This is a genomic window from Micrococcus sp. H39-S4 (genome assembly GCF_027158145.1).
Taxonomy (GTDB): domain Bacteria; phylum Actinomycetota; class Actinomycetes; order Actinomycetales; family Micrococcaceae; genus Micrococcus; species Micrococcus luteus.
Genome location: NZ_JAPVLT010000015.1, coordinates 1 through 41,531 on the forward strand (window position 1 = coordinate 1; position 41,531 = coordinate 41,531).

The 41,531-nt window shown below is 72.9% G+C and carries 37 protein-coding genes and 1 riboswitch; of the genes, 18 read left to right on the forward strand and 19 right to left on the reverse strand.

The genetic code is table 11. The features are described 5' to 3' along the window. The first annotated feature begins 226 nt into the window (after positions 1 to 226). Both O3T09_RS11225 and O3T09_RS11230 read left to right on the forward strand, forming a co-directional pair. Entirely contained in the window at positions 227 to 1,159 is a 933-nt protein-coding gene (locus tag O3T09_RS11225; protein ID WP_060974368.1) for a TspO/MBR family protein, read from the forward strand. A 150-nt stretch (positions 1,160 to 1,309) separates the two neighbouring features. Next, the gene (locus O3T09_RS11230) at positions 1,310 to 2,320 is read left to right on the forward strand and encodes a thermonuclease family protein (RefSeq protein WP_122054945.1); all 1,011 of its coding nucleotides are present in this window, start codon (positions 1,310 to 1,312) and stop codon (positions 2,318 to 2,320) included. Positions 2,321 to 2,340: 20 nt separating this feature from the next. On the opposite strand, the gene O3T09_RS11235 is transcribed toward O3T09_RS11230, so the two are convergent. The 3 genes from O3T09_RS11235 to O3T09_RS11245 form a co-directional block, all read right to left on the reverse strand. Beyond that, positions 2,341 to 3,438: a YihY/virulence factor BrkB family protein gene (locus O3T09_RS11235; protein WP_225348892.1), complete on the reverse strand. Its 1,098-nt coding sequence runs from the start codon at positions 3,436 to 3,438 to the stop codon at positions 2,341 to 2,343. A gap of 107 nt (positions 3,439 to 3,545) precedes the next feature. Continuing rightward, positions 3,546 to 4,964 (reverse strand): L-serine ammonia-lyase, encoded by a 1,419-nt coding sequence (locus O3T09_RS11240; RefSeq protein WP_159228292.1) that lies wholly within the window; start codon positions 4,962 to 4,964, stop codon positions 3,546 to 3,548. A 184-nt stretch (positions 4,965 to 5,148) separates the two neighbouring features. Continuing rightward, on the reverse strand, positions 5,149 to 6,063 hold the full coding sequence (locus O3T09_RS11245; RefSeq protein ID WP_063189073.1) for an NUDIX hydrolase: 915 nt from the start codon (positions 6,061 to 6,063) through the stop codon (positions 5,149 to 5,151). Positions 6,064 to 6,242: 179 nt separating this feature from the next. Between O3T09_RS11245 and O3T09_RS11250 the strand changes: the two genes are divergently transcribed. The 3 genes from O3T09_RS11250 to O3T09_RS11260 are packed head-to-tail and all read left to right on the forward strand — an operon-like array spanning position 6,243 to position 9,803. Further along, positions 6,243 to 7,025 (forward strand): electron transfer flavoprotein subunit beta/FixA family protein, encoded by a 783-nt coding sequence (locus O3T09_RS11250; RefSeq protein WP_063189076.1) that lies wholly within the window; start codon positions 6,243 to 6,245, stop codon positions 7,023 to 7,025. Beyond that, a complete protein-coding gene (locus O3T09_RS11255; protein ID WP_063189078.1) occupies positions 7,022 to 8,059 on the forward strand; it encodes an electron transfer flavoprotein subunit alpha/FixB family protein in 1,038 nt (345 codons plus the stop codon). Before O3T09_RS11250 ends, O3T09_RS11255 begins: the two co-directional genes overlap by 4 nt. A gap of 52 nt (positions 8,060 to 8,111) precedes the next feature. Then, positions 8,112 to 9,803, forward strand: coding sequence for a cytochrome b/b6 domain-containing protein (locus O3T09_RS11260; RefSeq protein ID WP_233437063.1), 1,692 nt, complete (start codon positions 8,112 to 8,114; stop codon positions 9,801 to 9,803). A 136-nt stretch (positions 9,804 to 9,939) separates the two neighbouring features. Here O3T09_RS11260 and O3T09_RS11265 read toward each other — a convergent pair whose 3' ends face one another. Further along, positions 9,940 to 10,884, reverse strand: coding sequence for a PaaI family thioesterase (locus O3T09_RS11265; RefSeq protein ID WP_170079762.1), 945 nt, complete (start codon positions 10,882 to 10,884; stop codon positions 9,940 to 9,942). A gap of 165 nt (positions 10,885 to 11,049) precedes the next feature. Here O3T09_RS11265 and O3T09_RS11270 point away from each other — a divergent pair, with 165 nt between their 5' ends. Next, positions 11,050 to 12,183: an acyl-CoA dehydrogenase family protein gene (locus O3T09_RS11270; protein ID WP_145950551.1), complete on the forward strand. Its 1,134-nt coding sequence runs from the start codon at positions 11,050 to 11,052 to the stop codon at positions 12,181 to 12,183. A gap of 88 nt (positions 12,184 to 12,271) precedes the next feature. Here the strand turns inward: O3T09_RS11270 and O3T09_RS11275 are convergent, their stop codons facing one another. The 4 genes from O3T09_RS11275 to O3T09_RS11290 are packed head-to-tail and all read right to left on the reverse strand — an operon-like array spanning position 12,272 to position 16,728. Further along, positions 12,272 to 13,459, reverse strand: a complete 1,188-nt coding sequence (locus O3T09_RS11275; protein WP_115165448.1) for an enoyl-CoA hydratase/isomerase family protein — start codon at positions 13,457 to 13,459, stop codon at positions 12,272 to 12,274. Then, positions 13,456 to 14,253: an enoyl-CoA hydratase gene (locus tag O3T09_RS11280; RefSeq protein ID WP_078025387.1), complete on the reverse strand. Its 798-nt coding sequence runs from the start codon at positions 14,251 to 14,253 to the stop codon at positions 13,456 to 13,458. The genes O3T09_RS11275 and O3T09_RS11280 overlap by 4 nt, the downstream gene beginning before the upstream one ends. Then, entirely contained in the window at positions 14,250 to 15,167 is a 918-nt protein-coding gene (gene mmsB, locus O3T09_RS11285) for a 3-hydroxyisobutyrate dehydrogenase (RefSeq protein WP_145950550.1), read from the reverse strand. The genes O3T09_RS11280 and mmsB overlap by 4 nt, the downstream gene beginning before the upstream one ends. 34 nt (positions 15,168 to 15,201) lie before the next feature. Continuing rightward, positions 15,202 to 16,728: a CoA-acylating methylmalonate-semialdehyde dehydrogenase gene (locus O3T09_RS11290; RefSeq protein WP_144918928.1), complete on the reverse strand. Its 1,527-nt coding sequence runs from the start codon at positions 16,726 to 16,728 to the stop codon at positions 15,202 to 15,204. A gap of 179 nt (positions 16,729 to 16,907) precedes the next feature. Between O3T09_RS11290 and O3T09_RS11295 the strand changes: the two genes are divergently transcribed. Further along, the gene (locus O3T09_RS11295) at positions 16,908 to 17,681 is read left to right on the forward strand and encodes an SDR family NAD(P)-dependent oxidoreductase (protein ID WP_144819937.1); all 774 of its coding nucleotides are present in this window, start codon (positions 16,908 to 16,910) and stop codon (positions 17,679 to 17,681) included. Between the two features lie 53 nt (positions 17,682 to 17,734). Here O3T09_RS11295 and O3T09_RS11300 read toward each other — a convergent pair whose 3' ends face one another. Both O3T09_RS11300 and O3T09_RS11305 read right to left on the reverse strand, forming a co-directional pair. Continuing rightward, the gene (locus O3T09_RS11300) at positions 17,735 to 18,259 is read right to left on the reverse strand and encodes a MarR family winged helix-turn-helix transcriptional regulator (RefSeq protein ID WP_144819938.1); all 525 of its coding nucleotides are present in this window, start codon (positions 18,257 to 18,259) and stop codon (positions 17,735 to 17,737) included. Between the two features lie 78 nt (positions 18,260 to 18,337). Next, positions 18,338 to 20,119 (reverse strand): AMP-binding protein, encoded by a 1,782-nt coding sequence (locus O3T09_RS11305; RefSeq protein ID WP_144819939.1) that lies wholly within the window; start codon positions 20,117 to 20,119, stop codon positions 18,338 to 18,340. A gap of 150 nt (positions 20,120 to 20,269) precedes the next feature. Between O3T09_RS11305 and O3T09_RS11310 the strand changes: the two genes are divergently transcribed. Next, entirely contained in the window at positions 20,270 to 21,478 is a 1,209-nt protein-coding gene (locus tag O3T09_RS11310) for an acyl-CoA dehydrogenase family protein (protein ID WP_144918927.1), read from the forward strand. On the opposite strand, the gene O3T09_RS11315 is transcribed toward O3T09_RS11310, so the two are convergent. Together O3T09_RS11315 and O3T09_RS11320 are read right to left on the reverse strand one after the other, a co-directional pair. Further along, positions 21,453 to 22,193, reverse strand: coding sequence for a YoaK family protein (locus O3T09_RS11315; RefSeq protein WP_122054965.1), 741 nt, complete (start codon positions 22,191 to 22,193; stop codon positions 21,453 to 21,455). The two genes, O3T09_RS11310 and O3T09_RS11315, sit on opposite strands and share 26 nt — an antisense overlap. Positions 22,194 to 22,276: 83 nt before the next feature. Further along, entirely contained in the window at positions 22,277 to 22,648 is a 372-nt protein-coding gene (locus tag O3T09_RS11320) for an ectoine synthase (RefSeq protein ID WP_020624813.1), read from the reverse strand. Positions 22,649 to 22,846: 198 nt separating this feature from the next. Between O3T09_RS11320 and O3T09_RS11325 the strand changes: the two genes are divergently transcribed. The 4 genes from O3T09_RS11325 (at position 22,847) to O3T09_RS11340 (ending at position 29,683) form a co-directional block, all read left to right on the forward strand. Next, entirely contained in the window at positions 22,847 to 24,118 is a 1,272-nt protein-coding gene (locus O3T09_RS11325; RefSeq protein WP_095695290.1) for an Nramp family divalent metal transporter, read from the forward strand. Between the two features lie 218 nt (positions 24,119 to 24,336). Further along, positions 24,337 to 24,453: riboswitch (glycine riboswitch) on the forward strand. Positions 24,454 to 24,615: 162 nt separating this feature from the next. Next, entirely contained in the window at positions 24,616 to 27,552 is a 2,937-nt protein-coding gene (gene gcvP / locus O3T09_RS11330; protein WP_002856690.1) for an aminomethyl-transferring glycine dehydrogenase, read from the forward strand. A 13-nt stretch (positions 27,553 to 27,565) separates the two neighbouring features. Beyond that, positions 27,566 to 28,732, forward strand: coding sequence for a glycine cleavage system aminomethyltransferase GcvT (gcvT, locus tag O3T09_RS11335; RefSeq protein ID WP_044659070.1), 1,167 nt, complete (start codon positions 27,566 to 27,568; stop codon positions 28,730 to 28,732). A gap of 117 nt (positions 28,733 to 28,849) precedes the next feature. After that, on the forward strand, positions 28,850 to 29,683 hold the full coding sequence (locus tag O3T09_RS11340; protein WP_002856692.1) for a thermonuclease family protein: 834 nt from the start codon (positions 28,850 to 28,852) through the stop codon (positions 29,681 to 29,683). A gap of 11 nt (positions 29,684 to 29,694) precedes the next feature. Here the strand turns inward: O3T09_RS11340 and O3T09_RS11345 are convergent, their stop codons facing one another. Further along, on the reverse strand, positions 29,695 to 30,378 hold the full coding sequence (locus tag O3T09_RS11345; protein WP_036316114.1) for a response regulator: 684 nt from the start codon (positions 30,376 to 30,378) through the stop codon (positions 29,695 to 29,697). Positions 30,379 to 30,529: 151 nt separating this feature from the next. Between O3T09_RS11345 and O3T09_RS11350 the strand changes: the two genes are divergently transcribed. After that, on the forward strand, positions 30,530 to 30,703 hold the full coding sequence (locus O3T09_RS11350; RefSeq protein WP_162833776.1) for a hypothetical protein: 174 nt from the start codon (positions 30,530 to 30,532) through the stop codon (positions 30,701 to 30,703). A gap of 21 nt (positions 30,704 to 30,724) precedes the next feature. Next, the gene (locus O3T09_RS11355) at positions 30,725 to 31,984 is read left to right on the forward strand and encodes a sensor histidine kinase (protein ID WP_269295554.1); all 1,260 of its coding nucleotides are present in this window, start codon (positions 30,725 to 30,727) and stop codon (positions 31,982 to 31,984) included. Between the two features lie 250 nt (positions 31,985 to 32,234). On the opposite strand, the gene O3T09_RS11360 is transcribed toward O3T09_RS11355, so the two are convergent. From O3T09_RS11360 to O3T09_RS11370, 3 genes are all read right to left on the reverse strand, one after another. Further along, positions 32,235 to 32,720 carry a hypothetical protein gene (locus tag O3T09_RS11360; protein WP_020624818.1) on the reverse strand — a complete coding sequence of 162 codons (486 nt, stop codon included), beginning with the start codon at positions 32,718 to 32,720 and terminating at the stop codon, positions 32,235 to 32,237. Between the two features lie 90 nt (positions 32,721 to 32,810). Next, complete coding sequence (locus O3T09_RS11365; protein WP_020624819.1) at positions 32,811 to 33,866, reverse strand: hypothetical protein; 1,056 nt, start codon at positions 33,864 to 33,866, stop codon at positions 32,811 to 32,813. Between the two features lie 56 nt (positions 33,867 to 33,922). Beyond that, positions 33,923 to 34,768: a hydroxymethylpyrimidine/phosphomethylpyrimidine kinase gene (locus O3T09_RS11370; RefSeq protein WP_020624820.1), complete on the reverse strand. Its 846-nt coding sequence runs from the start codon at positions 34,766 to 34,768 to the stop codon at positions 33,923 to 33,925. Between the two features lie 131 nt (positions 34,769 to 34,899). On the opposite strand from O3T09_RS11370, the gene O3T09_RS11375 reads away from it, so the two are divergent. The 3 genes from O3T09_RS11375 (at position 34,900) to O3T09_RS11385 (ending at position 36,419) form a co-directional block, all read left to right on the forward strand. Next, a complete protein-coding gene (locus O3T09_RS11375; protein WP_044659066.1) occupies positions 34,900 to 35,364 on the forward strand; it encodes a DUF4126 domain-containing protein in 465 nt (154 codons plus the stop codon). Beyond that, positions 35,361 to 35,684, forward strand: a complete 324-nt coding sequence (locus O3T09_RS11380) for a putative quinol monooxygenase (RefSeq protein ID WP_010079505.1) — start codon at positions 35,361 to 35,363, stop codon at positions 35,682 to 35,684. Before O3T09_RS11375 ends, O3T09_RS11380 begins: the two co-directional genes overlap by 4 nt. A gap of 99 nt (positions 35,685 to 35,783) precedes the next feature. Continuing rightward, complete coding sequence (locus tag O3T09_RS11385; protein ID WP_044659065.1) at positions 35,784 to 36,419, forward strand: GNAT family N-acetyltransferase; 636 nt, start codon at positions 35,784 to 35,786, stop codon at positions 36,417 to 36,419. A 10-nt stretch (positions 36,420 to 36,429) separates the two neighbouring features. Here O3T09_RS11385 and O3T09_RS11390 read toward each other — a convergent pair whose 3' ends face one another. Further along, the gene (locus O3T09_RS11390; RefSeq protein WP_036384906.1) at positions 36,430 to 37,035 is read right to left on the reverse strand and encodes a TetR/AcrR family transcriptional regulator; all 606 of its coding nucleotides are present in this window, start codon (positions 37,033 to 37,035) and stop codon (positions 36,430 to 36,432) included. Positions 37,036 to 37,161: 126 nt separating this feature from the next. Here O3T09_RS11390 and O3T09_RS11395 point away from each other — a divergent pair, with 126 nt between their 5' ends. Further along, positions 37,162 to 38,376, forward strand: coding sequence for an acyl-CoA dehydrogenase family protein (locus O3T09_RS11395; RefSeq protein WP_020624825.1), 1,215 nt, complete (start codon positions 37,162 to 37,164; stop codon positions 38,374 to 38,376). 100 nt (positions 38,377 to 38,476) lie between these two features. Here the strand turns inward: O3T09_RS11395 and O3T09_RS11400 are convergent, their stop codons facing one another. Together O3T09_RS11400 and tgt are read right to left on the reverse strand one after the other, a co-directional pair. Then, a complete protein-coding gene (locus tag O3T09_RS11400) occupies positions 38,477 to 39,415 on the reverse strand; it encodes an endonuclease domain-containing protein (RefSeq protein ID WP_269295555.1) in 939 nt (312 codons plus the stop codon). 259 nt (positions 39,416 to 39,674) lie between these two features. Further along, positions 39,675 to 41,012 carry a tRNA guanosine(34) transglycosylase Tgt gene (gene tgt, locus O3T09_RS11405; RefSeq protein ID WP_020624827.1) on the reverse strand — a complete coding sequence of 446 codons (1,338 nt, stop codon included), beginning with the start codon at positions 41,010 to 41,012 and terminating at the stop codon, positions 39,675 to 39,677. Positions 41,013 to 41,531: the final 519 nt, after the last annotated feature.

A 41,531-nucleotide genomic window follows, 5' to 3' on the forward strand; every position in this document is an offset into this window, starting at 1 on the left:
TGAGTCATGAGTGGGTCTTTTCGGGCAGGTGGGTGGTGTAGGAACTTCCATCCTGCGGGAGAGGCCCACTCGTCTCATCTCAGCCCGGTACCCATGTCAAGAACCTCATGACCCACAACACCTAGGCCGCGGTGGCCCGTGCCCGCGATGGGCCCGGCGGCTACGCTGACCCTGAGACCCGCCCCGCCCGGGGCACACCCCCGACGATCACCCCACGGGAGCACCCATGAGCACCGCCACCGACCTCGGCCCGTCCCGCAGCCCCTTCGGCCCCGACGCCGCGGCGCGCGTCCCCAGCTCGGGGACGGGGCTGTCCTCGACGGGCGGCCGGGTGGCCATGCTCGTGGTCGTGATCCTCGCGGTCGTGGCCGCGTTCCTGGGCTCCGGCGTCGTCGGCGGCCTGACCCCCGTGGCCGAGGCCGCGGGCGGCTGGCTCGGCCCGGACGCCACCTGGGTGTCCCCGGCGACCCCCGCGTTCGGCATCTGGTCCGTGATCTACGCGGGGCTGCTGGCGTACGCCGTGTGGCAGTTCCTCGCCTCGGCCCAGTCCGCCCGTCACGACCGCCTGCGACCGTGGATCCTGGTCTCGGTGCTGCTCAACGCCGCGTGGATCTGGACGGTGCAGGCCGGGCTGCTGGGGCTGAGCGTCGTGGTGATCGCGCTGCTGCTGGCGTGCCTGGCGTGGATCCTGGTGCTCCTCGAATCCGTCCGCGCGCACAGCTGGGGTGAGCGGATCCTCCTGGACGGGGTGCAGGGCCTGCATCTGGGCTGGGTCTCGATCGCCGCCGTGGCGAACCTGGCCGCGTGGCTGGCCTCGACCGGCGTCGTCGGCGATCCGGGGCAGTCGTCCCTCTGGGCGAAGGTGATGCTCGTGGTGGCCGTGCTGATCGGTGCGTTCACGGCCGTGTACAACGGCGGCCGCCCGGCTCCGGCGTTCGCGCTCGCGTGGGGTCTGGTGTGGATCGGCGTCGGCCGCGCGGACGGCACGGGGCTGCTCTCGGGCAGCCTCGCCCTCCTGGCGTGGGGCGGCGCGGCGATCGTCCTGCTGTGCTGGCTGGCCGCGCTGCTGCTCTCCCGCCGGTCCGCGACGGGCGAGGCCCGCGACCTCGTCCTCGACGCACTCGACGGCGGCGGCGACCCCATCGACGGCCGTCGCTGACCCCCGTCGTCATTGACGGAACGGGGACCGATGCTGTCGTGACGTGCGGCTACACCTGTGCCTCCCACATGCGATGATGTGGTGATCCGAAGGCCCCGCCTCACGGCGGGGCCTTCGTCATGTCCCCGTCCCTTCCCCTCCAGGATCCTCGTGCCCCTTGCCCGTCTGCGCGCGGCGCTCCCCGCGGCCGCACTGTCTCTGCTCCTGCTCACCGGCTGCACCGCCACCGACGACGGCGTCACCCCGGAGAGCGCCGCCGACACCTCCGCGTCGGTCAGCACGATGCCGACGACGCCCACCCCGTCCGTCGACGCGGCCGCGACGAGTCGCGCCGCTGCGTCGTCGCTGGCCGCCTCATCCTCCGCCGCGCAGAGCTCGCGCGCCGCAGCGTCGTCCTCGAGCGGGGCCGCCGAGTCGCGTGCCGCACGTGCCGCGGAGGAGTCGCGTACTGCTGAAGGCTCCCGCAGTGCCGAGCCGGCGGCGCCCGCCGCCCCGGCCGACGTCGAGGGCGACGTGGTCACGGTCGAGTCGATCTCGGACGGCGACACGCTCCGCGTGACACTCGGCGAGGTGTCCACGCGGGTGCGCCTGCTCAACATCGACACCCCCGAGACCCGTCACCCCTCGAAGCCGGTCGAGTGCATGGGCCCGGAGGCGACGGCGGCGCTGAAGTCGATGATCAGCCCCGGCGACACGGTGGTGCTGCGGTACGACCGCCGGCTCTACGACCGCTATGACCGCCTCCTCGCCGGCGTGTACGCCGACGGCGTCCTGGTCAACGCCGAGATGGCCCGCCTGGGGTACGGCGAGCCGGCGGTCTTCGACGGCAACGACCGTTTCCTGCCCGAGGTCGAGGCGGCGTGGGAGCAGGCCCGGGCGAACGGCGTCGGCAGGTTCTCCGGGGAGTGCGGCGCCGCGGCAGAGCCCATCCCGGAGGCGGCCCCGGCCCCCGCCCCGGAGGCGGCCCCCGCGTCCGGCGACGCGGGGCCGGTGCGCGGAGCCGACTCCGTGTGCCCGGACTCCCACCCGGTCAAGGCCAACGACAACTCGGGCATCTACCACATGCCCGGTCAGCAGCACTACGGCAAGACCAACGCGCGCAACTGCTACGCCTCCGCCGCCGCGGCCCAGGCGGACGGCTACCGGGCGGCCCGGCGCTGAGGGCCCCGCGTCGGGTGCGGTCAGCGGCCCTCGTGGACCGCCCGCAGCTCGTAGCCGCGCTCCTCCACGGCCGTCTGCTTCTCGGCGCGCTTCTCCACCCCGGCCACGTCCTTCGGGGGCAGCTGCACCCGAGCCTCGGCGGGCAGGCCGGCCTCGAGCTGGCGGGCACGCTCCACCTCGGCGTCGACCTCCAGGCCGAGCAGCAGCACGATGTTGAAGATCCACAGGGCGAACAGCAGCGCCATGATCGTGCCGATCGCGCCGTACGCCGAGTAGCCGGCGAACTGCGTGAAGTACACGGACAGGGCCACCGCGGCCAGCACCATGCCCACCAGCGCCACGATGTTGCCGGGGCCGAAGAGGTGGAAGCGCGGCTTCTGGACGTTCGGGGTGGTGTAGTACAGGGTCGCGATCAGCACCAGCAGGATCAGGACGACGACGGGCCACTTCACCCACGCCCACACCGGCAGGAACGTGTCCGAGAGGAAGTTCACCACGCCGGTCATGCCGAGCGGGCCGGCGATCGGCTGGAGGAAGCCGTCCACGAGTGAGCGGTTCAGCGCCAGCGAGATCAGCACGACCACGATGCCCACGATCAGGATGAGCGTGGTGAGCAGGTTGGTCAGCGTCAGCTTCACCAGGCCGCGGCCCTCCTCGTAGCCGTACACCGTGTTGGCCGAGCGATTGAACGCCTTCACGTACGCGGAGGCGGACCACAGGGCGGTCGCGATGCCGATGACGAGGGCGATGATCCCGCCGCCTGAGGCGGCCGAGTCGCTCATGGTGGTCACCAGGTTCGTGACGAGCGCCTGGTAGTCGCTCGGGACCAGACCGGTCAGCTGCCCCAGCAGATCGTCGATGGCTCCGCGGTTGGAGGCGAGCACGAGGGACAGGATGGAGAACACGGCCAGCAGCGAGGGGGCCAGCGAGAGCACCAGGTAGTAGGTGAGCTTCGCGGCCAGGTCGGTGCCGCCGTCGTTGCCGAACTCCTTGAGCGCGCGCGTGAGCGCGTACTTCCAGCCGGCGCCGTCGAGCTTCACCCCCTTGAGCCGCTCGGCACGCTGGTCGGGATCGATCTTCGCGGCCTCCAGGGTCGCGTCCACAGGATGAATGGCCACGTCGGTCCTCTCGCGCTCGGGGGCAGGGGGCGGATCGGGCCCCACGGTAGCGGACGGGTGCCCCGTCCGTCCCGACCGGAGCGGCGCTGGGCCGCGGACCCAGGCGATCAGCACTCGATGACGTTCACGGCCAGGCCGCCGCGCGAGGTCTCCTTGTACTTGGACTTCATGTCCGCGCCGGTGTCGCGCATGGTCTTGATGGCCTGGTCCAGGGTCACCCGGTGCGAGCCGTCCCCGAGCAGCGCCAGCCGGGCCGCGTTGATGGCCTTCACCGACGCGATCGCGTTGCGTTCGATGCACGGCACCTGGACCAGGCCGCCCACGGGGTCGCACGTCAGCCCGAGGTTGTGCTCGATCCCGATCTCGGCCGCGTTCTCCACCTGGTCCACGGTGCCACCGAGCACGGCGCACAGCGCGCCCGCCGCCATGGAGCAGGCCGAGCCGACCTCGCCCTGGCAGCCGACCTCGGCGCCGGAGATGGAGGCGTTGCGCTTGTACAGGATGCCGATCGCCGCCGCGGTGAGCAGGAACTCGACCACCTTGTCGTCCCGCTCCTGCTGAGTGGCGCCCTCGGGGAGCACGAAGCGCATGTAGTAGAGCATGACGGCCGGGATGATGCCCGCGGCGCCGTTCGTGGGCGCGGTGACGATGCGCCCGCCCGAGGCGTTCTCCTCGTTCACCGCGAGCGCGAAGAGGTTGACCCACTCCATGGCCCACATGGGGTCGGTGCGGTCGGTGGTCTGCAGCAGGTGCTCCCGCAGCGCGGGGGCCCGACGGCGGACCTGCAGTCCGCCGGGCAGGATCGGCTCGGTGCGGGTCACGCCGTTGTGGACGCATTCCTCCATGACGGCCCAGATGGCCAGCAGCCGGGTGCGCAGCTCGTCGAGGTCGTGCCGGGTGGCCTCGTTGGCGAGCATGAGCTCCGCGATGCTCAGGCCCGCCTCGTGGCAGCGGGCGGCGAGCTCGGCGCCCGTGGAGAAGGGGTACGGTTCGCCGGTGTCGCCGTCGTCGGTGCGGTTGACGTCCTTGGTGGCGTCCAGCTCGGCCTCGAGCTCGTCCGAGGTGACCACGAAGCCGCCGCCCACCGAGTAGTAGTCGCGGGTGTGAAGCTGTTCGCCGGCGTCGTCGTAGGCGGTCAGACGCATGCCGTTCGGATGCCCGGGCAGGGACTCGCGCATGTGCAGCGTCAGGTCGCCCTGCCGGTCGAAGGCGATCTCGTGGCGCCCGTCCAGGGGCAGCCGGCCGCCCGTGACGATCTCCTCCACGAGCCCGGTGCAGGCGTCCGGGTCGATGGTCTCAGGGTCCTGGCCGGCCAGGCCGAGCAGCACCGCGGTGTCCGAGCCGTGGCCCACGCCGGTGGCCGCCAGCGAGCCGAACAGCTCGGCGTGCACGCGGGCCGTGCGCTCGAGGACGCCGTGCTGGCCCATGCTGTCCGTGAAGCGGCGGGCGGCGCGCATGGGTCCCACGGTGTGGGACGAGGACGGGCCGATGCCGATCGAGAACAGGTCGAGGACGCTGAGCGCCATGCAGTGCTCCTAGGGTGCGAGCGGGACGCGCGGTGGCCGGGGGTGGGGGCCGGACGCGCGGAGCCGGGAGATCCAGTGCAGACCAGACTAGGGGCACGGGGCCCTGCAGGCCATGGGGTCGCGGCTCGCGGTCCGCGCTGCTCTCCGGCCCGTCACCCACCGCACGGCCCGGAGCCGGGAGCGCTCAGAGGATGTTGTCCTTGGACTCCTCCACCTGCGCGGCCGCGCGGAACGCCGTCAGGTCACGCAGATACTCGTCCGCGTGGGGGAACACGGGCCCCTGCCCGGCCACGAGCATGACCCCCTCGAGGGGCTCGAACCGGGAGCGGCCCGCGTGGATGTCCTCGCCGGCGTCGACCAGGGTGCGCAGCTGCCACCATGTGGGGGCCATCAGGTTGACCTTGCCGGCCCGGAAGCGGCGCAGCAGCTCGGCGGGGGACGCCCAGCCGTGGCTGGCCGCCTCGGAGGACATCCGCTCGGGGGACTGACCCTGCGGCAGGTGGACGGCGAAGAAGAACGTGTCGTAGCGGCGCGGGCCCCCGTGCGGGGTGATCCACCGGGACCACGGCACGAGCGCGCCGGCGTCGGGGCGCAGCCCCTCGCGGTCGAGCAGCTCCCCGAAGTCCACCTCGTGGCGCTCGACGGCGTCGCGCAGCTCGTCGGGGAACGCGGCCACCCGGGCCGGGTCCACGGGAGTGCCGGTGACGGCGTCCCGGGCCAGGAGCACTCCGGTCTCCTCGAACGTCTCGCGGACGGCGGCGGCCAGCACGCGACCGGCGCCCTCGGCGGGGTCGAGCTCCGTGAGGGTGCCGTGGGCGTCCACGGGCTCGTGCGGCAGCCCCAGGCGCCGGCCCCACTCGGCCAGATCCGTGCCCTCCCACAGCCGGTCCGGCAGGTCGTCCGCGGGGTCCACGCGGCCGCCGGGGAAGGCCGTGGCGTGGGCGCTGAAGGCCATGGTCCCGGCGCGGCGGACGGTGAACACCGAGATCTCGCCGCCGGCCCCGGGTCTGACCAGCACGAGGGAGGAGGCGGGCACCGCCGGGACCCGGGGCCGGTCCTCGGCGGCCGACGGCTCGGCGGGCGGGGCGGCGGGGCTCACGGTGCCTCCTCGGTTCGGGCGATCATGGTCCGGACGCGCGGGCCGACGACGGCGGCCCCGGCCGCTCCCGCGCGGGGGTCATGCGGCCCGGATGTGCGCGGACCCGTAGTCTGTAGCGTAAGTCGCCGCGCTCGGGGCGGAGGCCCCGGGGCGAGACCGCGACCCAAGGAGGAGAGGCCGTGAAGATCCTGGTGCTGGCCAAGCAGGTGCCGGACACGTGGCAGGAGCGTGAGCTGAGCCTGGAGACCGGCTGGGTGGTGCGCGACGGCGCGGCCGAGCCCGTGCCGGACGAGATCAGCGAGCGCGTCATGGAGGTCGCCCTGGGCTGGCGGGACGCCGGCGCGGACATCGAGGTCGTGGCCCTGACGGTGGGCCCCGAGGACTCCTCGAAGACCCTGCGCAAGATGCTGGCCATGGGCGCGGACTCCGCCGTGCAGATCACCGACGACGCACTCGTCGGCTCGGACGCCGTGCAGACGGCTCGCGTGATCGCCGCGGCCGTCGAGAAGGAGGGCGCCGACCTCGTGCTCGCCGGCACGCTGTCCACGGACGGAGGCACCGGCGTGGTGCCCGCCATGGTCGCCGAGCTCCTGGAGCGGCCCTACCTGCCGCACGCCGAGGCCCCCGAGCTGGCCGACGGCGAGCTGACCGGCACCGTGGCGACCTCGGACGCGGACGTGCGCGCCGCCGTCGCCCTGCCCGCCGTGGCGGGCCTGACGGAGAAGACCGCGGAGCCGCGGTTCCCGAACTTCAAGAACATCATGGCGGCCAAGAAGAAGCCGCTCACCGTGCTGTCCCTGGCCGACCTCGGCATCGCCGCGGGCCCGGCCGAGGCCGCCTACCGCTCCGTGATGGTCTCGGCGGACACGCGTCCCGAGCGTGCCGCGGGCGAGAAGGTCACCGACGACGGCACCGCCGCCGAGCGGCTGGTGGAGTTCCTCGCGGGTCGGGGGCTCGTGTGAGCGCGAACGTGGAGGAGACCGAGATGACGACGCAGACCGACGCCGCGAACAGCGGCCAGACCGTGCTGGTGCACGCCGAGATCGGCGCGGACGGAGCGCTCCGCCCGATCGTGGCCGAGCTCCTCGGCGCCGCCGCCACCGTGGGCGTGCCCGAGGCCGTCCTCGTGACCGGCGCGGAGGGCAGGGACGCCGCCGTCGCCCGTCTGGGGGAGTACGGCGCCACGCGCGTCCACGTCCTCGTGGCCGACGACGCCGCCACCACCCTGGGCGACGCCGCCGTGCAGGCCCTCGCCGCCGCGACCGCCCGCACCGCGCCCGTGGCCGTGCTGCTCTCCGGCAGCCCCGAGTCCCGCGCGGTGGCCGGCCGCCTGTCCGTCCGCGCCCGCGGCCCCGTCTGCGCGGATGCCGTGGGGCTGCGCTGGGCCGACGACGAGGTCATCGCCCGCCACTCCGTGTTCGGCGGCGACTACCTCAGCGAGTCCACCGGCGAGGGCGGCCCCCGGATCATCACCGTGCGCCCCGGCGCCGTCGCGGACCGGGCCCCGGCCGTCGAGGCGCCCGAGGTCGTGGAGCTGGCCGCCGCCGAGCTCGGCCCGGTGACCGCCGGCGCCCGGGTGCTCGAGGTGAACGCCCGCACGCAGAACTCCGCCCGTCCGCCCCTGCGCGGCGCGAAGACCGTCGTCGCCGGCGGTCGCGGCGTGGGCTCCGAGGAGGGCTTCGCGATCGTCGAGCAGCTCGCCGACGAGCTCGGCGCCGCCGTGGGCGCCTCGCGTGCCGCCGTCGACTCCGGCTACACCGCGGCCGAGCGCCAGGTGGGCCAGACCGGCGTGATCGTGTCCCCGAACCTGTACATCGCCCTCGGCATCTCCGGCGCCATCCAGCACCTGGCCGGCATGAAGACCGCCAAGACCATCGTGGCGATCGACAAGAACGAGGACGCCGAGATCTTCGAGCACGCCGACTTCGGCGTGGTCGGGGACATCTTCCAGGTGGTCCCGCAGGTCATCGAGCAGCTGCGCACCCGCCGCGGCTGAACCGGTGCGGGCGCGGTCCGCTGCGGACCGCGCCCCTCGGACGAGGAGAAGCATGCCCAAGCAGCGAATGGCCGGCTACGTCCCCCTGAAGGGCGCCCCGGCCGAGACCGAGCCCGCCCCCGCCCCGGCGCAGGACACCACGACGGCGGCCCCCGCCTCGGCCGCGGCCGCCGTCCCGGTGGCGCCGACCGCGCCGACGTCGGGCCTCACGCCCCTGTCCGCGCGACGCCGCATGGCCGGGTACGTCCCGTTCGCCCGCGAGGCCGAGTGGCTCGGCGGCGCCCCCGCCCCGGCCGCGGGATCGATCCCGGCCGCCGCCCCGGCGCGGTCCGTCGCGCCCGAGCCGATCGCCGCCTCGGCGTCCCCGACGCGGGCCCCCGCACCCGCGGAGACCGAGCCCGTCGTGCCGGACGTGGCGGCCGTCGTCGCCTCCGCGACCGGTGCGCCGGCCGCGGCCGGGGTGGGCGCTCCCGTGGAGTCCGACCTCGTGCCGCTCGCGAAGCGGCGACGCATGGCCGGGTACGTGCCGTTCGCCCGGGAGGGGGAGTGGTTCACCGAGCTCGCCGCCGTGGGCGGCCCCACCGCGCCGGAGATGGTGGCGCAGGAGGTCGTCGCCGAGCCGGCCACCGCCGAGCCCGCCGCCGCGGAGCCGGCCGATGCGGAACCGGCCGTCGCCGCCCCCGTGGCCGCGGCGCCGGCTGCGGAGCCGGCTCCCACCGCGCCGGACACCCGTTCGGCCCCGCCGGCCTCCACCGCGCAGCCGCCCCGGGCCGCCCCCGGGGCCGCCACCGGCACGCCCGCTCGGGCCGCGGAGACGGACGCCGCCGAATCCGCCGCCCCGTCCCGCCTGCGCAAGGCGCTGCCGGCGGTGGCCGGCGTCGTCGTGCTGGCGCTGCTCGCAGTGCTGGCCGGACGCTGGCTGCGGAGCCTCGACCCGGTGGCGGACTTCATCGCGACCTACGACGGGCACCCGGTCCTGCCCGAGGGCACCCCCGAGGGGATGCCCTGGTGGATGGGCTGGCAGCACTTCCTGAACATGTTCCTGATGGTGCTGATCATCCGGACGGGCCTGCAGATCCGTCACGAGACGCGGCCGCCGGCCAACTTCACTCCGACGAAGGACGGCCTGTTCTCCGCGCGGGGCAACACCCCGAAGAAGTTCTCGCTCACCATCTGGACGCACCAGGCCCTCGACGCGCTGTGGCTGCTCAACGGCGTGATCTTCGTGGTGCTGCTGATCGTCACCGGCCACTGGGCGCGGATCGTGCCCACGGACCCGCACGTGTTCCAGCACGCCCTGTCCGCCGGCATCCAGTACCTGTCCCTGGACTGGCCCACGGAGAACGGCTGGGTGCATTACAACGCGCTGCAGATGCTCTCCTACGCGCTGGTGGTGTTCGTGGCCGCCCCGCTCGCCGCCCTCACGGGCTGGCGCATGTCCTCGTGGTTCCCCACGGAGGCCAAGGGACTGAACAAGGCGTTCCCCATGGAGGTGGCCCGCAAGGTGCACTTCCCGGTGATGGTCTTCTTCGTGGCGTTCATCGTGGTGCATGTGTTCCTCGTGGCCTTCACGGGCCTGCTGACGAACCTGAACCACATGTACACCTCGCGCGGCGGGGCCACCGACGCGTGGGGCCTCGTGGTGTTCCTCGTGAGCGTGGCGGTCACCGCCGCCGCGTGGTTCTTCCTGAAGCCCGCCTTCACGGCCCCCGTGGCCTCCCGGTTCGGCACCGTGGGCCGCTGAGCCGGCCGCACGACGACGGCCCCTCCTCCTCCCACCGGGACTTTCGAACGTGATCTCGGGGGAATGAGCGCTTTCGAACGTGGGATAGGCCCTTTCTCACGTTCGAAAGCGCTCGGGTGCTCGGGCGTGCGGGGCGTCAGCTCCGGGCGGCGCGGAAGGTGACCTGCACCTGGACCATCGGCTTGTCGGCCACGGGGACGCCGTCGGCGCCGGCCGGCACGAGGTCCACCTCCACGAGGCGCAGGGACCGGCCGGCGTGTCGCACCCGTGTGAGGGCGACCATCTCGCCATGCCCCGGGCGCACGAACACCACGCGCACAGCCTGGACGTCGTAGCGCTCGCGGTCCGGCATGGCCGCCTGCGCGGCGGTGACCGCCCGCAGCGTCATGGCCCCGCCGTGGACCGCGCCCGACGGGTTGGCCAGCTCCGGCTTCGGGGCGAAGCGGGCGCCCGCGGTCGCCGCGGCGTCGACGGCGGGGCGCACGTCCGGATCAGCCGTCGGCAACGACTCGGGGCGGGCGGCCAGCAGCCCCGGCATGGGCACGCGGGTCTCGGCCCCGCGGGGCAGCCGTCCGGCCCAGACGAACTCGGCCATCCGCTCCGGCGCTCCGGCCGGCACCGACTGGAACCAGCCGGTCGCCTCGACCACGCGACGCCCGTCCGCGTCCTCGAGCCACGCGCGGGCCACGCCGCCGGCAGCATCCCAGGCCAGCGGGCGGGTCCAGCACTCCAGCAGCGGGCCGTCCTCGTCCCCGGCCGCGACCGCCGCGTCGAAGGCGGGCAGCGGGCCGAGCACGTTGACCTGCAGCTCGGTGGTGACCACGGTCTCGATGTCTCGGGCCGCGTGGTGCACGGCCACCGCGGTGGCGTTGTCCATGATCACGGTGGCCGCCGCGCCGGTGGGCCGGCCGTCCAGGTCGAGGCACCACGGGCCGACCTCGAACGCGGCCGGGTTGAGGGCGCCGTCCCGCTCGGTCATCAGCGCGTGGCGGCGGATGCCGAACAGCTGTTCCGTGCGGCCGGAGGGGTGGGAGCGGGGGCCGGTGGGCGAGTCCGCGGTGGGGCTGGTGGTGGTCTGCACGGGGAGCACGCTAGCCCACGGCCCGGCGGCGACACGGCTGATCATTGGATGTCCTATTATCATGGTGACGACAGTCACACCCTGTCGCCGCCCGCGGTGTCACCCCCGCACCACCCCGTCGTGGACCGCCCGCCCGGCCGGCCCGAGTCCCAGGAGGACGAACCCATGTTCCCCATCACCGACGACCAGAAGGCCCTGGTCGACGCCGTCCGCGACTTCACCGAGCAGCGCGTCGCCCCGCACGCCCTCGACTGGGACGCCGAGAAGCACTTCCCGGTGGACGTCCTCGCCGAGGCCGGCGAGCTCGGCCTGGGCGGCATCTACGTGGGGGAGGAGCACGGCGGCACCGGCCTGGAGCGCACGGACGCGATCCTGATCTTCGAGGAGCTCGCCAAGGCGGACCCGGCCTTCGCCGCCTACATCTCCATCCACAACATGGTCGCCTGGATGATCGACTCCTTCGGCAGCGACGAGCAGCGCGCCCGCTGGATCCCCGACCTCGTGGGCATGGAGCACCTGGCCAGCTACTGCCTCACCGAGCCCGGCGCCGGCTCGGACGCGGCCGCGCTGAAGACCCGCGCCGTCCGCGACGGCGACCACTACGTCCTCAGCGGCGTCAAGCAGTTCATCTCCGGCGCCGGCGCGTCCGACTGCTACGTGGTGATGTGCCGCACCGCGGACACGGGCGCCCGGGGGATCTCCGCCGTCGTGGTCCACAAGGACACCCCCGGCCTGTCCTTCGGCCCCAACGAGAAGAAGATGGGCTGGCACACCCAGCCCACGCGCCAGGTGATCTTTGAGGACGTCCGCGTGCCCGTGGCCGACCGCCTCGGCGAGGAGGGCGACGGCTTCCGCATCGCCATGAAGGGCCTCAACGGCGGCCGCCTGAACATCGGCGCTTGCTCGATCGGCGGCGGCCTGGCCGCCCTGGACAAGGCCACCCGCTACCTCAAGGAGCGCAGCGCGTTCGGCGAGCCGCTCACCACCAAGCAGGCCCTCGTGTTCGAGCTCGCGGACATGTCCGTGAAGCTGGAGACCGCCCACACGATGCTCATGCGCGCCGCGGACGCCCTGGACCGCAACGACCCGGACACCGTGCGCCTGTGCGCCATGGCCAAGCTCGTGGCCACCGAACACGGCTACGAGGCCGCCGACACCGCCCTGCAGCTGCACGGCGGCTACGGCTACCTGCACGAGTACGGCGTGGAGAAGCTCGTCCGGGACCTGCGCGTGCACCGGATCCTCGAGGGCTCCAACGAGATCATGCGCATGATCGTGGGCCGCGGCCTGATCGGCTGACGTCGGGGGCCCCGCCCGGTCGCCCCACACAGCACGGCGCCCCGCGGTCACCACTCGTGACCACGGGGCGCCGTCCGTCGGGGCGGGCTCAGCCGAGCTGCAGCGGGTCCACCCCGGGCACGGGCTCGAAGTGCCCGGCCACGTCCTCGGCCGAGACGTCCTCGAGCCGGGCCGGGCTCCACGTCGGATCCTTGTCCTTGTCCACGAGCAGCGCGCGGATGCCCTCGGCCATGTCCGGCTCGCGCATCAGGTGGGTGGCGATCGTGAACTCCTGGCGCAGCGCGTCGGCCACGGTCAGGTCCGCCCCGCGCGCGGCCAGCCGGCGCTGGGCCTCGTGGGCCACGGCGACGGCGGTTGGGGACTTGGTGCGGATGGCCTCGGCGGCCTGCCCCGCGGCCTCGGCGTGCTCCCCGCCAGCGGCGGCGCGCTCGTCCAGGGCGGCGAGGACCTCGGCGGCCGTCTCCCGGTCGTAGGCGTCCTCGATCCACTCCCGGCCGGCCACCAGCGCGGAGGCGGGCCGTGCGTCCTCGGCCACCGCGAACCGGGCCAGCGCCTCGTCGGCGGCGGCGAAGGCGGCCTCGTCGCGCGCGCCCGCGTCCGCGGCCGGGCCGAGGGCGCCGAACGCCGCGGCGAGGGCCTGCTCGAGCTCGTCCAACCGGGCGGACTCCACGAAGACGTCCGCCAGGCCCAGGGCCACCGCGTCGGAACCGGAGGCGTGCGCCGAGGTCGCGGCCAGGTGCCGGCCCGCCTGGAAGGGTGCGCGGGCGAGGTGGAAGGAGCCGCCGACGTCGGGGGTGAACCCGATCGCCGTCTCGGGCATGCCGGCGCGCGTCCGCTCGGTGGCCACGCGGTGCGAGCCGTGCGCGGACACGCCCATGCCGCCGCCCAGGACGACGCCGTCCATGAAGGCCACGTACGGCTTGGGGTAGGCGGCGATGCGCTCGTTCATCGCGTACTCGTCGCGGAAGAACTCCTCGGCCTCCGCGAACCGCCCCGCCAGGAGGGAGGCGCGCAGGGAGACGACGTCGCCGCCCGCGCACAGCCCCTTCTCCCCGGCGCCGCGGATCAGCACGCCGCGCACGGCGGGGTCCGCGGCCCAGTCGGTCAGGGCCGCGTCGATCGCCCGGACCATGTCCTGCGTCAGCGCGTTCAGGGCGCGCGGACGGTTCAGCGTGATGCGGCCGAGGCCGTCGCGGACCTCGAGGAGCACCTCACCCGCCGCGCCGTCCCGTGCGGCCGCGGGGGCCGTCGTCGCGGTGGTCTGCGCGTCGCTCATCGGTGCTGCCACCCCGCCTCGCGCTTGGCCGTGAACGCGTCCATGCCCTCCTTCTGGTCCGCCGTGGCGAACGCGGCGTGGAACACGCGGCGCTCGAAGGCGATGCCCTGGGCGAGCGTGGTCTCGAACGCGGCGTTGACGGCCTCCTTGGCCATCCAGGAGGCCGGCTTGGACTTGGACGCGATGGTCGCGGCCACCTCCAGCGCCTCCTCGAGGGCCTTCTCGTCGGCCACCACGCGGGAGACGAGCCCGATGCGCTCGGCCTCCTCGGCCCCGATCATGCGGCCGGTGAGGATCATGTCCATGGCCTTCGCCTTGCCCACGGCGCGGGTCAGGCGCTGGGAGCCGCCCATGCCGGGGATGACGCCGAGGTTGATCTCGGGCTGGCCGAACTTCGCGCCCTCGCCGGCCACGAGCACATCGGCCATCATGGCCAGCTCGCAGCCGCCGCCGAGGGCGTAGCCGGTCACGCACGCCACGATGGGGGTGCGGGCACGGGTGAGCCCGTCCCAGCCGGCGAACCAGTCGGCCGCGTACATCTCGGAGAACTCCTTGGTAGCCATCTCCTTGATGTCCGCGCCGGCGGCGAACGCCTTGGGGGAGCCGGAGAGCAGGATCGCCCCGATCTCCGGGTCGGTGTCCAGCTCCTGCACCGCCGCGACGACGGCACGCATCGTCGCCTCGTTCAGCGCATTCAGGGCCTTCGGCCGGTTCAGGCGGATGTGGCCGACCCGGCCCTGCCGCTCCACGATGATCGGCGACTCGGCGCCGTCCGGGGTGGTCTGCTCGCTCATGCCTCGCTCCTGTCCGTGTGTGATGCTCGGATGTCCTCGATGATGCCGGAAAAGTCGCGGGCGGCGCCTTCTCCGGCGGCGTACTCGGCGTATTTGGCCTGCGCGAGGCGCCCCAGGTCGGCCGCCACGCCCTGCTCGTCCAGGGCCGCGAGCGCGAGCCCGAGGTCCTTGGCCATCAGGGCGCCGGCGAAGCCGGGCTGGAAGTCCCGGTTCGCGGGGGAGCCGGGGACGGGGCCGGGCACGGGGCAGTTGGTGGTGAGGGACCAGCACTGCCCGGAGGCCTCGCTCATCACGTCGTACAGGGCCTGGTGCTGCAGGCCCAGGCGCTCGCCCAGGACGAAGGCCTCGGCCACCGCGATCTGGCTGATGCCCAGCACCATGTTGTTGCAGATCTTCGCGGCCTGGCCCAGGCCGGCGGCCCCGCAGTGCACGATCCGCGCGCCCATGACCTCGAGCAGCGGCAGCACCTCGGCGTACACCTCGTCCGAGGCGCCCACCATGAAGGCGAGGGTGCCGGCCTCGGCGCCCACCTGGCCGCCCGAGACCGGCGCGTCGGCCGCCCGCATGCCCGCCGCCTCCGCCGCCGCGGCCGCCTCGCGGGCCTCGGCGACGTCGATGGTCGAGCAGTCCAGGAACACGGTGCCGGGGCGGGCGGCGGCGAGCAGGCCGCCGTCGCCGTCCTCCCCTCGGTAGACGTCCAGCACCAGGCGTCCGTGGGGGAGCATGGTCAGCACGACGTCGGCCTCCGCGGCCGCCGCGGCCGTGTCCGTGACGGTCTCGACGCCGGCCGCACGGGCCTTCTCGAGGGCCTCGGGGACGAGGTCGAAGCCGAGCACGCGGTGACCCGCGGCGGCGAGGTTGGCGGCCATGGGGCCGCCCATGTGGCCGAGGCCGAGGAACAGAACGGTGGTCATGGGGTCCTCCTGGTCGGGACGGGCTGCGGGGCGGTCACGAGCCGGCCGGCATCACGAAGCTGGCGCCCTCGCGCACGCCGGAGGGCCAGCGCGTGGTGACGGTCTTCGTCTTGGTGTAGAACTTCAGCCCGTCCGTGCCGTGCTGGTTCAGGTCGCCGAAGCCGGAGGCCTTCCAGCCGCCGAAGGTGTAGTAGGCGATCGGCACGGGGATCGGCACGTTCACGCCGACCATGCCGGTGTCCACGCGGGTGGAGAAGTCGCGGGCGGCGTCGCCGTCGCGGGTGAAGATGGCCACGCCGTTGCCGAACTCGTGCTCGTTCACGAGCGTCAGCGCCTCCTCGTAGTCCTTCGCGCGGACCACGGAGAGCACCGGGCCGAAGATCTCCTCGCGGTAGATGCTCATCTCCGGGGTGACACGGTCGAACAGGGTGGCGCCCACGTAGAACCCGTCCTCGTGGCCCTCGACGACGACGCCCCGGCCGTCCTCGACCAGGTCGGCGCCCGCCTCGACACCGGCCGCGATGCAGCCCTCGATGCGCTCCTTCGCGTCCTTCGAGACGACGGGGCCGAAGTCCGAGGACACGTCGAGCGACGGGCCGACCTTGAGGTCCTTGATGCGCTCGCGGAGCAGGGCGATCAGGCGGTCGGCGGTCTCCTCGCCGACCGGGACGGCCACGGAGATCGCCATGCAGCGCTCGCCGGCGGAGCCGAAGGCGGCGCCGACCAGGGCGTCGGCGGTCATCTCGAGGTCCGCGTCCGGCATGACCACGGCGTGGTTCTTGGCCCCGCCGAAGCACTGCGCGCGCTTGCCCATGCGGCCGGCGTGGGCGTAGATGGACTGCGCGATCGGGGTGGAGCCGACGAAGCCGACGGCCTTGACGCGCGGGTCCTCGACGAGCGCGTCCACGGCGGTCTTGTCGCCGTGCACCACGTTGAGGGCGCCGGCGGGCATGCCGGCCTCGAGGGCCAGCTCGGCCAGGCGCACCGGCACGGAGGGGTCGCGCTCGGAGGGCTTGAGGACGAAGGCGTTGCCCGCCGCCAGGGCGATGCCGGCCTTCCACAGCGGGATCATCGCCGGGAAGTTGAAGGGCGTAATGCCCACGGCCACGCCGAGCGGCTGGCGGATGGAGTGCACGTCGATGCCGGTGCCCGCGTCGGCGGTGAACTCACCCTTGAGCAGGTGCGGGGCGCCCGCGGCGAACTCCACGACCTCGATGCCGCGCTGGATGTCGCCCTTGGCGTCCGGGAAGGTCTTGCCGTGCTCCTGGGCGAGCACGGTGGCCAGCTCGTCCATGTTCTCGTTGATCAGGTCGACCCAGCGCAGCAGGATGCGGCCGCGGCGCTGCGGGTTCAGCCTCGACCACGCGGCGAAGCCCTCCTCGGCGGAGGCCAGGGCGGCGTCGATCTCCTCGGCGGAGGCCAGCGGCACGCGCCCCGCCACGCCGCCCGTGGCCGGGTGGTAGACGTCGCCGTGCCGGCCGGAGGCGCCCTCGCGCCGCTCGCCGTGCACGAAGTGGGGGATCACGGGGGCGGTCTCGGTGGGCGCGGTCTTCTCGGACATGGGGGCTCCTCGCGGGTCCAGGCGGAAGGCGGACGCCGGGCGGCGCCGCCCACGGCGGGCGGGGCGGGCCCGGCCGTGCGTGTGATCTGGGTTACTCATCCGCTAATCTAAGATGAGAACGTAGGACATGCAACTATCGAACTCGGGGGGTATCCCGAGGAGGAAGGGAGGGTCCGCCCATGGACCTGTCGAACCAGAGCGCGATCGTCACCGGCGGGGCCTCGGGCCTCGGCCATGCCACCGCCCGCCGCCTGGCGGACGCGGGCGCCGCCGTCGTGGTGGTGGACCTGCCGGACCGCGAGGGCGAGACCGTCCGCGCGGACGCTGTGGCCGCCCTCGGTCCCCGTGCGCGCTTCGTGACGGGCGACGTCACCGCCGAGGACACCGCCCGGGAGGCCGTGGCCGCCGCGCTGGAGGCCGGGCCGCTGCGGGTGCTGGTCAACTGCGCCGGCGTGGCGACGCCGGGCAAGCTCGTGGGTCGCGACGGGCCGCTGTCCGCCGAGGTGCTGAGCCGGGTCCTGGCGATCAACGCGGTCGGCACCGTGTCGATGATGGCCCAGGCCGCCGCCGCGATGAAGGCGCAGGAGCCGCTCGGCGAGGACCGCGGCGTCATCGTGAACACCGCCTCCGTGGCGGCCTACGACGGACAGATCGGCCAGATCGCGTACTCCGCCTCCAAGGGCGCCGTGGTCTCGCTGACCCTGCCCGCGGCCCGCGAGCTCGCCTCCTCGCAGATCCGCGTGGTCACGATCGCCCCCGGTCTGATGGAGACGCCCATGATGGCCGGCCTGCCCGAGGCCGCCCGCGAGGCGCTGTCCACCAAGACCCCGCATCCGGCCCGCCTCGGCCGACCCGAGGACTACGCGCTGCTCGTCGAGCAGATCGTGTCCAATCCGTTCCTGAACGGCGAGGTCATCCGGCTCGACGGCGCCGTGCGCCTCGAGCCCCGCTGAGCCGCGCGGCCGCGGAGAGCGTCAGGAGGAGGTGTGCTCCGCCGTCGGGGCGCTCAGGCGTCGAGGCCGTCGACCTGGAAGTCGCCGGCCTCGGCGCGGAACCGGCCGAGGACGTCGATGAGGGTGTCCACGTCCGCCGGATCGAAGCCGGAACGGCCGAAGACCTCGGCGTTGAGCGTCTCCGTGGCGGCGACGGCGACGCGCCGGCCCTCGTCCGTGAGGGCGAGCACGAGCGCGCGGCGGTCCGACTCGTGGGGTGTGCGCTCCACCAGCCCGGCGGCCTCGAGCCGGTCCACCGCATTGGTCACCGAGGTGGGGTGGACCTGCAGGAGCGCGGACGCCTTGGACATCCGCATCCGCTTCTCGCGCGAGAAGTTCAGCAGCGCCAGGAGCTCGTACCGCGCGAAGGTGAGCCCGTAGGGCTTGAGCGCGGCCTGCGTCCGACCCAGCAGGATCTGCTGGGCTCGCATGATCGAGGTGATGGCGGCCATCGGGCGGGCGACGTCACCCCATCCGTGACGCTCCCAGTTCCGGGCGGCCTCCCGGATGGGGTCCTGGGCGAGGGGTGGCTTCTTCATGGCGCTCCAGACTAGCGGCGCACCGGGGGTCCCCCGCCACCGCCGGACACGGACGGGGCGGTGGCGGGGAACGGCCGGTCAGCGCTGCAGGTCCAGGTCCTCCTCCCGGAACTCGGTGCCGCAGCCGTCCGGGGCGGCGCCCGTCTGGGCGCGCTCGACCTCGGCCTTGCGCAGCTCCACGCGGCGGATCTTGCCCGAGATGGTCTTCGGCAGCTCGAGGAACTCGATGCGGCGGATGCGCTTGTACGGGGGCAGCTGGGTGAGCGTGAACTGCAGGATCGCCCGGGCGGTCTCCGCGGTGGGCTCATGGCCCGGGGCGAGGGTGACGAAGGCCTTCGGCACGGCCAGTCGCAGCTCGTCCGGGGTGGGGACGATCGCGCCCTCCATCACGGCCGGGTGCTTGACCAGCACCGACTCCAGCTCGAACGGGGACACCTTGTAGTCCGAGGACTTGAAGACGTCGTCCGCGCGGCCCACATAGGTCAGCACGCCGTTCTCGTCGCGGCGGGCGATGTCACCGGTGTGGAACACGCCGTCGCGGAACACCTCGTCCGTCTTCTCCTGGTTGCCGTAGTAGGACTTCAGCAGGCCCACCGGACGCGGGTCCAGGCGCAGGCAGATCTCGCCCTCCTCGGCCTCCTGGCCCGTGAGCGGGTCGAGCAGGGTGACGTCCATGCCGGGCAGCGGGCGGCCCATGGAGCCGATGACGACCTTCTGGCCCGGGGTGTTGGCGATCTGCAGGGTGGTCTCGGTCATCCCGAAGCCGTCGCGGATCGTGGTGCCCCACGCCTTGTGCACCTGGTCGATCACCTCGGCGTTGAGCGGCTCGCCCGCGGAGATGGTCTTGGTCGGCGGGGTCGTCAGCTGCGCCAGGTCCGCCTTGATGAGCATGCGCCACACGGTGGGCGGGGCGCAGAAGCTCGTGACGCCGTAGCGCTCCATGTTGGCCATCAGGGCCGCGGGGTCGAACTTGCGGGCGTTGTGCACGAAGATCGTGGCCTCCGCGATCCACGGGGCGAAGAAGTTGGACCACGCGTGCTTGGCCCAGCCCGGGGAGGCCACGTTGAGGTGCACGTCGCCCGGCTCCAGACCGATCCAGTAGAGCGTCGTGAGGTGGCCGACCGGGTACGAGGTGTGGGTGTGCTCCACGAGCTTCGGCTTCGAGGTGGTGCCCGAGGTGAAGTAGAAGAGCAGCGTCTCGTCGGCGGGGGTCGGCTCGGCCGGGGTCAGCTCGGTGGCGGCGTCGTCGGCGTCGTCGTAGGAGAGCACGGTGTGGCCGGCGACCTCGGGGGCGCGGCGCGCCGGGCCCTCCGCGAAGACGCCCGGCACGTGCACCAGGTGCAGGTCCTCGCCGACGCCGGCGAACTTGGCCAGGTCCTCGGCGCCGGCCACGGCCCACGCGGCGCCGGCGCGCGTCACGCGGTCCTCGAGGTCCCCGGAGGTCATCTGCGTGGTGGTGGGCACCATGACCACCCGCAGCTTGATGCAGGCGAGCATGAACTCCCACAGCTCCACCTGGTTGTTCAGCATCAGGATGAGGCGGTCGCCGCGGCGCAGGCCCTGCGCGGAGAGCCAGTTCGCCACCCGGCTGGAGGCCGCGGAGAGCTCGGCGAAGGTGCGTTCGGTGCTGCGCCCGTCGTCCTCGGCGATGATCAGCGCCGGCACGTCCGCGCGGGCCGGGTCCTGGGCCAGGCGGTCGAACCAGTCGAAGCCGAAGTTGAAGTGCTCGAAGCGGGGCCACTCGAACTCGGCGCGGGCGCGCTCATAGTCGGTCTGGCACTCGACCAGCAGGTCGCGGGCCGCGCGGAACACCTCCGTCGGTGACGGGGCGGCGACGGCGGTGGGGTCCTGGACGGTCATGGGTCCCTCCTCGGGATGGCTGCTGAACGGATCCTTGGCCGGGGGCCTGTGATCTGGAACACTACTGGCAGACCTGGATAGTTGGAAGTCCTACAGTCGGATTCGCGGCGAAACCGCCCGCCGTCGTCGGACCGCCCCCGAAGGAGAGCCATGACCGCCCTCGCCGACCGCCCCCTCCCCGCCACCGGCGCGCCCGCCGTCCCCCCCGGCCTGCCCCACGTGGACCTGCTGCGCCTGCGGGACCGCCTCGAACCGGTCGAGCGTGCCCGGCTCGACGCGATCGAGGACCACCTGCAGACCCGCGTGCGGCCACACCTGACCCGCTACTGGGACGCCGAGGAGTTCGCGTTCGACCTGCTGCCGGGCCTGGCCGAGCTGGGTCTGGGGCGCCTCGTCCTGGACGGCTCGTCCTCGCTGTTCCAGCAGCTCGTGCACGCGGAGATCGCCCGTGTGGACCTGTCCCTGTCCGCCCTCGTGGGCATCCACAACGAGCTCAACCTCGGCATGATCGCCGGCCTGGGCTCAGAGCGTCAGAAGGCCACGTGGCAGGGGCGCCTCGAATCCTTCGACGCCCTGGGCGCGTTCTGCCTCACCGAGCCGGACCACGGCTCGGACATCGCCGGAGGCCTCGCCACCACCGCCACCCGCGACGGCGACGAGTGGGTCATCCGCGGCGCCAAGCGCTGGATCGGGGCCGGCACGATCGCCGACGTAGCGCTCGTCTGGGCGCGCGACACCGCCGACGGCGAGATCAAGGGCTTCGTGGTGCCCACCGAAACCCCCGGCTACGAGGCCACCAAAATCAGCGGGAAGATGGGCCTGCGGATCATGCAGAACGCGGACATCACCCTGGACGTGCGCCTGCCCACGGACGCGATCCTGCCCGGCGCCACCACCTTCGCCGCCACCCGCGCCCTGCTGCGCGACTCGCGCATGTGGGTCGGCTGGCAGGGCGTCGGCGCGCAGATGGGCGTGCTGGACGTGCTGCGCTCCTACGCGCTGCGGCGGGAGCAGTTCGGCCGCCCACTGGCCGCGTTCCAGCTCATCCAGGCCCAGATCGCCGAGGTCGCCGGCAACCTGGCCGCCTCCGCCGGGATGATGCTCCAGGTGGACACCCTGCGGCAGGAGGGGCGGATGGAGATGATGCACGCGGCGATGGCCAAGGCCACCTCGACCCGGCTGGCCCGGTCCTCGGCGGCGCTCGCCCGCGACGCCCTTGGCGGCAACGGCCTGCTCACGGAGCACGAGATCGCCAAGATCATGGGGGACGTGGAGGCCATCTACTCCTACGAGGGCTCCTACGGCATGAACACCCTGATCGTGGGGCGTGCCCTCACGGGCGTCTCGGCCTTCGTGTGAGCCACGCGTCCTGCAGGTCCTGGATCAGCGGGCGGTGGGCGATGAGCAGCAGCACGCCGGCCACCGGGATGACCACCTCGAAGCCCAGCCAGAGGTAGCCGGCCGCGCCCGCCACCCCGCCCAGGAAGAACAGGGCCACGAGCAGCGCCAGCAGTCCCACGCGCCGCGGTTCCCCGACGACGGGGGCCGCGGCCCCGGGGCCGTTGCGGTACAGGATCTTGCCGAGCTCGACGCCGATGTCCGTGACCATGCCCGTCACGTGCGTCGTGCGGATCGGCCACGCCCCGATGCGGGTGATCAAGGCGTTCTGCAGGCCCATGGTGAAGCACAGCACGGCCACCACGACCAGCGGCCGGTGCGCATCGCGGACGTGCTCGGCGAGCAGGCCGAACACCAGCATGCCGACGCCCTCGAGCAGGAGGATGTTGGCGTACCGCGACCGGAGGCCGTTGACCCGGCCCCAGTTGAACACCAGCGCGCAGACGACCGCGCCCAGGATGAACATGGCCAGCGCGAGCAGGCCCGTGCCGACCAGACCCGGGGCGTGGAGGACCGCCGCGTCCGCCATGGACGCCACGATCCCCGTCATGTGGGACGTGTACGTGGCCACGGCGACGAAGCCCACGGAGTTGAGGATCCCCGCGATCGCGGTCAGCACCAGCGCCAGGTGGGTGTTGCGGCGCACGGTGCGCTCGGGGGCGCACAGGTTGAGCACCCCGCCACCCTACGACCGGACGCCGCCGTCGGCGCCGACGCGGGAGGCGCCGTCGTCGACGCCTCCCGTCACCGTGCCCGGGCTCAGTAGCTGGAGTAGCCGTCCTCCGACAGGGTGTGCTTCTCGTCGCCGGTGATGGCGGGGTTGAACACCGAGATCAGGTGCATGTCCTCGGTGCCGCCGCGCAGGTCGTGCGGCTCGTGGTCCGGCAGGACGTAGATGACACCCGGCGTGATCTCGTGGACGGTGCCGTCCGGCTCCACCACGGAGCCGTTGCCCGCGATGCAGTAACAGGCCTCCTGGTGGTTGCGGTACTGGAGCTTCGAGGACGATCCGGCGCGCACGATCGTGTGGGCGACGGCGAAACCCATCTCGTCCTTCGCGGTGATGAGGCGTTCGGAGGTGCCTCCGCCCCACTCGACCTTCTCGACGTCGTTCCGGCTGCGGGTGTACATGGCGTTCCTTTCGGCGAGCTCTGTGGGTCGGGCAAGGGGCCGTAGCCCTGGCTCCATCGTAGGATGCCCGTCTCAGACTGTGAGGGGCAACACGTGAGGGCTCATATGGGATGAAATAGTCCAGGTCCACTATGATGTGTATCACACCTGGTATACGCTTCATCTTGACCCATGCGGCCCGGAGATGGAGGAGACGCGATGGCAACGCAGGCGAGGGATGGCCGGTTCTCCAATGAGGTGTTGCCCCAAGACGAGAGGCCTAGTCGTTTCGGTCCGGGGCTAATCATCGCCGCGTCCTTCATCGGGCCGGGGACCATCACAACCTCCATCGTTACCGGTGCCGAGCAGGGATTCGTCCTGGCCTGGGCTGTCGTCTTCTCAATTTTGGCCACCATCGTCTTGCAGGAGATGTCGGGACGGCTGGGCCTCGCGACCCGCATGAGTCTGGGACACGCTCTGCGCGAGGTGTTCTCCTCGGTGCCGGCACGACTTGTCATGGCGATCCTCGTCGTCGCGGCGATCGGCATCGGAGGGGCGTCCTACGCCGGCGGTGACACAGTCGGCACCGCCCTCGCCTTGACTAGTGTGACCGGACTCAGCCAGCCCGTGGTCGTCATCGGGATCGTCCTCACGATCGGCGTTCTGCTCTGGACGGGCAGCTACAAACTGATCGAGCGGGTGCTGACCGTCATGGTCGGGTTATTGGGGCTGCTGTTCATCGTCACAGCTGTCCTAGTTCAGCCTCCGATCGGCGACCTCTTGATGGGCATGTTCATTCCCCGGCTACCACCAGGCACGGCGTTGCTGGCGGTCGCACTGATCGGGACCACCGTGGTCCCTTACAACCTCTTCCTGCACGCGAGTTTGGTGCAGGAGAAATGGGGGCCGGGTCTGGATTCGCGGGAATCTCTCCGAGCGGCGAGGACGGACACGGCGGTGTCGATCTCCGTCGGAGGTGTAATCACTCTGGCCGTGATGGCGACGGCGTTCGGCGGGATGTACGTCAAGGGCATGCAGGCCGAGACCGGTCGGGACCTCGCGTCCGCCCTGGAGCCCCTCCTCGGGGACGCGGCTGGCTGGGTCTTCGCGGCGGGCATGTTCGCGGCCGGGTTCACGTCCGCCGTAGCCGGCCCGCTCGGCGCGGCGTACGCGATTGCCGGTACACTGGGCCAGGACACCGATCTGCGCAGCGTCCCTGCTCGCATCGTGTGGGGCGCAGTCCTTGCGATCGGCGCCGTCATTGCCCTGACGGGCACGAATCCCACGGAGGTCATCGTCATCGCACAGGCGGCGAACGGGCTTCTCTTGCCCATCGTGGCCGTATTCCTGATGGTCGTGATGAACAGTCGTCGGCTGATGGGTTCGCATCGGAACGGCCCACTGGCCAACGCCCTGGGAGGGCTTGTCTGTCTTGTCGTCATCGGGCTCGCGGTTTACCAGCTGGGCGGGCTTGCCGGGCTGTGGGATTGAGGCCCGGCGATGAGGCGCGCCGCCGAATGACGTCCCTTACCGACTGTCGTGAGCCGACGGCATGCGACTGAGCCATTCCTCCCGTCACCCGTTTCCTGAACGAAAGCGCTTCGACACGCCGCCGTTTCATCAACGAAAGCCTTCGACACGCCCCGTCCGGCCCCTCCCGGCGGCCCTGTGACGCGGCGTACACGTGTGGGATACTGGCGGCACGCCGCATGCCCCGCGCGGGAGAGCGTCGGCGCGCGTCCTGCCCCGGCCGGCCGCGTGAGCAGGCCGCCGAAGGAGCAAACCCTCCCCGGGAATCTCTCAGGCATCCGTACCGCGTGGGGTCAGGCGCTCTGGAAAGCGTCTCACTCCGCCGCGCCCGCGTCCGGACCGAGACCACCGACGGTGCAAGCCGCCCACCCGGGCGTCGGAAACTCTCAGGTCCATGACAGAGCGGGGAGGAGCAGAGCCACGCCGTGACCACGGCAGGATCCCCCCGGAGGTACCCCGTGACCAGCCCCCAGACCACCGAGAGCACGACCGCGCTGCCCCACGAGCGCGTCGAGCCCAAGGACACCGCCTCGGCCCCCTTCGTGGCCCGCCACATCGGCCCGCGCCCCGCGGACGTCGAGCACATGCTGCAGACCCTGGGCTACGACTCGCTCGAGGCCCTCGTGGACACCGCCGTCCCCGCCGGCATCCGCCAGCCGAAGCCCCTCGAGCTGCCCGCCCCGCTGACCGAGTCCGCGGTCCTGGAGCAGCTGCGCGAGATCGCCGGCCGCAACGTCATGAAGACCCAGATGATCGGGCAGGGCTTCTCGGACACCGTCACCCCGGGCGTCATCCTCCGCAAGGTGCTGGAGAACCCGGCCTGGTACACGGCCTACACGCCGTACCAGCCGGAGATCTCCCAGGGCCGCCTCGAAGCCCTCCTGAACTACCAGACGATGGTCCAGGACCTCACCGGCCTGGACATCGCCAACGCCTCTCTGCTGGACGAGGCCTCCGCCGCCGCCGAGGCCGTGCTCCTCATGCACCGCGCCAACCGTCGCAGGACCGACGGCGTCACCCTCCTCGACGCGGACCTCTTCCCGCAGACCCTCTCCGTGGTGCGCCTGCGTGCCGAGGCCGTGGGCATCGACGTGCGCGTGGCCGACCTCTCCGCAGGCATCCCGGAGGACGTCCGCGCCGAGGTCGAGGAGAAGGGCCTGTGCGGCGTCGTGCTGCAGCAGCCCGGCGACTCCGGCCGCATCCACGACCACGCCGCCGTCATCGCGCAGGCCAAGGAGGCCGGCGCCCTCGTGACCGTCGCGGCGGACATCCTCTCCCTCGCCCTGATCACCCCGCCCGGGGAACAGGGCGCGGACATCGCCGTCGGCTCCACGCAGCGCTTCGGCGTGCCCCTGTTCTTCGGCGGCCCCCACGCCGCCTACATGGCCGTGAAGGAGGGCCTGCAGCGCAGCATGCCGGGCCGCCTCGTGGGCGTCTCCCACGACGACGCCGGCAAGCCCGCCTACCGCCTCGCCCTCCAGACGCGCGAACAGCACATCCGGCGCGAGAAGGCCACCTCCAACATCTGCACCGCCCAGGCGCTGCTCGCGATCGTCGCCTCGATGTACGCCGTCTACCACGGCCCCCAGGGCATCGCCCGCATCGCCCGCCACGCCCACGCCCAGGCCGTCCGCCTGGCGGAGGCGCTGCGGGCCGGTGGCGTCGAGGTCGCCGAGGAGCACTTCTTCGACACGATCACCGTCCGCGTGCCCGGCCGGGCCGAGCAGGTCCTGCAGGCCGCCGAGGAGAACGGCGTGAACCTGCGCCTGGTGGACGCGGACACCCTGCGGATCGCAGCCGATGAGACCACCGTCGACGCCGACCTCGTGGCCGTCCTGACGGCGTTCGGCCTGGACGCGGGCTCCCTGCCGGCCTCTGCGCACGAGGGCGCCGTGGCCACCCCGGCCGTGCCGGAGTCGCTGCGCCGCTCCTCCGCGTTCATGATGCACCCGGTGTTCAACACCCACCACTCGGAGACGAAGATGCTGCGCTACCTGCGCCGCCTCTCCGGCTACGACCTGGCGCTGGACCGCACCATGATCCCGCTGGGCTCGTGCACCATGAAGCTCAATGCCACCGCGGAGATGGAGGCCATCTCCTGGCCCGAGTTCTGCTCCATCCACCCGTTCGCGCCCGACCACCAGACCGAGGGCTGGCGGTTCCTGATCGCGGATCTGGAGGCCAAGCTCGCCGAGATCACCGGCTACGCGGGCGTCTCGGTGGCCCCGAACGCCGGCTCGCAGGGCGAGTTCGCGGGCCTGTGGGCCATCCGCCAGTACCACCTGGCCCGCGGTGAGGGTGAGCGGGACATCTGCCTGATCCCGGCCTCCGCCCACGGCACCAACGCGGCCTCGGCCGTGCTGGCGGGGCTGAAGGTCGTCGTCGTCGCCACCGCCGACGACGGCACGATCGACGCCGCCGACCTGGACGCCAAGATCGCGGCGAACGAGGGCCGCATCGCGGCCATCATGATCACCTACCCCTCCACGCACGGCGTGTACGACGCCGACGTCAAGGAGGTCTGCGCCACGGTGCACGCCGCGGGCGGCCAGGTGTACATCGACGGCGCCAACCTCAACGCGCTCGTGGGCCTGGCCCAGCCGGGCGAGTTCGGCGGAGACGTCTCCCACCTGAACCTGCACAAGACGTTCTGCATCCCGCACGGCGGCGGGGGCCCGGGCGTGGGCCCCGTGGCGGTGGGCGAGCACCTCGTGCCGTACCTGCCCTCCCGCGAGGCCCTGATGACCGCGGCCCCGCACGGCTCGGCCGGCGTGCTGCCCATCTCCTGGGCCTACATCCACCTGATGGGCGCCGAGGGCCTGCGCTCCGCCACCGCGCACGCGCTGCTGGGCGCCAACTACATCTCCCGCCGCCTCGCGCCCCTCTACCCGACGCTGTACACGGGCAACGACGGCCTCGTGGCGCACGAGTGCATCCTCGACCTGCGCGAGCTCACGGCCCGCACGGGCGTGACCGCCGAGGACGTGTGCAAGCGCCTCATCGACTACGGGTTCCACGCCCCCACCCTGGCGTTCCCCGTGGCCGGCACGCTCATGGTGGAGCCCACCGAGTCCGAGGACCTCGAGGAGATCGAGCGGTTCATCGAGGCGATGGAGGCCATCCACGCCGAGATCACCGCCGTCACCCCGGAGACCGTGGCGGACTCCGTCCTGCGTCGCGCCCCGCACACCCTCAACGTCCTGATGGCCGACGAGTGGGATCGCCCCTACTCGCGCGCCCAGGCGGGCACGCCGGTGCCGAGCCTGCGTCTGGACAAGTACCTGCCGCCGGTGGGCCGCATCGACGGCGCCTACGGCGATCGCAACCTCGTGTGCTCGTGCCCGCCGCCCGAGGCGTTCGAGGGCGCCGTGGCCGACACCGCCGACGAGGACTGAGAGGATCACCCCCATGAGCGATTCGACGCGCAACTCCCCGCTGCACCCGGTCCACGAGGCCGCGGGCGCCACGTTCACGGACTTCGGCGGCTGGAACATGCCCCTGAAGTACGGCTCCGAGCTGGCCGAGCACAAGGCCGTCCGCACCTCCGCAGGCCTGTTCGACCTCTCCCACATGGGCGAGATCCGGGTCACCGGCCCGGAGGCCGGGGCCATGCTGGACCACGCCCTCTCGAGCGTGCTCTCCACGTTGAAGCCCGGCCGCGCCAAGTACGCCCTGTGCCTGACGGACGCCGGCACCATCCTGGACGACACGATCGTCTACCGGATGGACGACGGCGAGGCCGGCTCCGAGCCCGACTACCTGGTGGTGCCCAACGCTGGCAACATCGCCGCGGTCCACACCGCCCTGAACCAGCGGGCGTCGGGCTGGGACGCCGTCGTCGAGGACGAGTCCTCGACCACCGCCCTCGTGGCCGTGCAGGGCCCGCAGGCCGAGAGGATCCTCGCCCGGGCCATGCCGGAGGCCGCGGCGCAGCTGGCCGAGCTGAAGTACTACGGCCACCTGACCCTGACCGTGCCCACGGACGCCGGTGACGTCATCGCCGTCGTCGCCCGCACCGGCTACACCGGTGAGGACGGCTTCGAGCTGTTCCTGCCCGCCGCCTCCACCGCCGAGGCCGGCGACCGCGGCTCCGCCGTGTGGAACACGATGCTCTCGGCCGCGGACGAGGCGGGCGTGGAGCTGACGCTGTGCGGGCTCGCCTCGCGGGACTCGCTGCGCCTCGAGGCGGGCATGCCGCTCTACGGCAACGAGCTGGACACCGGGCACCAGCCGCACGCCTCTGGCGTCGGCTTCGCGGTGCCCGCGAGCAAGGAGGCCGACTTCGTCGGACGATCCGCGCTGGTCGGCAGGGACGACGTCGAGGAGGTCCTCGTGGGGCTGCAGGGCGCGGGTCGGCGTGCCGCCCGGCACGGTTACGCCGTGCTGGACGAGTCCGGCGAGCGGGTGGGCGAGGTGACCTCGGGCGCCCCCAGCCCGACCCTCGGACACCCCATCGCCCTGGCCCGTGTCCGCCGCGACGTGGCCGCCGAGGGCACGTCCCTGCAGGTGGACCTGCGCGGCCGCGGCGAGCCGTTCACCGTGGTGGCCACGCCGTTCTACCGCCGGGAGCGCTGAGCCCGACGCAGCCGTCCCTCGGCCCGCCGCTCGGCGGTCCCGGGGCCCTTCGCTAGACTCGGGCTCCGGGCCGTCGTCGCGGCCCCCCGTCCCGCCGTCCACCTGCAGGAAGTCCGCATGACTCACGTCGCCGCCCGTGCCCGGGTCCCCCTGAAGGGGCTGCTGGTCTTCCTCGCCGTCGCCGCCGTCCTGCTCCTGCTGGGCATCGTCACCGTCCTCCGCGGCGTGGCCGCCGACGCCGCCCGCGTGGACATCGTCACCGTGCTGGACGGCAACACCGTGGTGGTGAACCAAGGCGGCACCGAGCGGACCGTGGTCCTCGCCGGCGTCACGAGCGCGGGCCGCAACCCCGAGGGCCTCAAGGTCGGCCCCAACCTCTGCATGGGGGAGGAGTCCTACGCCTGGCTGCGTGATCGGCTCCCGCAGGGGGCGACCGCGAGCATGACCACCTCGGACGAGGGCGCGCCCGAGGGGATGGAGAGCGCGGTCATCTCGATCGGCGGCGGCACCGTCAACGTGGCCATGGCGGAGGCCGGCATGGCCGCCCCCACGGAGGTCGCCGTCGGCAAGCGCCTGGCGGAGGAGATCGCCCAGGCCAATCAGGAGGCCGTGGGTCGCGGCGTGGGGCTCTACGACATCGAGGAGCCCTGCACGTACCAGAACCGGCTCTACGAGGCCCAGTTTGCCCTGGAGCAGATCCCGGAGGACGCGGAGGCGTCCCTGACGAAGATCGACGAGCGAGCGGTGGAGTACGCGGCCGGCCTGGACCAGGTGCGCCTGGTGCAGCAGGAGATCCGGGCCCTCGACCCGGAGAACGGCACGTTCGCCGACCTCGCCTACGGGCCGGCCAAGGAGTCGCTCCTGGCCGAGGCGGACCCGGTGGTGGAGCACGGGATGCAAGTCCTGAAGGACCTCAACACGCGGCGCAACGAGATCGCGGCCCGCGGCTGACCCCGCCGCGCTCAGTCCAGGGCGAGGGTGACGAGCCCGAGCTGGGCCGCCCGGATGATCAGCTGGACGCGGTCGCGGACCTCCAGCTTGGCCATGATCCGCGTGAGGTTGGCCTTGACCGTGGACTCGGAGACGAAGAGGTTCGCGGCGATCTCCGGGTTCGACTGACCCCTGGCCAGCAGCCGCAGCACGCCCAGCTCCCGCTCGGTGAGGTCGGAGCCGTCGGGGCTGCCGGGCTGCACCGAGGTGGGGCCCACCGTCGGCCGGTCCCGCTCGATCGAGGCGAGCAGCTTGGTCGCCACGGCGGGGGAGAGCACGGACTCGCCGCGATGGACGGCCTGGATGGCGCCCAGGATGGCCGGCGGCTCCGCGTCCTTGAGGAGGTAGCCGCCCGCTCCGGCGCGCAGGGCCGGCACGAGGTAGTCCTCGGACGTGAACGTGGTGATCGCCAGGACCCGGATCTCGGGGTGGGCCTCCTTGATCCGGCGCGTGGCCTCCACCCCGTCCATCAGGGGCATCTGCATGTCCATCAGGACCACGTCCGGCTCGACGGCGGCGCACGCCTCCACGGCCTCGGCGCCGTTGGCGACCACGCCCACGCAGGTCATGCCGGGGGCGGAGGCGACGAGCACGCGGAGCGCGCCGCTCATGAGCGGCTGGTCGTCGGCGATGAGGATGCGCAGCTCTTCGGACACGCACGTCAGCGTAACCGGTGCTGTGGCGCATGCCACCCGGAGGGTGCCGGGGCAAGGCGGGGGTGGCCGCTGGCCGTCATCTGCGCCATGCCGCAGCGCGGCCTGTGCGCGGCGTGCACCAGTTGTGACGGGTGTCATACATACTGGGGGTATGAAGACTCGCGCTCTCCTCGCTTCCGCTCTCCTCCTCGCCTCCGCCCTCTTCGGGGCTCCGGCCGCCGCCGCCTCGGCCGCCCCGGCCGAGGACGACGTCGTCACGCCCCTGGGCCTCTCCAAGGGCACTGCGGAGTGGACCTGTCGCCACTTCGGCATCTGGTGCGACTGACCCCGGGTCGGTCCGCCCCTGATGCCTGATTCGAGCCCATCGATCCCCTCCGTCCGGAGCGGCGCGCCCTCCCGGGCGCGCCGCTCCTCGTCGTGGCGCCAGGCGCGCAGCCTGCGGTGGCGCGCGTTCTGGGCCGCGGCGCCGCTGAGCCGCGTCTACCTCGCCTTCGGGTCGGCGTTCCTGCTCGCCTCGACCGCGTCCGACATCGGTCTGTTCGGCCCGGGCCACGGCGCCATCCCGGTCCTGGACGGGATCGCCATCGCGTCGGCGACCAGCGCCTTCCTCGCCCAGTGGTGGCGCAGCACGGTGGGCTTCGCCCTGCTCCTGCCCGGGGCCGTCGCGACCGTCGTCGGCGGTTCCGAGGTGCTCTTCGCCGTCGTCGCGCCCGTGGTCCTCGGGGCCGTCGCGGCGACCGCCCGTTCCTGGGGGTTCGTCGTCACGGCCGCCGTCCTGGCGCTGACCTGGGGCGTCGCCCAGCCGTTCGCGGTGGGTCAGGCGAACGCGACGTGGTTCATCCTGCTGCTCATGTCCATGGGCCTCGGCGGCGGGCTCTTCATCCGCGAGAGCCTGACCCGGCGGGAGCGGGATCGCCGCCGGGTGTTCGAGGCGGAGGAACGGGCCCGGCTGGCTGCCGAGGCCGAGCGTCGCTCCCTGGCCCGCGACCTGCACGACGTGGTCGCGCACAACCTCACGATCATCTCGATGCAGGCCCGGACGGCACGCTACCTCGGCCCCCCGGAGGCGGCTCAGAGCGTGCTGGACGTGGTGGGGGACTCCGCGAAGGACGCGCTGCGGGACCTGCGGCGCATGCTCTCCGTCCTCCAGGAGGACGGGATCGTGGACCCGAGCGGTGAGCCGGGCGCCGCGGGGGGCGCGGACGGCGCGACGTCCGCGGATCCGGTCCTGTCCGTGGCCCGCCTGGCCGAGGAGCTGCGCAGTCTCGGAATGACGGTGGAGACGGACGTCCGCTGCGACCAGAACGCGATGCCGATCTCCGTGCGGTCCACCCTGCACCGGGTGCTCCAGGAGGCCACCACGAACGTCGCCAAGCACGCCGGCGAGGGCGCGCGCGTGCGCATCGAACTCCGCGACGCGGGGTCGGACGTGGTGCTCGCGGTGGAGAACACCGTCGCCGAGCGGTCCGGCCCGCCGCAGTGGAACTCCTCCGGTGTGGGCCTGAACTCCATGCGGGATCGCGTGGCCACCTTCGGCGGCGCGATCGAGGCCGGGCCGGGGGGCTGGGGGTGGCGGGTGCGCGCGGTGCTCCCCCGGTCCGTCTGACTGAGGCCGGCGCCGGCACCGTCATGGACCACGTCCATGTGAGCTGCCTCACATCATCGCCCGAAAGTCTGCACCATCCGCCACTGTCGGGGGCGCCGTCGTCCCTCCTAGAGTGGGTCATGCCCCATTGAGACGGTGCACAGTGCGAATCACGAGCCGGGATACATGCCTGAGGGGATGCGGGCCCCGGACGCGGTTCCGAGAAGGACGATGGCCATCCGGCCATCGTCCTTTTCGTTGTCGGGCGTGCTCAGGCCGGCTCGGCGGGCGACGGCTCCGGGGTGACCGTGCGGACGAGGGGACGGGCCGCCGTCCGGCCCAGGGCCATGAGCACGGCGGCCGGGAAGCCGATCACCGGGATGAGCATCGGCAGGATGCCCGCAGCGCCCTGCGTGAGCACCACCAGGCCGTAGAGCATGCCGATCAGCGCGTATGCCAGCACGTGGACCCACTGGTTGAGCACGTGCCGGAACGCCCAGTTCACGAGCAGGCACAGCGGCAGCCCCACCACCAGCCCGGCGACCCCGACCACCGTCAGCAGCGGTGTCAGGCTGCCGAAGGCCTGCAGGCCCGGGACCACGGCCAGGATCGCCACCACGGCGGCCATCACGAGGTTGGGCAGCAGCCAGGCCACGAGGAACCCGTTCAGTCCCATGCGCAGCTGCGGGCGGGGGCCGGAACGGGCCGCGCGGCGACGGGCACGGGCGGCGGACGCGACCGGGGCGGGGGTGGTCATGGCGGGAACTCTCCGGGAGGGGGATCGACGACGTCGGGCGGGTCCCCACTGTAGTGGGCCGGGCTGGACGGGCCCCGGGAGAGTTCCCGGTCAGGCGCGCCGGTCGCCGTCCACGTGGAAGGCCAGGTCCTCGACGCCGGGGAAGGACTCGATCTCCTGGAACGCGTCCCAGGCGTCGCTGTCCGCCTCGGCGTCCGCGGGCAGGGTCACCGTCAGGGCGCCGATCTCCCCGTCGATCACCTGCAGGCGCAGCTCGAGCTCGTGTCCTCCGGCGGATCCGGAGGCGAAGCGGCCGCGGACGGGCCAGACGCAGTCGTTCGGCACCGCGCGCCGGACGTCGTCGTCGGTCTGGACGACGAGCGGCACCCAGTCCGGGACCTCGCCGGCTTCACGGATGGCCTCGGCCACCGATGCGACGGTGCGCGCGTGCGGCAGCTGGGAGCGCAGCGCCTCAGCCCCGGGCAGGTCCCGGCCCTCGGCCAGCGCCGGGTCGAGCAGGGTCTCGAGCAGCACGCGCACCTCGACCGGCAGCTCGGCGGTGGCCTCCGGCTCGACCTCGTCGACCGGGTCCTCGTCCAGGCCGGCGGGTCCGGTGACGGCGAGTTCGACGGCGTCGCGGCGGGTCCGGCGGGCGTCCTCGTTGGCCAGCAGCATCGCCAGGGAGGCCGCTGCGGCCAGCGCGACGCGCGGGGCGGGGACGCCGACCCGCTGGAGCCCGCGCACCAGGGCACCGTCGATCCGGTCGTTCAGGCCGGTGGCACGCAGCGTGACCGCCGCGACCGCGCCGCCGACGGCCAGCCCGCCGAGCCCGCGCAGGGCACGCGCGGCGGGGGAGGGGGCCACCTCGCCGTCGGCGATCGCGGCGGTGTGGAGGGCGTTGGCGGTCTCGGCCGCGAGGACCGTGCCGCTGACGGCGGCCTCGAGCTCTGCGAGGGCCCGACGCTCGCGCCCTCGGCGGGCGTGCGGATCCAGCAGGGTGAGCCCGCCGACCGCGGCCGCCGCCGCCAGCCCGTAGAGCCGGCCGCCCGGGGCGAGGGCGCGCTGGCGCAGCGCGGGGAAGACGGCCTCGACGCCGTCGACGGGAACGGACGACGCCGAGTGGTGGACCTCGCCGGGGGCGGAAGGGGCGGGGGAGGGGAGCTTCATGCCCCCAGTGTGGCGCACCGCCCGGCTCAGGACGAGTCAGCGGCCCACGTGCGCGCTCAAGCGGAGCGCAGGCCGCCCTGCCACAGGGCGGCGAACGGCGTGCGGCCCTCCACCGCCTGCGCGATGCCGGCTCGCACGAACTCCTTGGCGCGGCGCGCGGCCTCGAGCGTGGTGGCACCCTTGGCCAACTCGGCGGTGACGGCGGCGGCGAGCGAGCAGCCCGCACCAGAGACGCCGGACTGGCCGATCTTCGGGGCGGAGAGCACCTCCACGGTGTCCCCGTCCACGAACACGTCCACGGCGTCCGGGCCGGGCAGGTGCATCCCGCCCTTGGCCAGGACGGCCGCGCCGGAGATCTCGTGGATGCGCCGAGCGGCCGCCGTCAGGTCCTCGACCGAGCGCACGGTCATGCCGGAGAGCTGCTCCGTCTCGAAGTGGTTCGGGGTGGTGAAGGTGGCCAGCGGCAGCAGCTCGGCCTTGAGCGCCTGGTCCGTGTCCAGGGCGTGGCCCGGCTCCTGGCCCTTGCAGATGAGCACGGGGTCCAGGACCACGTGGTCCCACTCGGCGCGGCGCAGGGCCGCGGCCGAGGTGCGGATGACCTCCGGGGAGCCCTGCATGCCCAGCTTCACGGTGCGCAGCCGCTCCGGGTAGTCGCCCTGGATGGCGTCGAGCTGCTGCTGGAGGATCTCGGTGGGCACGGGGAAGAAGCGGTGGTTCCAGTCGTCCTCCGGGTCGAAGGAGACGATGCAGGTCAGCGCCACGATGCCGAAGACGCCGAGTTCCTGGAACGTCTTGAGGTCGGCCTGGGCGCCGGCGCCGCCGGTGGCCTCGGACCCGGCGATGGTCAGGGCGAGCGCGGGGGCGGAGGCGGAGTGCTGGGGGGAGTGAGCGGTCTGGGGCATGCGCCCATGGTAGGACCGACCCCGGACGGGAAGCGCCCGACGGCCGGCGGTGTTCACCGGGGAACGAGGGTCCTCGGACCCGGAGCGTCCGCCCGGGCGCCCCGAGCGACCCGCGAAGGACGGGGACGGACGTGCTCGAGTTCCTCACCGGCACGGGCCTGGCCACCTCGGCCGGGCTCAACGCCTACATCCCCCTGCTCGCCCTGGGTCTGCTGGACCGGTTCACGGGGCTCGTCGACCTGCCCGCGGGGTGGACGTGGCTCTCCGCCGACGCCTCCCTCTGGATCCTCGGCGCCCTGCTCGCGCTCGAGCTCGTCGCGGACAAGATCCCCGGGGTGGACGCGGTCAACGACGTCGTCCAGACGGTCGTGGGAGCCGACACGGTCACGGTGGGGGCCGCCGCGCCCGTGCTCTCGGCGGCCGAGGACGTCTCGGCGGCCGGCCTCGTCGCGGCCGCGCTGTTCCTGCCGGTGCTGGTCGCCGTGCTGGTGGTCGCCGTCGTCGTGGGCCTGTGGCTGCTGGCCCGGCGGTTCCGCGCGCGGCGGACGCGAGGCCGTGCCGCGGCCGTGCCGGGTGGACCAGAATGGACGGCATGATCCTCATCAACCTGAAGTTCACCGTCCAGCCCGAGCGTGCCGACGAGTGGATGGACGCCGTCGCGAAGTACACCGCGGACGTGCGCTCCGAGCCCGGCAACCTGTTCTTCGAGTGGTACCGCCCGGTGGAAGGCGGCCCGAACGAGTACTTCCTGCTCGAGGGGTTCACGGACGAGGGTGCGCAGGCCCACGTCGCGTCCCCGCACTTCCAGGAGGGCCTGGACGCGATGCGCCCGCTGCTGGCGAGCACGCCCCAGATCATCTCCGAGCAGGTCGGTGCGGAGGGCTTCGGCCCGATGGGCGAGCTGCAGATCGACTGAGCCCGCCCCCGGCCGGAGGAGGCGACGGCGCCCGCGTCACGAGCGTGACGCAGGGCGCCGTCCCTGTATCCGGGGTCACACCCTGGCTACGGTGAGCGCATGAGCGCCGAGCAGAACAGCATCCAGACCCCCGGCTACCGCGCCGCCCACGTCCCCGCCGGCCAGGATCTCGGTCACCGCTGGTCCACCCGCGAGGCCGATCACGACGATCCGGCGGACCGCCGCGCCGTCCGCCAGATCGCCGAACTCGCCTTCGCGTCCACGGCCGAGGCCGACCTCGTCGAGGAGCTCGCCGGCGGCGCGGAGGGCTGGCTGCCCCAGTACTCCCTCGTGGCCATGACGGCCGCGATCCCCGGCACGGACCTGCAGTCGGACCCGATGGGCTACGGCACCCTGGTCCGGGCCCACATCGACGACGCCGAAGTGCTCGCCCTCGCCCCTCACGGCGTCCTGCCCGAGCATCAGGGCGAGGGCGCCGGCACCGCGCTCGTCAACGCCCTGCTGCAGAAGGCGCAGGCCGACGGCGAGGAGGTCGTGGTGGTCTACGGCTGGCCCGAGTACTACGCGAAGTTCGGCTTCCACCGGGCCTCCGAGCACGGCGTGCACGCGGCCTTCGCCCGGCAGCCCGAGGCGCTGCAGGTCCTCACGCTCCAGGACGGGGCCGAGGTGCCGGCCGGCGAGTTCCGCTACCCGCCCGCGTTCGGGGCGGAGAACGCGCAGGTCGCCGGCCGCTGAGGGCGGGGCGTCAGCCCAGGAGTCGGCGCACGGCGGCGAGCGTTCGTTCGGCCTCGGCCGGCTCGGCCGTGAGCCGCGCGATGACCTCCGCGAGGTCCGCGCGCAGGCCGGCCTCGGCGTCGTCGGCCGGGGCGTGGAGCCACGCCCGCAGGGCGCGGTTGTGGACGGCCACCACGGCCGCCGCCAGCCCGACGGCGACCCCGCCGCGCGCGGGCGTGTCCGGCAGGGCCGTGGCGAGCCAGCCGGAGAACAGCTCCGTGTAGCGGTGCGAGGTGAGCAGCTCGCGCGTGCGCAGCGACTGGGAGCCGCGCAGCAGGCGGGAGCGCGCCCGGGCCCGGTCCGGATCGGCGGTGTGATGCCGGAAGACCTGGAGGACCGCCTCCTCCAGGGCCTCCCGCACGCCGAGGGAGGTGCCGCGCAGGAAGTCGTCCAGGCGGGCGAGCAGCGCCGCGTGGTCGGCGAAGACCACCTCCTCCTTCCCGCCGAGGTGGCGGAAGAAGCTGGCCCGGCTCATGCCGGCCTGGCGGGCGAGCTGGTCGGCCGTGACGGCGTCGTAGCCCTCGCGGTCCAGCAGGTGGATCAGGGCGGTGAGGGTGTCCTCGGCGGGCGTCGTCATGCGGGCCATGGTGCCACGGGCGCGGAGAGGAGGTGAGACTGCGTCTGATTCTGTGAGATGGCGTGTCAGTCGGTGTAGGGTGATGACGGACACACCCATCTCTCCGACCCCGCCCGGGAGGCCACCATGACCGAGACCCTGCCCACCGTCGAGCCCGAGTACGACGTCGCCACGCCGCTGGACACCGACTTCTACCTCGCGCTCGCGGACGTCTCCGACGCCGAGAAGGACGTGTGGCGTCGGGCCCGCGCCTTCGCGCTCGAGCCGGACGTGCTGCCCCGGATCCGGGAGGCGTGGGACCGTCACGAGTACCCGCTCGACCTCGTGGCCCGCCTGGGCCAGGCCGACCTGCTGCGCGACGGCGTCCCCGTGGACGGGCTGCCCGAGATCTCCCGCGTGGCCGCGGGCCTGGCCATGATGGAGCTCTCGCGCCTGGACGGCTCGATCGCCACGATGACGGGCGTGCAGGGCGGTCTGGCCATGCGCTCGATCCAGCTGTGCGGCAGCGAGGAGCAGCGCGCCGAGCACCTGCCGGCCATGGCGCGCGGCGAGCTCTACGGCGCCTTCGCGCTCACGGAGCCGACCCACGGCTCCGACTCGGTCTCGCTGGAGACCCGCGCCGAGCGCGTCGACGGCGGCTGGCGGCTGCACGGGCACAAGAAGTGGATCGGCAACGGGGCCGCCGGCGGGGTGACCGTGGTGTGGGCGCGCAGCGCCGAGGACGAGAAGGTCCGCGGGTTCATCGTGCGCCAGGAGTCCGAGGGCTACACGGCCGAGGTCATCAAGGGCAAGGTCGCGCTGCGGGCCATCGACCAGGCCCACATCACCCTCGACGGCGTGTTCGTGCCCGACGCCGACGTCCTGCCCGAGGCCCGCTCCTTCAAGGACACCTCCCGCGTCCTCTTCGCCACGCGCGTGGGGGTCGCGTGGTCCGCCCTCGGGAAGGCCGTGGGCTGCTACGAGGCGGCGGTGCACTACGCGGGGCAGCGCGTCCAGTTCGGCCGACCGCTGGCCGCCGCCCAGAGCGTGCAGACCCGCCTGGCCGAGATGCTCTCCCAGCTCACCCAGGTGCAGCTGCTCGTGCTGCGTGCGACCCGGCTCGAGGACGAGGGACGGCTCACCGGGCCGATGGCGTCCATGGCCAAGTACTCGGCGACGCGCGCCGCGCGGTCCATCGCCGCGAACGCGCGCGACCTGCTCGGTGGCAACGGCATCCTCATCCAGAACGAGGTGGCCCGCCACTTCGCGGACATCGAGGCGATCCACACCTACGAGGGCACCGAGACCGTGCAGGGGCTGATCATCGGCCGCGAGATCACGGGGGTCGGCGCGTTCGTGTGAGATGACGCGAGCGGGGGCGGCGGCGTGAGCCAGAGATTTCTGCTGGTGCGCACGCCCCCCTGCCGCCGATTCGTCTGGCTCGGCGGCCGATTCGTCTGGCTCACGCAGGCAGAGGGAGCCGCAGGTGGGCGGCGAGGTCGCGCAGCAGGGCGTCGAGACCGCGCCGAGTGAAGACGCTGGCGGTCACGCGCAGCACGATCCACCCCTCGGCCTGCATCCGGCGGTCGCGCTCGATGTCACGGCGCCACTGCCGCGGGTCCGTCCGGTGATGATCGCCCTCGTACTGCACGCAGACGTGGGCCTCGCGCCACACCAGGTCCGGCCGGACGGTGGACCCGTCGCTCAGCATCAGCAGCGGATTCACCTCCGGCTCCGGCACACCCGCGTCGGCCAGCGCCAGTCGCAGGAGCGTCTCGGCCCGCGAATCCGCGCCGTCCCTGAGCAGCGGCAGGGCCGCCCGCAGGGTCCGCGTCCCTCGCCGCCCACGCACCCGGAGCACCTCCGCCTCCAGATCACGCACGGTGCACCGTGGATGGTCGCCGGGACGACGTCGGCCCGCCGGGCCGTCAGCCCGTTGCAGCAGGCTGTCCCCGGCGGCGACGACGTCGGCCAACGGCAGACCCAGCTGCGCCAGCGCCGCCCAGGTGGCGGCCGGCGTCGTGATCCGCACCCGGGCACGCACCAGCACGGGGTCCTGCGGGTGCAGCTCATGCCCGACGACGCCGCTGCGGCGCGGCGCCCCGCCCTCGGCCCGCGTGCGCCCCAGATGGATGGGGCCGCGCTCCCACTGCCGCGGCAGCCACATCCCCCAGAGGCGAGCGGCGGTGGCGTGGGTGGCCGCGGTGCCGGGGTTCGTCCGCTGGAGGGCGCGGACGACGTCGGCCAGTGAGGGCTGACCCCCGGCGAGGTGCCGCAGCCCGTGGTGCGGGGCGTCGAACCGGGGGCCGCGCAGCTGCGAGGCCGTCAGACCGGCCTGCAGCCCCGCGGCGACCGGGAAGACGGGGCCGAGGGCGTCGTCGTGCGGAGGAGGGGCGACCATGCCGCCACCCTCTCCTTCCATGGGCGGACACGGTGCCGCGACCGCGAGGGCCGTGGAGGGTGAGCTGCGCCCGCGGCCCTGTGCAGGAGCCGCCGAATCGTCTGGCTCACGTCCCCCACGCGTCCGAGCGGCGCTGAGCCAGACGAATCGGTCGCGAAGGGCCGCTCTGGACAGCAGAAACGTCTGGCTCGCGCCGTCGCAGCGTGCTGGCTCGCGCCCGTCGCAGCGTGCTGGCGTGTGCCGGCGCACCCAGCACCCCTCAGCCCTTCGGGGCGTAGTACCGGCCGAGGGTCTCAGCCTTGAGCTCCGCGAACGTCCCGTCCTGCATGGCCGCGCGGATCCGGTCCACGAGCGAGACCGTGAACCGCTCGTTGTGGATGGAGAGGAGCGTGTGCGCCACCATCTCCTTCGCCTTGAACAGGTGCCGCAGGTACGCGCGCGAGTAGTGGGCGCACGTGTAGCAGTCGCACTCGGGGTCCAGCGGCCCGAAGTCGCGGCGGTACTTCGCCCCGGGCAGGTTGTAGCGCCCGTCGCGGGTGTAGAACGCGCCGGTGCGGGCCACACGGGTGGGGGAGACGCAGTCGAAGGTGTCGGCGCCGTTCTCGACGGCGGTGAACAGGTCATCGGGCTCGGAGATGCCGAGCAGGTGGCGCGGCTTGTCCTCGGGCAGCTCCTGCGCGCACCAGCCCACGATGGTCCCGAGGTTCTCCTTCTCCAGGGCCCCGCCGACGCCGTAGCCGTCGAAGCCGGACGTCACGCCGTCGAGCTCCCCCGCGGCCGGGAACTCGGCCCGCATCGCCGCGAGGTCGCGGCAGGCCTTGCGGCGCAGGTCCTCGTACTGGGCGCCCTGGATCACGCCGAACAGCGCTTGGTACGGCCGCGAAGCACGGACCCCGGTGAGGCGGGCGTGCTCGTCGAGGCAGCGCTGGGCCCAGCGGCGGGTGCGCTCGAGCGCCTCCTCCTGGTAGCCGCGGGAGTTGTGCAGGGTGGTCAGCTCGTCGAACGCGAACATGATGTCCGCGCCGAGGTTGTGCTGGATGCCCACGGACACCTCCGGTGTGAACCGGTGCCGGTCCCCGGTGAGGTGGGACTTGAACCAGACGCCGTCGTCGTCGACGTTGGCCAGGCGCTCCTTGCCGGGGGCGACGGCGTCGTCGGCGCCCTGCCCCTCGGGCGCGCCCGGGCCCTTCATGTCGATGACCTTCTTGAAGCCCGAGCCGAGGCTCATCACCTGGAAGCCGCCCGAGTCCGTGAAGGTCGGCCCGGGCCAGTTCATGAACGCGCCGAGGCCGCCGGCCTCGTCCAGGAGGTCGTCACCGGGCTGCAGGTACAGGTGATACGCGTTGGCCAGCAGCGCCTGCGCGCCGAGCTCCGCCATGGACTCGGGCAGCACCGCCTTCACCGAGGCCTGCGTCGCGACGGGGATGAACGCCGGCGTCTGGATCCGCCCGTGCGGCGTGGTGATCACGCCGGTACGCCCGAGCGGGGCGCCGTCCGCGCCGCCGGTCTCCAGCCGGTGCGTCACCTCGAAGCCGAACTGCGAGGGATGCGCGGGGGCCTGCTGGGATGGGGGCGAGGGCGACTCGGGGGAGGGCATAGGTTCAGGGTAGTCATGGAGACGGACGGGCACTGTCCCTGGAGTGGTGGGAGGGGTACGATAGTCAACACGGGACGCGCCGTAAGGCGTCTTCCGTCCAACCGAGCCCCCGCCTCAGTGCGGGGGCTTCGTGTGTCTTTGGGTCAGGGCCGCCATACGTACGAATGCTCGAGTACCGAATCGAGTGAGGCACCGATGTTCTTCATGCGACGCGCCGCCTCCCGGTGATCCTCCTGGATGTGGCGCCTCCGCTGCTCGAAGTAGGTGAGCATATCCACGGCCTGCAGCAAGCGACTGCGGTTGGACGGGCCGAAGTACATCGTGTCCAACAGGTGGTGAAGTTTTCCATCGCTCAGCCCTTGCACGGCTCTCGAACGCATCCGGTGGTACGCGTGTAAGCGGCCATGAAAAGCTGCCCATAGGTGGCCAGGGAATGACCCGCTGACGGCCATGAGGACTGCCCAGTGATGGCCACGGGAACTGCCCGGTGCTGGCCATCTGGTTTGCCCGCGTTGCTCG

Excerpts from the sequence above, each read along its gene's own strand:
- O3T09_RS11225 (WP_060974368.1), top strand. The coding sequence starts at position 227 with ATGAGCACCGCCACCGACCTCGGCCCGTCCCGCAGCCCCTTCGGCCCC.
- O3T09_RS11240 (WP_159228292.1), bottom strand. The coding sequence starts at position 4,964 with ATGGCGCTCAGCGTCCTCGACCTGTTCTCGATCGGCATCGGCCCGTCC.
- O3T09_RS11260 (WP_233437063.1), top strand. The coding sequence starts at position 8,112 with ATGCCCAAGCAGCGAATGGCCGGCTACGTCCCCCTGAAGGGCGCCCCG.
- O3T09_RS11270 (WP_145950551.1), top strand. The coding sequence starts at position 11,050 with ATGTTCCCCATCACCGACGACCAGAAGGCCCTGGTCGACGCCGTCCGC.
- O3T09_RS11275 (WP_115165448.1), bottom strand. The coding sequence starts at position 13,459 with ATGAGCGACGCGCAGACCACCGCGACGACGGCCCCCGCGGCCGCACGG.
- O3T09_RS11280 (WP_078025387.1), bottom strand. The coding sequence starts at position 14,253 with ATGAGCGAGCAGACCACCCCGGACGGCGCCGAGTCGCCGATCATCGTG.
- mmsB (WP_145950550.1), bottom strand. The coding sequence starts at position 15,167 with ATGACCACCGTTCTGTTCCTCGGCCTCGGCCACATGGGCGGCCCCATG.
- O3T09_RS11290 (WP_144918928.1), bottom strand. The coding sequence starts at position 16,728 with ATGTCCGAGAAGACCGCGCCCACCGAGACCGCCCCCGTGATCCCCCAC.
- O3T09_RS11295 (WP_144819937.1), top strand. The coding sequence starts at position 16,908 with ATGGACCTGTCGAACCAGAGCGCGATCGTCACCGGCGGGGCCTCGGGC.
- O3T09_RS11300 (WP_144819938.1), bottom strand. The coding sequence starts at position 18,259 with ATGAAGAAGCCACCCCTCGCCCAGGACCCCATCCGGGAGGCCGCCCGG.
- O3T09_RS11305 (WP_144819939.1), bottom strand. The coding sequence starts at position 20,119 with ATGACCGTCCAGGACCCCACCGCCGTCGCCGCCCCGTCACCGACGGAG.
- O3T09_RS11310 (WP_144918927.1), top strand. The coding sequence starts at position 20,270 with ATGACCGCCCTCGCCGACCGCCCCCTCCCCGCCACCGGCGCGCCCGCC.
- O3T09_RS11320 (WP_020624813.1), bottom strand. The coding sequence starts at position 22,648 with ATGTACACCCGCAGCCGGAACGACGTCGAGAAGGTCGAGTGGGGCGGA.
- O3T09_RS11325 (WP_095695290.1), top strand. The coding sequence starts at position 22,847 with ATGGCAACGCAGGCGAGGGATGGCCGGTTCTCCAATGAGGTGTTGCCC.
- gcvT (WP_044659070.1), top strand. The coding sequence starts at position 27,566 with ATGAGCGATTCGACGCGCAACTCCCCGCTGCACCCGGTCCACGAGGCC.
- O3T09_RS11340 (WP_002856692.1), top strand. The coding sequence starts at position 28,850 with ATGACTCACGTCGCCGCCCGTGCCCGGGTCCCCCTGAAGGGGCTGCTG.
- O3T09_RS11350 (WP_162833776.1), top strand. The coding sequence starts at position 30,530 with ATGAAGACTCGCGCTCTCCTCGCTTCCGCTCTCCTCCTCGCCTCCGCC.
- O3T09_RS11355 (WP_269295554.1), top strand. The coding sequence starts at position 30,725 with ATGCCTGATTCGAGCCCATCGATCCCCTCCGTCCGGAGCGGCGCGCCC.
- O3T09_RS11360 (WP_020624818.1), bottom strand. The coding sequence starts at position 32,720 with ATGACCACCCCCGCCCCGGTCGCGTCCGCCGCCCGTGCCCGTCGCCGC.
- O3T09_RS11365 (WP_020624819.1), bottom strand. The coding sequence starts at position 33,866 with ATGAAGCTCCCCTCCCCCGCCCCTTCCGCCCCCGGCGAGGTCCACCAC.
- O3T09_RS11370 (WP_020624820.1), bottom strand. The coding sequence starts at position 34,768 with ATGCCCCAGACCGCTCACTCCCCCCAGCACTCCGCCTCCGCCCCCGCG.
- O3T09_RS11380 (WP_010079505.1), top strand. The coding sequence starts at position 35,361 with ATGATCCTCATCAACCTGAAGTTCACCGTCCAGCCCGAGCGTGCCGAC.
- O3T09_RS11385 (WP_044659065.1), top strand. The coding sequence starts at position 35,784 with ATGAGCGCCGAGCAGAACAGCATCCAGACCCCCGGCTACCGCGCCGCC.
- O3T09_RS11390 (WP_036384906.1), bottom strand. The coding sequence starts at position 37,035 with ATGACGACGCCCGCCGAGGACACCCTCACCGCCCTGATCCACCTGCTG.
- O3T09_RS11395 (WP_020624825.1), top strand. The coding sequence starts at position 37,162 with ATGACCGAGACCCTGCCCACCGTCGAGCCCGAGTACGACGTCGCCACG.
- O3T09_RS11400 (WP_269295555.1), bottom strand. The coding sequence starts at position 39,415 with ATGGTCGCCCCTCCTCCGCACGACGACGCCCTCGGCCCCGTCTTCCCG.
- tgt (WP_020624827.1), bottom strand. The coding sequence starts at position 41,012 with ATGCCCTCCCCCGAGTCGCCCTCGCCCCCATCCCAGCAGGCCCCCGCG.